The sequence below is a fragment of the Nocardia cyriacigeorgica genome (assembly GCF_010858045.1).
Taxonomy (GTDB): Bacteria; Actinomycetota; Actinomycetes; order Mycobacteriales; family Mycobacteriaceae; genus Nocardia; species Nocardia cyriacigeorgica_E.
Genome location: NZ_JAAGVC010000006.1, coordinates 24,681 through 82,351, shown reverse-complemented (window position 1 = coordinate 82,351; position 57,671 = coordinate 24,681). Strand labels below are relative to the sequence as shown.

The 57,671-nt window shown below is 67.4% G+C and carries 46 protein-coding genes (1 of these 46 only partly in view); 30 read left to right on the top strand and 16 right to left on the bottom strand.

Annotated features, from left to right (window positions below):
* The 6 genes from GV790_RS08170 to GV790_RS08145 all read left to right on the top strand — a co-directional run.
* Positions 1–264, top strand: the 3' portion of a protein-coding gene (locus tag GV790_RS08170) for an enoyl-CoA hydratase/isomerase family protein (protein ID WP_163812178.1). It extends 528 nt beyond the left edge of the window; only the last 264 of its 792 coding nucleotides appear in the window; its start codon lies off the left edge, out of view; its stop codon occupies positions 262–264.
* Entirely contained in the window at positions 261–1,415 is a 1,155-nt protein-coding gene (locus tag GV790_RS08165; protein ID WP_163812175.1) for a CaiB/BaiF CoA transferase family protein, read from the top strand. The genes GV790_RS08170 and GV790_RS08165 overlap by 4 nt, the downstream gene beginning before the upstream one ends.
* 58 nt (positions 1,416–1,473) lie before the next feature.
* Positions 1,474–2,148, top strand: a complete 675-nt coding sequence (locus GV790_RS08160; RefSeq protein WP_256673120.1) for a GntR family transcriptional regulator — start codon at positions 1,474–1,476, stop codon at positions 2,146–2,148.
* Between the two features lie 95 nt (positions 2,149–2,243).
* Positions 2,244–3,392 (top strand): acyl-CoA dehydrogenase family protein, encoded by a 1,149-nt coding sequence (locus GV790_RS08155; protein WP_163812471.1) that lies wholly within the window; start codon positions 2,244–2,246, stop codon positions 3,390–3,392.
* 54 nt (positions 3,393–3,446) lie between these two features.
* Positions 3,447–4,655, top strand: coding sequence for an acetyl-CoA C-acetyltransferase (locus tag GV790_RS08150; protein ID WP_163812469.1), 1,209 nt, complete (start codon positions 3,447–3,449; stop codon positions 4,653–4,655).
* Between the two features lie 126 nt (positions 4,656–4,781).
* Positions 4,782–4,949: a hypothetical protein gene (locus tag GV790_RS08145; protein ID WP_163812172.1), complete on the top strand. Its 168-nt coding sequence runs from the start codon at positions 4,782–4,784 to the stop codon at positions 4,947–4,949.
* 120 nt (positions 4,950–5,069) lie between these two features.
* Here the strand turns inward: GV790_RS08145 and GV790_RS08140 are convergent, their stop codons facing one another.
* Both GV790_RS08140 and GV790_RS08135 read right to left on the bottom strand, forming a co-directional pair.
* Complete coding sequence (locus tag GV790_RS08140; protein ID WP_163812170.1) at positions 5,070–6,467, bottom strand: MmgE/PrpD family protein; 1,398 nt, start codon at positions 6,465–6,467, stop codon at positions 5,070–5,072.
* Positions 6,468–6,491: 24 nt separating this feature from the next.
* A complete protein-coding gene (locus tag GV790_RS08135) occupies positions 6,492–7,973 on the bottom strand; it encodes an aldehyde dehydrogenase (protein ID WP_163812167.1) in 1,482 nt (493 codons plus the stop codon).
* Positions 7,974–8,256: 283 nt separating this feature from the next.
* Between GV790_RS08135 and GV790_RS08130 the strand changes: the two genes are divergently transcribed.
* The gene (locus GV790_RS08130; RefSeq protein WP_163812166.1) at positions 8,257–9,429 is read left to right on the top strand and encodes a CaiB/BaiF CoA transferase family protein; all 1,173 of its coding nucleotides are present in this window, start codon (positions 8,257–8,259) and stop codon (positions 9,427–9,429) included.
* Positions 9,430–9,539: 110 nt separating this feature from the next.
* Here GV790_RS08130 and GV790_RS08125 read toward each other — a convergent pair whose 3' ends face one another.
* From GV790_RS08125 to GV790_RS08115, 3 genes are all read right to left on the bottom strand, one after another.
* Positions 9,540–10,754, bottom strand: a complete 1,215-nt coding sequence (locus tag GV790_RS08125) for a CoA transferase (protein WP_163812164.1) — start codon at positions 10,752–10,754, stop codon at positions 9,540–9,542.
* Between the two features lie 180 nt (positions 10,755–10,934).
* The gene (locus tag GV790_RS08120; protein WP_163812162.1) at positions 10,935–11,813 is read right to left on the bottom strand and encodes a helix-turn-helix transcriptional regulator; all 879 of its coding nucleotides are present in this window, start codon (positions 11,811–11,813) and stop codon (positions 10,935–10,937) included.
* 4 nt (positions 11,814–11,817) lie between these two features.
* Positions 11,818–12,072, bottom strand: a complete 255-nt coding sequence (locus GV790_RS08115; RefSeq protein WP_163812160.1) for a hypothetical protein — start codon at positions 12,070–12,072, stop codon at positions 11,818–11,820.
* Positions 12,073–12,348: 276 nt separating this feature from the next.
* Between GV790_RS08115 and GV790_RS08110 the strand changes: the two genes are divergently transcribed.
* From GV790_RS08110 to GV790_RS08080, 7 genes are all read left to right on the top strand, one after another.
* Positions 12,349–13,062: a GntR family transcriptional regulator gene (locus GV790_RS08110; protein ID WP_163812158.1), complete on the top strand. Its 714-nt coding sequence runs from the start codon at positions 12,349–12,351 to the stop codon at positions 13,060–13,062.
* 328 nt (positions 13,063–13,390) lie between these two features.
* The gene (locus tag GV790_RS08105; RefSeq protein WP_163812155.1) at positions 13,391–15,589 is read left to right on the top strand and encodes a sensor histidine kinase; all 2,199 of its coding nucleotides are present in this window, start codon (positions 13,391–13,393) and stop codon (positions 15,587–15,589) included.
* Between the two features lie 17 nt (positions 15,590–15,606).
* Complete coding sequence (locus GV790_RS08100; protein ID WP_163812153.1) at positions 15,607–16,047, top strand: roadblock/LC7 domain-containing protein; 441 nt, start codon at positions 15,607–15,609, stop codon at positions 16,045–16,047.
* Complete coding sequence (locus GV790_RS08095) at positions 16,044–16,424, top strand: DUF742 domain-containing protein (RefSeq protein WP_163812150.1); 381 nt, start codon at positions 16,044–16,046, stop codon at positions 16,422–16,424. The genes GV790_RS08100 and GV790_RS08095 overlap by 4 nt, the downstream gene beginning before the upstream one ends.
* A 145-nt stretch (positions 16,425–16,569) precedes the next feature.
* Entirely contained in the window at positions 16,570–17,826 is a 1,257-nt protein-coding gene (locus tag GV790_RS31625) for a PucR family transcriptional regulator (protein WP_163812148.1), read from the top strand.
* A gap of 114 nt (positions 17,827–17,940) precedes the next feature.
* Entirely contained in the window at positions 17,941–19,440 is a 1,500-nt protein-coding gene (locus tag GV790_RS08085; RefSeq protein WP_163812146.1) for an aldehyde dehydrogenase, read from the top strand.
* Positions 19,441–19,573: 133 nt separating this feature from the next.
* Positions 19,574–21,181, top strand: coding sequence for a sigma-54-dependent Fis family transcriptional regulator (locus tag GV790_RS08080; RefSeq protein ID WP_163812144.1), 1,608 nt, complete (start codon positions 19,574–19,576; stop codon positions 21,179–21,181).
* A gap of 61 nt (positions 21,182–21,242) precedes the next feature.
* On the opposite strand, the gene GV790_RS08075 is transcribed toward GV790_RS08080, so the two are convergent.
* Entirely contained in the window at positions 21,243–22,673 is a 1,431-nt protein-coding gene (locus GV790_RS08075; protein ID WP_163812142.1) for an MmgE/PrpD family protein, read from the bottom strand.
* An 80-nt stretch (positions 22,674–22,753) separates the two neighbouring features.
* Positions 22,754–23,812 (bottom strand): helix-turn-helix transcriptional regulator, encoded by a 1,059-nt coding sequence (locus GV790_RS08070; protein ID WP_163812140.1) that lies wholly within the window; start codon positions 23,810–23,812, stop codon positions 22,754–22,756.
* A gap of 337 nt (positions 23,813–24,149) precedes the next feature.
* Here GV790_RS08070 and GV790_RS08065 point away from each other — a divergent pair, with 337 nt between their 5' ends.
* The 9 genes from GV790_RS08065 to GV790_RS08025 all read left to right on the top strand — a co-directional run bounded on the left by GV790_RS08065 (position 24,150) and on the right by GV790_RS08025 (position 34,629).
* Positions 24,150–25,199 carry a zinc-dependent alcohol dehydrogenase family protein gene (locus GV790_RS08065; protein WP_163812138.1) on the top strand — a complete coding sequence of 350 codons (1,050 nt, stop codon included), beginning with the start codon at positions 24,150–24,152 and terminating at the stop codon, positions 25,197–25,199.
* A gap of 11 nt (positions 25,200–25,210) precedes the next feature.
* Positions 25,211–26,233, top strand: a complete 1,023-nt coding sequence (locus GV790_RS08060; protein WP_163812136.1) for an ABC transporter permease — start codon at positions 25,211–25,213, stop codon at positions 26,231–26,233.
* A 43-nt stretch (positions 26,234–26,276) separates the two neighbouring features.
* On the top strand, positions 26,277–27,350 hold the full coding sequence (locus GV790_RS08055; RefSeq protein ID WP_163812133.1) for a sugar ABC transporter substrate-binding protein: 1,074 nt from the start codon (positions 26,277–26,279) through the stop codon (positions 27,348–27,350).
* A 2-nt stretch (positions 27,351–27,352) separates the two neighbouring features.
* Entirely contained in the window at positions 27,353–29,506 is a 2,154-nt protein-coding gene (locus GV790_RS08050) for an ABC transporter permease (RefSeq protein ID WP_163812131.1), read from the top strand.
* Positions 29,503–30,585: a hypothetical protein gene (locus GV790_RS08045; protein WP_163812129.1), complete on the top strand. Its 1,083-nt coding sequence runs from the start codon at positions 29,503–29,505 to the stop codon at positions 30,583–30,585. The genes GV790_RS08050 and GV790_RS08045 overlap by 4 nt, the downstream gene beginning before the upstream one ends.
* Before the next feature lie 10 nt (positions 30,586–30,595).
* The gene (locus GV790_RS08040; protein WP_280211021.1) at positions 30,596–32,110 is read left to right on the top strand and encodes a sugar ABC transporter ATP-binding protein; all 1,515 of its coding nucleotides are present in this window, start codon (positions 30,596–30,598) and stop codon (positions 32,108–32,110) included.
* Between the two features lie 38 nt (positions 32,111–32,148).
* Positions 32,149–32,757, top strand: coding sequence for a cupin domain-containing protein (locus GV790_RS08035; protein ID WP_309138988.1), 609 nt, complete (start codon positions 32,149–32,151; stop codon positions 32,755–32,757).
* A gap of 17 nt (positions 32,758–32,774) precedes the next feature.
* Positions 32,775–34,130: an MFS transporter gene (locus GV790_RS08030; protein ID WP_163812127.1), complete on the top strand. Its 1,356-nt coding sequence runs from the start codon at positions 32,775–32,777 to the stop codon at positions 34,128–34,130.
* 127 nt (positions 34,131–34,257) lie between these two features.
* Complete coding sequence (locus tag GV790_RS08025; RefSeq protein ID WP_163812124.1) at positions 34,258–34,629, top strand: hypothetical protein; 372 nt, start codon at positions 34,258–34,260, stop codon at positions 34,627–34,629.
* A 73-nt stretch (positions 34,630–34,702) separates the two neighbouring features.
* Here GV790_RS08025 and GV790_RS08020 read toward each other — a convergent pair whose 3' ends face one another.
* Positions 34,703–35,797 (bottom strand): lactonase family protein, encoded by a 1,095-nt coding sequence (locus GV790_RS08020; RefSeq protein ID WP_163812122.1) that lies wholly within the window; start codon positions 35,795–35,797, stop codon positions 34,703–34,705.
* Positions 35,798–36,068: 271 nt separating this feature from the next.
* On the opposite strand from GV790_RS08020, the gene GV790_RS08015 reads away from it, so the two are divergent.
* A complete protein-coding gene (locus GV790_RS08015; protein ID WP_163812120.1) occupies positions 36,069–37,202 on the top strand; it encodes a lactonase family protein in 1,134 nt (377 codons plus the stop codon).
* Between the two features lie 231 nt (positions 37,203–37,433).
* Complete coding sequence (locus GV790_RS08010; RefSeq protein ID WP_163812118.1) at positions 37,434–38,588, top strand: lactonase family protein; 1,155 nt, start codon at positions 37,434–37,436, stop codon at positions 38,586–38,588.
* A gap of 89 nt (positions 38,589–38,677) precedes the next feature.
* On the opposite strand, the gene GV790_RS08005 is transcribed toward GV790_RS08010, so the two are convergent.
* From GV790_RS08005 to GV790_RS07975, 7 genes are all read right to left on the bottom strand, one after another.
* Positions 38,678–40,141, bottom strand: coding sequence for an aldehyde dehydrogenase family protein (locus GV790_RS08005; RefSeq protein WP_163812116.1), 1,464 nt, complete (start codon positions 40,139–40,141; stop codon positions 38,678–38,680).
* Between the two features lie 43 nt (positions 40,142–40,184).
* On the bottom strand, positions 40,185–40,943 hold the full coding sequence (locus GV790_RS08000; RefSeq protein WP_163812114.1) for an SDR family oxidoreductase: 759 nt from the start codon (positions 40,941–40,943) through the stop codon (positions 40,185–40,187).
* 43 nt (positions 40,944–40,986) lie between these two features.
* Positions 40,987–41,247 (bottom strand): hypothetical protein, encoded by a 261-nt coding sequence (locus tag GV790_RS07995; RefSeq protein ID WP_163812112.1) that lies wholly within the window; start codon positions 41,245–41,247, stop codon positions 40,987–40,989.
* A 16-nt stretch (positions 41,248–41,263) separates the two neighbouring features.
* A complete protein-coding gene (locus GV790_RS07990) occupies positions 41,264–43,183 on the bottom strand; it encodes a hydantoinase B/oxoprolinase family protein (protein ID WP_163812110.1) in 1,920 nt (639 codons plus the stop codon).
* A 9-nt stretch (positions 43,184–43,192) separates the two neighbouring features.
* On the bottom strand, positions 43,193–45,259 hold the full coding sequence (locus GV790_RS07985) for a hydantoinase/oxoprolinase family protein (protein ID WP_163812108.1): 2,067 nt from the start codon (positions 45,257–45,259) through the stop codon (positions 43,193–43,195).
* Between the two features lie 130 nt (positions 45,260–45,389).
* On the bottom strand, positions 45,390–46,478 hold the full coding sequence (locus GV790_RS07980) for a LuxR C-terminal-related transcriptional regulator (protein ID WP_163812105.1): 1,089 nt from the start codon (positions 46,476–46,478) through the stop codon (positions 45,390–45,392).
* A gap of 9 nt (positions 46,479–46,487) precedes the next feature.
* The gene (locus GV790_RS07975) at positions 46,488–47,456 is read right to left on the bottom strand and encodes an AraC family transcriptional regulator (protein WP_163812103.1); all 969 of its coding nucleotides are present in this window, start codon (positions 47,454–47,456) and stop codon (positions 46,488–46,490) included.
* A 451-nt stretch (positions 47,457–47,907) separates the two neighbouring features.
* On the opposite strand from GV790_RS07975, the gene GV790_RS07970 reads away from it, so the two are divergent.
* The 5 genes from GV790_RS07970 to GV790_RS07950 all read left to right on the top strand — a co-directional run bounded on the left by GV790_RS07970 (position 47,908) and on the right by GV790_RS07950 (position 56,182).
* Positions 47,908–49,950, top strand: a complete 2,043-nt coding sequence (locus GV790_RS07970; RefSeq protein ID WP_163812101.1) for a hydantoinase/oxoprolinase family protein — start codon at positions 47,908–47,910, stop codon at positions 49,948–49,950.
* 1 nt (position 49,951) lies between these two features.
* Complete coding sequence (locus tag GV790_RS07965) at positions 49,952–51,898, top strand: hydantoinase B/oxoprolinase family protein (protein ID WP_163812099.1); 1,947 nt, start codon at positions 49,952–49,954, stop codon at positions 51,896–51,898.
* Positions 51,899–51,936: 38 nt separating this feature from the next.
* Complete coding sequence (locus GV790_RS07960; protein WP_163812096.1) at positions 51,937–52,953, top strand: alcohol dehydrogenase catalytic domain-containing protein; 1,017 nt, start codon at positions 51,937–51,939, stop codon at positions 52,951–52,953.
* 30 nt (positions 52,954–52,983) lie between these two features.
* Positions 52,984–54,462 (top strand): aldehyde dehydrogenase family protein, encoded by a 1,479-nt coding sequence (locus tag GV790_RS07955; RefSeq protein ID WP_163812094.1) that lies wholly within the window; start codon positions 52,984–52,986, stop codon positions 54,460–54,462.
* 250 nt (positions 54,463–54,712) lie between these two features.
* Complete coding sequence (locus GV790_RS07950; RefSeq protein ID WP_309138987.1) at positions 54,713–56,182, top strand: MFS transporter; 1,470 nt, start codon at positions 54,713–54,715, stop codon at positions 56,180–56,182.
* Here GV790_RS07950 and GV790_RS07945 read toward each other — a convergent pair whose 3' ends face one another.
* Complete coding sequence (locus tag GV790_RS07945) at positions 56,183–57,379, bottom strand: cytochrome P450 (RefSeq protein ID WP_163812092.1); 1,197 nt, start codon at positions 57,377–57,379, stop codon at positions 56,183–56,185.
* Positions 57,380–57,671: the final 292 nt, after the last annotated feature.

Sequence of the window (57,671 nt, the reverse complement as noted above, 5' to 3'; positions counted from 1 at the left end):
GAAGAGGCCGAGCGCATCGGCATGGTGTCACTCTGCGTCGACGACGAGGACGTGCAGGAGCGAGCGATGACGCTGGCCACCACGCTCGCCGCGAGCTCACGCACGGGTGTTCAGCACACGAAGATGGCGCTCAACGGCTGGTACCGGCAGGCCATGCCGATCTTCGACGCCTCGTTGGGCCTCGAGTTCTACGGGTTCGGCGGACCCGATGTGGTGGAGGGCGTGACCTCGCACCGCGAGAAGCGCGCGCCGAGGTTCTCGTGACCGGCACCGGAGCGCACGCCGCGGCACCGCTGGCCGGAATCACCGTTGTCGGTCTGGAGCAGGCGATTTCGGCCCCGCTGTGCACCAGGCACCTGGCCGATCTCGGTGCCAGGGTCATCAAGGTCGAGCAGCCCGGTTACGGCGATTCGACCCGGCATTACGACACCGTGGTCGGTGGTCTGTCCGCGCATTTCACCTGGCTCAATCACGGCAAGGAGTCGGCCGCGCTCGACCTCAAGGCGCCCGAGGACAAGCAGGTCCTGCTCGGTGTGCTGGCCGCCGCTGATGTGCTCGTGTCCAATCTGGCGCCGGGCGCGCTGGACCGGCTCGGCCTCGGTGTCGACGACCTCGAGCGGAGGTTCCCCCGGCTGATCATCGTCGACATCTCCGGATACGGGCGTGGGGGACCGCTGGACCACAAGCGCGCCTACGACCTGCTGATCCAGTCGGAGGCGGGCTCGTGCAGCATCACCGGAACGCCGGGCCATCCGGCCAAACCGGGTATTCCCATCGCGGATGTCGGTACGGCGCTGTACGCCTATTCGGCGGTGCTCGGTGCGCTCTACGACCGTGAGCGCACCGGACGTGGCGCGGTGATCGCGCTGTCGATGCTCGACGTGGTGTCGGAGATGATGGGTTTCGCGCTCAATCAGTACCTGCATGCGGGCACCGAACCGGAGCCGGTCGGCATGGGGTCACCGATGATCGCGCCCTATGGCGCCTACCCGACCGCCGACGGCCACACCGCCGTGCTCGGTACCACCAGCGACCGTGAATGGCATCGGCTGGCGGAGTTGATGGATCGTCCTGAGCTGGCCGCGGATCCGCGCTACGCGCACAACGACGACCGCGTCCGGCTGCGTGCGGAGTTGGATGAGGTGCTGGCCCAGTGGTGTGCCCAGCGCACACTCGCCGAGATCCAGGAAGCCGCCGACGCCGCGGGGATCGGCAATGCCCGTCTCAACGGCGTGCGCGAGCTCGCCGAGCATCCGCAGCTGCGCGCGCGTGCCCGATGGCGTGAGGTCGGCACCCCGTCCGGGCCGGTGCCCGCCCTGCTGCCGCCGGCGGTGGCGCGGGGCTGGGCGGTGCGCAACGGATCGGTGCCTGCGCTGGGCGCCGATACCGAGGCGATCCGCGCCGAGTTCGGTTGAGCCCGGACCGGCGGCGGGTTCACCGATGAGAACTGGGATAAAAGATACAATATTTTTCATGACAGACGACATCGGCCTTCCTCGCGTAACGGCGCCCGTCAGCCTCAAGACCGCGGCGGCCCAGGAAATCCGCCGGCGGATCTTCTCCGGTGAGTTGCGACCCGGTGACAAGATCGATCAGGACGAGATCGCCGACTATCTCGGCGTCAGCAAAGTGCCGGTGCGTGAGGCGCTGATCGCGCTCGAGATCGAGGGTGTGGTGCATCTGCCGCCGCGCCGCGGCGCGTTCGTGGCGATGATGACCCGTGACGATGTTCGTGACCACTACTGGATTCTCGGGGTGGTCTCCGGACGTGCGGCCGCTCGTGCCGCGACGACGATATCCGAGCGCACTCTCGACGCGTTGGACGCGATTCTGGGCCGGATGGAGGAGTCGGTGTCGAGTGCGGAGCGGGAGCTGCTCAATTTCGATTTCCACCGGCTGATCAATCGGGCATCGGGTTCGCGGCGACTGATCTCCGAGCTCAAAGTGCTCGGCAGTGCTGGGCCGCACGGCTTCTATGAGGCTCATCTGGAGTGGCCGGATGTCGCCGATCGCGATCATCGCGAGATCCTTGCCGCCTTGCGCTCGCGTTCGGCGGCACAGGCACACGCCCTGACCGAAGCGCATTTCGTGCGCGGTGGCGATCACGCCGTCGCGATGCTCGAATCACGCGGGTTCTGGGGCACATAGGCGGGATCCGGGCCTGGTGGCACGGGCGATTGTCCCGCCCGCGAAGATGATATAATATTTTGTGCATGACGACACGAGAAGGGATGCGGCCGAGTATGAGCCTCTCCGCCGATGAACAGCAGATGGTGGACCTGGTGTCGGAGTTCGTCGACGACAGGGTGAAGCCTCGGGTGCGGGACTTCGAACAGGACGATATCTACCCGGAGGCGTTCATCGAGGAGATGAAGCGGCTCGGATTCTTCGGACTGCTCGCCCCCGCCGAATACGGCGGCGTGGATGTGAGTACCGCATGCTTCGCGCGAGTCACCGAGGAGCTGGCCCGCGGGTGGATGAGCCTGGCGGGAGCCATCGGCGGCCACTCCGTCATCACCTACTTGATCAAGACATTCGGCACCGACGAGCAGAAGGCGAAGTATCTGCCGAAGATGGCCGAGGGCTCGATCCGGGCCACCATGGCGCTCACCGAACCCGGGGGCGGCAGCGACCTCCAGGCCATGCGGACGACCGCGACCCGCGACGGCGACATGTGGTCGATCACGGGGTCGAAGACCTGGATCTCCAATGCGGCGCATTCCGGCCTGATCGGACTGCTGTGTATCACCGACCGCGATGCGAAGCCGGCGCACAAGGGGATGAGTGTGCTGCTGGTCGAGCCCGGTGACGGCCTGGTGATCTCGAAGAAACTCCCCAAGCTCGGCTATCGCGGTGTGGAAGCGTGTGAGCTGGTCTTCGACGGCCGCCGGGTCGGCGACGACGCCATCTTGGGTGGTGTGCCGAACCAGGGCTGGGCCCAGATGATGCGCGGTCTCGAGGTCGGCCGCATCCAGGTGGCCTCCCGGGCGCTCGGCGTCGGCCAGGCCGCCCTCGACGATGCGGTGCGTTACGCACAGGAACGCGAATCCTTCGGCAAACCCATCTGGAAGCATCAGTCCATCGGCAACATGCTGGCCGACATGGCCACCAAGCAGCGCGCGGCCCGGCTACTGACGCTGGATGCGGCGCAGAAACTGGACGCGGGGGAGCGGGCCGATATGGAGGCCGGGATGGCGAAACTGTTCGCCTCCGAGACCGCGATGCAGATCGCGCTGGATGCGATCCGGGTGCACGGCGGATACGGCTACTCCAAGGAGTACGACGTGGAGCGCTATTTCCGCGATGCGCCGCTGATGATCGTCGGCGAGGGCACCAACGAGATCCAGCGCAATGTCATCGCCGCGCAGCTGATCGCGCGCAATGCGATCTGACCGCGACAACACCCAGCAGACATCAGGATTGGACTGTATCCCGTGACCAGTACCCTGCGCCGGGCGGCCTTGGTCGCCCCCACCCGCACGCCCGTCGGCACCTTCGGCGGAGCATTGCGTGAGGTCGCCGTCGAAGATCTGGGCGCCACCGTGGTGAACGCCGTGGTAGAACGCGCGGGCATCGACCCCGAACGCATCGAGGACGTCGTCTTCGCCCAGTCCTACGCCAATTCCGAGGTACCGTGCGTTGGCCGATGGATCGCCCTGCATGCCGGCCTGCCGCTCGCGGTGCCGGGGATGCAATTGGATCGCCGGTGTGGCGGCGGATTGCAGGCCCTGATCACCGCCGCCATGATGGTGCAGACCGGAGCCGCCGACGTCGTGCTGGCCGGCGGTGTCGAGTCGATGAGCCGGATCGAGTACTACTCCACCGCGACCCGCTGGGGTGCGCGGGCGGGCACGGTGCAGCTGTTCGATCGCCTGGACCGCGGCCGCGAGCGCTCCCAGCCGGAAGCCCGTTTCGGCAAGATCTCCGGAATGATCGAGACCGCCGAGAACCTGGCCGTCGATTACGGTCTGACCAGAGAAGAAGCCGACGCCTACGCCGCGCGCAGCCACCAGCGGGCCGCGGCGGCATGGGCCGAGGGGCGTTTCGCCGACGAGGTGGTCCCGGTGACGGTGCCGCAGCGCAAGGCAGATCCGGTGGTTTTCGCCACCGACGAAGGTGTTCGCGCCGATTCCACCCCGCAGACCTTGTCGAAGCTGCGCACCATCACCCCGGGCGGCACCGTCACCGCGGGCAACTCCAGTCAGCAGAACGACGCCGCCGCAGGACTTCTCATCGTCGCCGAGGATCAGCTCGACGCGCTCGGGCTGGAGCCGATCGGTTTCCTGACCGGATGGGCGGCGGCCGGGTGCGATCCCTCCCGGATGGGGATCGGGCCGGTGCCCGCGGTGGCCCGACTGGCCGCGCGGCAGGGCACCGACACCGTGGGTCTGCTCGACAGCATGGACCTGGTGGAACTCAACGAGGCCTTCGCGGTGCAGGTGCTCGCGGTGCTCGAGGGCTGGGGCTGGCGCGATCATGATCGGCTCAACGTCAACGGATCCGGGATTTCGCTCGGTCATCCGATCGGCGCCACCGGCGCCCGTATGGTGACCACACTGCTGCACGAGCTGCGTCGGCGCGGTGGCGGCCGCGGACTCGCCACCATGTGCATCGGTGGCGGCCAAGGGCTCGCCGCCACCTTCGAGACGGCCTGATCACCGTTCAGGCGCCTGACCGTGCCCCGGCGAACCGAACAGGCCCGCCGGGGCACAGTCGTTATTCGAACCGAGTGAGTGCCGATGAAACGATCACCATGCCCACAGGAACCCGATGTCCGGCTGATGATCGAACTCGCCGGTATCCGCATGGAATTCGTGGCCTGCCTGACCGCGGCGCTGATCTTCGTCCAGGATGTGGCCGGACGGCTCTCCTGCGAGATCGCCGTCGCCGCCGCGCATTACACCGACCTGCCCCGCTTGCCGAACGAGCGTCTGTATCTCGTGCCTTGAGCAAACGTGTATTTACCCAGTCCGATCCTTCTGGCCCCTGGGACGACAACCACAACCCGGCAGATTCGAGAAACCCTGGTCGGGCCCGCGACATTGCGGGCCCGACCAGGATCTTTCGGGTCAGTCGCGCAGCAGGGCGGCGAACTCGGTGACCTTGGTGGCCGGATCACCGGCCTTGATCGCGGTCAGCAGGGCCTCGCTGCGTTCGACGCCCATACCGGCAACGGTGAGATCGCGGAACTTGGCATCCAGATCCGGCTGTGACATCGGGTTTTCCGCGGTGCCGCGTGGGCTGTCGACGAAGATGTGATCACTGGACCCGTCGCGATAGGTGACCGTGAGGTCGGCGACCCAGCGACCGGGGTAGGCGGTATCGAGCTCGGTGTCCACCTCGATGCTGACCCGCCGCGCCAGCTCGGCGATTTCGCTGCCCTCTGAGAGGTCCAGCCGCCCGCGCATGTAGTCGTGGTGGGTGCGGAATCCGTTGCCGCGCCCGAGCATGGCCAGGGCGAACTGGAACGGCAGGCTGTACTGGAGGTGTTCGATGGTCTGCGGGGCGTAGGCATTGGCGTTCTGCGTGCCGATGATCACGTCACCGCCGGATTGGATGCCGAGGCGGATGGATTCGACGTCGGCGGCCCGGGCGGCCAGCTGCTGGGCGCCGTCGATATAGGCGTGGTTGATGCCGCAGCAGCAGTGCGGCTTGATCCACACGCGCTCGATCTCGAACGATGCGCCGGGCGCGAACGCTGCCTCGGCAGCGGCCTCGTCGACGGGACGGCCGGCGAAGGTGCGATAGAACCCCTTGGGTCCGGTGAGGAAGGTGGTGGGCCCGGTGATGCCCGCCGCGGCCATCTCCGCAGCGCGGATGCCGTTGCGGGTGCCGATACCCGAATGCAGGCGCTTCACCGAACCGCCCGTCGAGGTGTACTCGGTTGTTCCCGAGCTGTGGCTCATCGCGATCGACAGTGCGTGCACGGTGCGCTCGACATCGAAGCCACGCATCTTCGCGACCACGGCGGCGGCGCCGAATGCCGACAGCACGCCGTGCGGATGGAAACCGCGTTCGAGCAGCTGCGGTGCCGCAAGGATGCCGATCCTGGTGTAGACCTCGTAGCCGGCGACGATGCCTGCGATCACCTCGGCCATCGAGGCGCCGAGTTCCTCGCCGACCGCGATGGCGGCCGAGACCACGGTGCTACCGGGGTGGCTGGAGCTGGCACGGTGGGCGTCGTCGTATTCGAAGCCGTGACCGTAGGTGGCGTTGACGAAGGCCGCGTCGGCTGCGCTCATCGTCTCGTCGGAGGCAGTCACATGGGCGCTGCCGGGAGCGTGCGAGCCGCGGGTCAGCTCGAGGACCGTCCGGCTCCACGGCAGCGCGGCGCACCCGATCTGCACGCCCAATTGGTCCTGCATCAGGCGGCGGGCACCGTCGAGCGCAGCGGCCGGGATGGAGTCGTAGTCGAGGTCGGTGACCAGCCGCGCCACGGCGGTCTCGAGCGGGGAAGGGGTTGACATGGAGAACCTTTCGAAAGGGCCGAATCAGCTCAGGGTGTCCAGCAGTGCCGGCGGCAGGCCGTAGGACTTGATCTCGACATACGCGTCGAAACCCTCGATGCCCGCTTCCCGGCCGATGCCGCTGTTCTTGAAACCGCCCATCGGCGCGTGGAACCCGGCCGGGGTGCCGTTGAGTTCCACTGTGCCGGTGCGGATATGCCTCGCCACGGCGAGTGCGTGTTCGGGGTCGGCGGCGAACACAGACCCGTTGAGCCCGTAGGAGGAGTTGTTGGCGATGTCGATCGCTTCGGACTCGGTGCCGAAGGTGTGTACGGTGAGCACCGGCCCGAAGACCTCTTCCTGAGCGATCTTCGCATCGGGATCGACATCGGTGAAGATGGTCGGCTCGACATACCAGCCACGATCGAGCCCGGTCGGTCGGCCGCCGCCGACGAGCAGCTTCGCGCCGGAATCCCTGGCGGCGGTGATATATCCCTCGACCCGTGCGCGTTGTGCGGAACTCACCAGTGGGCCGACTTCGGTCGCCGGATCGAACGGGTCGCCCACTGGCATCGAATCCACCATCGCGCGCAGGCGGTCGAGCAGTTCGTCACGGCGCGAGCGCGCGACCACGATCCTGGTCTTGTTGCTACAGACCTGGCCGCTGTTGCGCAGTGAGAGTGCTCGGATGGCCGGCACGGCGACATCGAGGTCGACGTCGTCGAGCAGCACCGCCGCCGACTTGCCGCCCAGTTCGAGGGTGACCCGCCGCAGGTCTTCACCGCAGATCGCCGCGATGCGCCGGCCCGCCGCGGTCGAGCCGGTGAACGACACCTTGTCGACGCCGCGGTGCCGCACCAGGTATTCGCTGACCTCCCGGCCCGCGTTGACGATGCTGAGCACGCCCTCCGGGAGGCCGGCTTCGGCGAAGATCTCGGCGAGCAGATAGGCCGACAGCGCCGATTCCGGCGCCGGTTTGAGCACCACGGTGCATCCGCTCAGCAGCGCGGGCGCGAGTTTGATCATGCTGATCAGCAGGGGAGCGTTCCACGGCACGATCGCGGCCACCACGCCCACGGGCTCGCGGGTGACCAGGGCATTCCCGGTCGCCGATCGGCGGGTGTCGGTCCACGGATACTGCGGGGCCAGTTCCAGGAACGCGTCGAGCAGCAAGCGCGGGCCGGCGGCCTGCATCGTATTCGACAAGGTGATCGGACAGCCCATCTCGGTGCTGACCAGCCGGGCGATGTCGTCCTGGCGGGCGGCCAGCGCCTGGCTGACCCGGCCGAGTACGGCCATGCGCTCGGCGAGTTCGCTGCGCGGCCACGGGCCGCGGTCGAAGGCCGAACGCGCCGCCGCGACGGCGGCGTCGACGTCGGCCTCCACGCCCTCGGCGACGCAGGCGATCACCTGCTCGGTGGCGGGTGAGACGACCTCGATGGTGCGGTTCGATGCCGGTGTGGTCCATTCACCGCCGATGAACAGTTGGTCGTAGTGCCCCTGCCATACGCCTGTGTCGGTACTCATGGGTTGCCAAGCTCCTTGTCGGTATGTCGGCTCAACGGCGGGTGCGAGGTGAATTCGCTGATCCCATCCGGCGGTGGACGCCGTCCACCGCAGCGTGATGCCGGTCATACAAAGTATATGATATTAACGACCGGATCGGTTCGTGATTCCGCGCCCGGAGGATGTCCGGAGCGCTGCGGGTAGCTTCGCTCATGAGTCCCACGTCCAGTCGACCGCTGTGACCGTTGACACCTCCGAGGCCGATCATAATATATAATATGAGCAACTGAGAGTGGAGGCACGCATGCAGCACAAGCCGCTGGACGGGATCCGGGTCCTGGAGCTCGGGGGCTACATCTCGCTCCCGTTCGCGACGTCGTTCCTGTGTGCGCTCGGCGCCGAGGTCGTCAAGGTGGAACGACCGGTCGTCGGCGAGGATTTCCGGCGTCATCAGAACGACGCCAGTCCGTATTTCCGGCAGTACAACACCGGCAAGCGCAGCCTGGCGGTCGATTTGAAGCGCCCGGAGGGCGTGGCCCTGGTGCGGGCGCTGGTGCCGCGTTTCGATGTGGTGCTGGAGAATATGCGCCCAGGCAAAGTCGCGGCGATGGGGCTCGGCCCGGAGGATTGCCGTGCCCTGCGTCCCGACATCGTCTACGGGTCGGTCACCGGCTTCGGTAACGGGGGTCCATTGGCGAACCGGCCGGCCTACGACACCATCGGTCAGGCATTCGGCGGGCTGTACTCGCTGCTCGGTGATGAAGGGAACCCGCAGTTGGCCGGCGGCTTGAACGCTGACCTGATCACCGGGCTGAGCACCGCGACCGGGGTGCTGGCCGCGCTGGTAGGCAGACTGCGCACCGGGCAACCCCAGCAAGTCGAGACATCGATCATGGAAGCGGTCAGCGTCCTCGCCACCGACGGCATCACCCAGGCCTTCGAACTCGGTGCCGATCCGACCCGGCAGAGCAGGCATCCACAGGCGCAGAACTTCTGCGTCAAAACCGCCTCCGGCGATTTCCTCGCCATCCACCTGTCGTCGTCGCAGAAATTCTGGCAAGCCCTGTGCCGAGCCATGGATCGAACTGATCTGGCCGAGGACCCGCGGTTCGCCGAATACCGGCCGCGCGAGGCCAACTACTTCACCCTCGCCGGGATCGTCGAGGCCGAGTTCGTCCACCGCAGCACCGAGGAATGGGAGAAGGCGCTCACCGCGGAGGATGTCCCGTTCGCTCCGGTGCTGACGATGACGGGCTACGTCGAGCACGAACAGGTCGACTGGCTCGGCATGGTGGAACCGCAGGACGACGGCCTGGCGCTGCTGCGCCCGCCGTGGCGCTTCGACGGCGAACGCCCCGACCGTCCGGGCGTGGCGCCGCGGGTGGGTGCGGACACCCGCGCCGTCGCGGCCGAAGTGTATCCGTCGGGCAAGGTCGACGAACTGCTGGCGTCCGGCGTGCTCTATGCCGATTCGTGACGGAGCGGGTGCGCCCGCCCACACGTGACAGTGGCCGGGCGGTGTGCGCGTACAACGCTGTACCCGCACACCGCCCGGCCACTGTCGTCTGGGGGTAGGCCGCCGGTCGGCTATTCGGCGACCCCGATGATTCCGCCGTCACGCAAGCGGGTGAGCTCGCTGTCGCCGAGGCCGAGCACCTCGGCGAGCACCTGCTCGGTGTCGGCGCCGAGGGCCGAGGCGGCGGCGACGGGACCGTACTGCGTCCCTTCGCGAATCGGGCTGTGGGCGGAGATGACCGGGCCGATGCCGGGCTGGTCGAGTTCGGTGAGCACCCTGCTGGCCGCGCGGGCCTCGAAATCGGCCACCACATCGCTCATCCGGCGGTAGCGGCTCCACAGCACACCCGCCTCGGTAAGTGCTTTACCGGCGGTATCGATGGTGCGGTCGGCGAACCAGGGCCGCATGACCGCGGCGATGGTCTCGCGGTGGGTGTAGCGGTGTGCCTCGTCGGCGAAATCGACGCCGATCGTCTGCTCGAGCGCGCCGATCACCTCGGCGGTCTCGGTCGCGGTACACAATGCCTGCCACTGGCGCGGTGTCAGTGCGACGACCATGACCCGTTCGTCGTCGGCGGTGACGAAATCGGCGCCGAACGAGCCGTACATGTAATTGCCATGCCGTGGCCGGTCCCCGCGTTCGCGCACTTCACTGAGCCAGCCCAGATTGGCGACCCCGGCGAGTGCCACGTCGGCCAAGGCGATCTGGAGATGCGCGCCCTGCCCGGTGCGTTCGCGGTGGTGCAGCGCCGAAAGCACCGCGGTGGTGGCGGTCATTCCCGCGATCAGGTCCCATGCGGGCAGCACGTGGTTGACCGGGGTGCGGGAGTCGGCGGGGCCGGTCAGGTCGGTGACGCCGACCTCGGTGTTCACCGTGTAGTCGACGGCGGGCCCGCCGCCGGCCTGGCCGCCGATATGCACTTTGATCACGTCGGCCCGGCGCGCGGCCAGCGCCTCATAGGAGAACCACGGGCGGCCCACGGCGTTGTCGATCACGACGCCGGCATCGGCTCCCGGCGCAGTCGCCAAGGCCAGCACCAGTTCCCGGCCCTGCTCGCTACGGACGTCGACCGCCACGGACTGTTTGCCCCGATTGAGCGAATTCCAGTAGAGGCTCGCCCCGCTGCCCGCCGCGACCGGCCAGCGTCGATAGTCCGGTCCGCCGCGCAGTGGGTCGACTCGGATGACCTGGGCTCCCAACTGCGCAAGTGTCATGCCCGCCAACGGGCCGGCGACGAAACTGGCGAATTCCACGACTCGCAGGCCGGACAACGGTTGGGTGCTCATGCCCGCACCCCTGCCGACGGCACGCAGCCGGTGAAACAGCAATGGGCTGTGGTTCGTTCGGGAGTGCCGGTGCGGGGTGGCTGGCGCATATCGCTCACTCTTTCGTTCGGCCATAGTAGTGACAAAATATATTATGCATCACGAGTTCGGGTGCGGTATGCGGCGTTGGGCCGCCGGCGCTCAGCTCGGAAGATCGCCCGTCTCGCGGCTGTGATGGGGCGCCGACCACGAGGTGAGGATGCGCAGTTTGTCGTGCGAGGTGCTGCCCGGTTCGGCCGACCAGAGCACGAGCTGTTGATCCTGATCGCCGGCATAGCGGAAGGTGTCCCAGTTCAGGGTCAGATCGCCGACTTCTGGGTGGTGCAGGGTTTTGGTTCCGAATTCCTGGCGCGCGACGTGGCGTGCGGCCCACCACTGCCGGAACTGGGCATCGGCGATGGACAATTCCCCGACCAGCGACGACAGTTGCGCGTCGCTGGGGTTGGCGGCCGCTTCCATGCGCAGGATGGCGACACAGGTGCGCGCCACGCCCTCCCAATCGGCGTAGAGCTCACGCATCGCGGGATCGGTGAAAACCATGCGGACGTAATTGCGCTGGCGCGGATTCATCGCGTCGAAGTCGGTCAGTAGTGCGCATGCCAGGCGATTCCAGGCGAGGATGTCGAGGTAGCGGCCGAAGATCAGGGCCGGAGTGTCGGTGAGTTGGTCGAGCAGGCGCTGCAATTGCGGGCGTACGGCCTTGCTGGCACGTTTGGCCTGCCGCCTTTCCCCGCGCTGGGCGAGGCTGCGGACGTAGTCGCGCTGGTCGTCGTCCAGACGCAGCACCCGGACCAGTGCGTCGAGCACCGGCTCCGAGGGGGCGAGCCTGCCCTGCTCGATCCGGGTGTAGTAGTCGTGACTGATGGCGACCAGATCGGCGACCTCCTCGCGACGCAGGCCGCTGACCCGCCGCGGCGCGGCGCCGTGCACGGGTAGCCCGACCTCGGCGGGGGAGATCTCACCGCGCCGGGCCTTGAGGAATCCACCGAGCTCACGCAGGTGGGGCGCTCTGTCGGTCATTCTTCTACGGTAGGCGCTGCACGGAAGCCGAACCTGGGAGAGTTTCTTCCCAGTCGCCGGCCGCGGCGGCCAAGCTCGACGCCCGCTTGCGCGCCGACTCCGCGAGCCTGCGCTCCTCGGCGCAGTCGGGTCCGCCCTGCCCGGCGAGGTGCTCGTGCAGTCGCGCCTTCGCCGCGTACCAGGCCGCGAGCGCTCCCGGGTCGGCTCCGCGACGGGGACGTGACAGGCACAACGCGGTCATCTCGATCATCACGTTCATTTTCGATCCTCCGACGAGCGTGGTGTCTGTGGAACTGGGGCGCGAGGAGGAAAGGTTTCGGCCCGGCGCTCAGGGAGTCCTACTGTCATCCGGGGGAGCCACCGCCCTCGCTAAAGAGAATGATATATATCATATCAAATATTTGGAACCCCTTTTTCGGTGATGCGGTCTTATTGGCGGCGCGCGGCTTGCCTCAAATGTGGAATGCTTGGCCTTCGCACCGGACATGGTGGGGCATAATGCGTAGACGTGCCCACGGGAAAGGACCGGCCCTTCATGGAATCGACTACGCGGGGACTGCCGCGCCGCGCGAACTCCCAGCGTCAGCAGCTCTCCGAGGACGTCGCCAGTTATGTGCGGGAGCTGATCATCTCCGGGCGCGTGCGGACCGGCGAGTTCCTGCGGACCGAGCCCATCGCCGAGGCCGTCGGCGTCAGTAATACCCCGGTGCGCGAAGGCCTACTGCTGCTCAGCGGCGAGGGTTTCGTCGAACTCGTGCCACGGCGCGGGTTCATGGTCTCGGCCTTCAGTCGTCAGGACGTGCGCGATCTGTTCTGGGCGCAGGCCACCCTGGCCGGTGAATTGGCCGGGCGGGCGGCGAAAACCATCACCCCGGCGCAGCTGTCGCATCTGTCCGACATCGTGGAAGCGCACGAGAAGGCGATCGCCGATGGCGACGACTCGGAGCGGATCGTCACCCTCGGCCACGAGTTCCACCGGACGATCAATCTCGCGGCGGATTCCCGCCGCCTCGCGATGCTGCTCGGTTCGATCGTGAAGCAGCTGCCCAACCGTTTCTACGGAAACATCGAGGGCCATGCCAACGAGACGCTGCATTTCCATCCGGCCATCCTGGAGGCGTTGCGGAAGCGCCGGGCGAAGGCCGCGAGCACGCTGATGCGCGATCACATCATGTCGGGAGCCGATGAACTCATCGCCATGCTGGAGAAGCAGGGCATGTGGGCGGGCGAGGAAAAGGCCAGCGCGTAGCTCTGTTCGACAAAGGACCCCGTCGATGACGGGGTCCTTTGTCGTTGCTGGGTAACCCCGGCATGCGGGCGAACCGGGGTGCATCGGCCCTGCTGTGACATTTCATAACCGAACCTGGTGTCGGGGATGGAAAGTCAGAAGCAGCAGTCCACCGTACGTAGTGAAACTATATTGTGCATAGTTCCGGCGGGCGACGGTGCCTGCTCGAGGTAGACGGAGGAGCGTGTCCTGATGTCCGGCACCGTTTTCGGCCATTCCCGGCGCGCGGACCACACCGCGCCCACCACGCCGGACCCGCGCGAACCGGCTTCCCGGAGGAACCTCGCTGGTGGCATCGGAAGCTGAACCCGGTATCGACGAGCAGCCGCGTGATGCGCGGCGGCGCGGCGCGTGGCGCGCACGCTTCGGCTCCAGTGTCCGCACCCGAATTCTGGCGATCGCGCTCATCCCGAGCGCAGTGCTGTTCCTCAGCGGCGCGGTCCTGGTCGCTGCACTGGGCGTCCAGGCCCGTTCGGTGCAGCGATGGGCGGATTACCGTGCGACGTCGATGGACTCGCTGCTGAGCTTCGTCGACGCGGTGCAATCCGAACGGACTGCGAGTATGGCCGCGTTGACGCCATCCGCCACGGCGCAGGAGCAACTGCGGGCCGGCCGCGACGCGACCGATCGAGCGATCCAGGAGACCACCCGCATCGCCGCCGGTGCCCAGGACATCGACCAGAACACGGGGGCGGAGTCCATTCGCACGCTGGGTGATCGGCTCGCGGGAATAGCGGCACTGCGCCATTCCGTCGACAGCGGCCACGCCACGATCGAGTCGATCGACCGGTATTACAGCGGTCTACTCGACGCCACGCTGGACGCCGGTGACGAATCGCCACGACACAAATCCTCCGGCATCGAGACGATGGATGCCGAGCTCACCGCGATGGCGCTGGCACGTGCGGCCGAAAACCATTCCCGCGTGGTCGGTTTCGTGACCGGTGCCGGCGGACGGGTGCTGTCGGAGCCCGAGCAGCGGTTCCTCGCGCAGCTCCTCGGCATCTACCGCGAGCAGTTCGATGCCCTGGGCACTCGCCTCGCGCCGCAGGTGCGGGCGGGTGTGCGCGCGCTGATCGACGGGCCCGACTGGCAGCGTGCCGCGGCGGCGGAAGACGAGTTGGCCGAGCGCGGCACGATGACGATGCCGCACGCCGAGTGGCTGACCGCCGAACAGAACATCGGCGCCGGCCTGAATGCCTTGATGCGTGAGCAGTTCCGGGTATCGCTCGGGATGACTCGGCAAGCTGCCGACCGGATGCTCTGGCAGCTCGCGATTGCCGCAGGTCTCATGCTCGCCGTCACCGCCATCGCCGTGCTGCTGTCGCTCGCGTCGGCCAATCGACTGCTGCGCCGCCTGCGCGCATTGCGTTCGGCCAGCCTCGCCCTTGCCCGCGACCGGCTGCCCGCGATAGTGCAGAGCATTCATCAGGGCGAGCGCGTCGATGTGGCGGCCGAGACCGCGGTGGTCGATCGTGGCGGCGACGAAATCGGCCAGGTCGCGGAGGCTTTCGCGTTGGCTCAGCACACAGCCATCGATGCCGCCGTGGCCGAGGCCCGCACGCGCGACGGATTCAACCGGGTGTTCCTCGACATCGCCTTCCGAAGCCAGGCGCTGGTGCGCCGGCAGCTGGAGATCCTCGACGTCGCCGAAGCCAGACAGGAGAACCCGGAGGATCTCGAGCTGCTGTTCCAGCTCGATCACCTGGCCACCAGGGCCCGGCGCAATGCCGAGAATCTGCTGATTCTCGGCGGGCGACGCCCCGGACGGCGGTGGCGCGATGCGATCGCCCTCGACGACGTCGTGCGCGGGGCGGTATCGGAGACCGAGGGCTATGCGCGGGTCGGGGCGGTTCGGCAACCGGCGGTGCGGGTGCTCGGAGCGGCTGTCGCGGATCTGATCCATCTGCTCGCCGAGCTGATCGACAATGCGACGGCGTTCTCGCCGCCGGACGCACCGGTCGCGATCCACGGCAATTCCGTGGGCAGGGGAGTGGTGGTCGAGATCGAGGACCAGGGGCTCGGTCTCGGATTCGACGAGCGCGCCCGGCTGAATCGGCTGCTGGCCCATCCGCCGCAGTTCCATGACATGGCGTTGGCGGGTGAGCGTCACCTCGGGCTGTTCGTGGTGAGCCGGTTGGCCGCCAGGCACGGCGTGACGGTGAGTTTGCAGGAATCGGCGTACGGGGGCGTCAACGCGATCGTGCTTCTGCCGTGGGCGCTGCTCGAACGCGAGCACTCCGCCGTGGTCGTCGATGCCCCGGATATGGCCCCGCTCCAGGGTGTGGGCCGACTGCCGTCCCGGCGGGGCGGGCCGGGCCCCCTGGTACCGCAGGTACGGACTCCCGCCATCGAATCGCCCGGCGCTGCCGCACCTTTCGGCGCGCGCGGCCGGGTCCGCGCGCCGGGTTCGGTGCGTGCTGCGATGTCATCGCTGCAACGCGGAACCAGGCAGGCCCGTCGAGCCACCCACCATCCCGACGACTGAGCAGGAACGGTCTGAACATGAACAACGACATGATGGGTCACCCCGGGCCGGGCGGCAGTCTCGACTGGTTGCTCACCGGTTTGGTGAACAGCACAGCCGGAGCCGAGTGTGCGGTGGTCCTGTCCGCGGACGGACTGGCGATGGCCGGTTCGGACGGGATCGGACGCGAAGACGTCGAACACCTCGCCGCGATGGCTTCGGCCCTGCACAGCCTGGGTCGCGGGGTCGGCAACCGGTTCGGCAAAGGGGCGCTGCATCAGACGGTGATCGAACTCGAGTACGGCTACCTGCTCGTCAGCGAGGCGGGTGACGGCGCCTGTCTCGCGATGCTCGCCGATATCGATTCCGACCTGGGCCTGCTCGCCTATGAGATGACCGTGATCGTCGGGCGGGTGCGCGAGCATCTGTCTGCCGCGCCGCGTACTTCGGTGACAACCGGCGCAACGCATGTGCCGTGAGTGATGATCCGGATCAGGTATCGCGTCCGGACGACGATCCAGGGCCCCTCGTCCGGCCGTTCGCGCTGACCCGGGGCAGGGCGGGCCGTGGGCTTCCAGACCTGGACCTGCTCACGCTGGTGATCTCGATCGGTTCCGAGGACGAGATGAATGCTCTTGAACGCGAGTATGTGCAGATCTACCGTCTGTGCCGCGACCGGCCGCTGTCGATCGCCGAGCTCGCAGCGCATCTGGGGCTGCTCGTCGTCACTGTCAAGGTGCTCGTCGGTGATCTCGTAGCGGCCGGCTATGTGCTGTTCCGGTCTCCGCCCCCGCCCGACGCGGGCCCGGATCCCGATCTCATCCGGGCAGTACTCGATGGCCTGCGCCGGCTCTGACGACGTCGGAAACAGCCGCGCCGGCCCCCTGCTCGGCTGGTGAACTGTCCAGATAGTTGGACATCGCCGGGCCATCGCCGACTCTATGGTCGCTGGAAGCCAGCAACATCCGCGCGTTGGCAGCGCGACGCCAGAGGAGTCATCGGTGCCGGAGAAACTAGCAACACGTGACGAACTGATCGAGACCCATCTCGCCGGTGGTGAGCCATCGTTGTCGCAACCGGTGGTGGACGGCCTGGTCGATATCGACCGCCTCGCTCAGCGGCTGGCAGCGCATTTCACCGTCGGCATCGCCCTACGTGAGCAGTCGGCCGGCATCCGGCGCGGCGAGACCGCGCTCAGCCGTGAATGCTTGCGGCTGGCGATCGGCGCCGCCGACGGCGGCGAAGGAATCGAGCAGCTGGCGCAGGCCGGTGCCCGATGGGCCCGGCAGGGAATCATGATCGACACCGTGCTGCACGCCGTGCACGATGCGCTGCGGGTCGGCCTCGATCTGATCGCGCGGCGCGACACTCCCGATTCGAACGACCCGACACCAGAGGCCCGCGCCGAGCTGCGGCGCACCACAGGAGCCGTCATCGACCTGCTCGACCTGGTGACCTCAACGGTGTCGCAAGGCTATGTGCGGGAAATGCGTTCGGCGATCGATCCGCGCCATGGCGCGCCGCGTACCTTGGCCGCGGCATTGATCAGTGGCGAGTCCATCTCGACGACGGCGCGCGAATGCGGCATCGAGCTCGACGACGAGTACTGGGTGCTCGCACTGATGATCCCGCCGCCGCGGGCGCGGTCCGGCGGTGAATCGAGGATCGCCGACCGGCGCACGCTGCAGCGCGTCGAGGCCGAGCTCGCTCGCGCCAGTGGCGGACAGGCGCTGCCGCTGTTGTCGATCGACGGCGGAACCGTGCTGGTGCCGGGCACCGTCCACGACGCCAGGTTGGACCGCATGTTCGACGATCTCACCCGGGCGGCCGGGGTCCCGATCACCGCGACGGTCGTCCATGCCCAGGTGACCGATATTCCCGCCGGCACCGAGCACGCCCACGGGCTGCTGGATATGGTGCGAAGGCTCGAGATGACCGGCGTACTGCATCGCTTCGCCGATCTCGCGCTGGAATACCAGTTGACCAGGCCCGGGCCGGGCCGTGCGTTTCTGGCCGGGCTGCTCGATCCGATCGACGAATTTCCGGAACTGCTGGAAACTCTCGCGCGCTATGTCGCCACCGGCTTGAATCGCAGGCTCACGGCGCGCGCACTGCATGTGCACCCCAACACGGTCGATTCGCGGCTCAAGCGCATCGCCGCGCTGACCGGATTCGAAACCGCTCCGTCCAACGGGCTGTGGCATCTGCGTTCGGCGCTGGTGGCCCGCAGCTATCTGGCCTCGCCGCCGCGCGGCTGACCTCGCCGGGAATATCCGGCAGGCACCCTGGCGCGCCCATATGAAATATAGTATATACAGATGGGTAGCGTGCGTCACAGCGGCGCAGTGGCTGCCCGAAACCGAAGGACATTCATGACGAAGTCGGTCGTGGCCGGTTGTCTTCCGGCCCATCCCGAGGCCTCCTACATCGATGGAAACTGGGTTCCGGTGTCCTCGTCGGAGAGCTTCGAGGTGATCAATTGCAGTACCGAGGAAATCGTGACGACGGTCGGCGCGGCGAGCGCCGGCGATGTCGATGCCGCGGTAGTGGCCGCGCGCCGGGCGTTCGACTCGGGCCCCTGGCCGTTGCTGTCACCGGCCGAACGTGCCGAATACCTGCGGGCCATCGCCGCGGAGCTGACCCTGCGTGGCGAGGACTTCGCCCGGTTGTGGTCGATCGAGTCCGGCATCACCTACGCCCTGGCCAAGACCCGGTTGCCGCTGTTTCTGTCCGGCGCGTTCAACGCATACGCCGATCTGGCCGAGACGTTCGCCTTCCGTGAGCCGCACCAGCCCGCGGCAGGCGGTGCCGGACTGCTCGTGCGCGAGCCGGTGGGCGTGGTGGCGGCGATCGTGCCGTGGAACGGACCCGCCGGACTCATGGCCTATAAATGCGCGCCCGCGCTTATGGCCGGGTGCACGGTGGTTCTGAAGGCTCCGCAGGAAGCACCGACCTCGGCGTACCTGTTGGCCGAGATCTGTGACAAGGTCGGGCTGCCCGCGGGTGTGCTCAATGTGGTGACCGCCGACCGCACGGTGTCGGAGTCGCTGGTCCGCCATCCCGGCGTCGACAAGGTGACCTTCACCGGCTCGACCGCCGCGGGCCGGACCATCGGTGCGATCTGCGCCGATCGGATGGCGCGGTGCACGCTCGAACTCGGTGGTAAGTCTCCCGCGCTGATCCTCGACGACTACGACCTGGAGACCGCTGCCGCGGTGCTCGCCGGCGGGATCAGCTATCTGGCCGGCCAGGTCTGCCATAGCCTGACGCGCGTCATCGTCACCGAGAAGCGTCACGACGCGCTCGCCGAAGCGCTCGGGGCAGCCATGGGCGGACTGCGGGTGGGCGATCCGTTCGACGAATCGGTGCACATGGGCCCGCTGGCCTCTGCTCGCCAGCGCGAACGCGTCGAATCCTATATCGCCACCGGCATATCCGAGGGCGCCGAGCTGATCACCGGTGGTGGCCGGCCTGCCCATCTGGACCGCGGCTTCTTCGTGGAACCGACGGTGTTCGCCGGCGTGGACAACTCCTCGGTGATCGCGACCGAGGAGATCTTCGGCCCGGTGCTCGCCGTCATCCCGGCCGAGAACGAGGATCACGCCGTCGCCCTCGCCAATGACAATCCCTATGGCCTCAACGCGTCGGTGTTCACCACCGATGCCGATCGCGCCTATCGGATGGCGCGCAAGCTGCGCACCGGCACCGTCGGACACAACGGCCCGCGCACCGACTTCTCCATCGCCTTCGGCGGTTTCAAGCTCTCCGGTATCGGGCGTGAAGGCGGCACCGAAGGGCTCTTGCCGTTCCTGGAGACCAAGACGGTGGTGCTCGAGCACGAACCGGCCGAGACCGCTGGTCTGGGCAACTGATCGCGCTGTGCCGCGATATGTCTGTCGCGGCCGAAAGCGCCTAAAGATCATAGATTCTGTATAAAATATCTGTTGTCATGCAGATCACAGCTACAACCGAGGTGCGTATGCGTCGAGACAGGGTGGTGCCGGCGTGACCAGGTCCTCGCTGCGGGCTCTCCCGGATTCCTTCCGCGCCGATATCCAGGCATCATGGACTCGCTCGCGACTCAATGGCCTCGATGAACACGGTGCGCCCGGACTGGACATCGAGGCGAAGGGCAGCGAAACGAGCCTGGCCCGTGCCGCCCATCCGGTGCTGCGGCGCACCCTCTCCGATATCGAAGGCAGCAGCGTCGCCGTTGTGCTCGTCGATCAGACCGCCCGGGTGGTCGACGTGCGCGGGGCGACCCGCGAGATCACCAGGGCGATCGATACCTTGGGTCTGGCCCCCGGTGTCCAGTTGAGCGAGGAACGCGTCGGCACCAACGCGCTCGGCACTCCGGTGGAGATCCGGCGCAGCCTGCTCGTGCGCGGGGCCGACCACTATCTGGCGGCGTTTCGCGGCTTCACCTGTTACGGGCATCCGATCTTCCATCCGATCACCCGGCGGCTCGAAGGCGTACTGGGTATCGGCGGGCAGTTCGAGGCGGACTATCGGCTGTCCGCGTCGCTGGCCCGGCGCGTGGTCGGCGATATCGAAGAGCGTCTGCTCGAGGAGTCGCCGCGGGCGCAGACCAGGCTGATGAGCGCATTCCATGCGGCAGCCGGCAGACGCAGCAGGCCGGTCGTCGTCATCGGCGACGGCCTGGTGCTCGCCACGCCCGCGGCCCTTGACATCCTGGAACCGGCCGACCACGCCGCCGTGCGCGCCTGTACCGAGTCCATCCGGGCCGGTGCGGCCGAAAGCCATTGCCTCACCCTCTCCTCGGGTCTCGACGTCACGCTGACCTGTGAGCCGATCGACGGTACCGACGGGGTGCTGGTCGAGCTCGCGCCGGATCGCGCGATCCGGCCGCTGGGAGCCACCTCGGATCGCACGGTGCGCTGGCCGCTGTTGGTCATCGGCGAGTCCGGCACCGGGCGCACCACCGAGGCCAAGACCGCTGCGGGCCCCGATCCGATCTGCCTCGACGCGACCAGGGTGGTGCTCGTCGGCGACAAGGCGTGGGCGTCGCGGCTCGAACAAGCATTCGGTGGCCACGGCCCCGCAGTGATCGTGGAGAACATCCAGCTGCTTTCCGAACAGCTCACCGCGCTACTCGCCCAACGGCTGCGGGAAACCGACCGCCACGTCGTGCTGACCTCGACACCGGGCGACCACCTGGACGAGATGCACGCCGCGCTGCCCGCGTTGTGCAATGATCGCCGGGAACTGCTGCCGCTGCGCCGGCGCAGGCACGAAATCCCCGCCCTGGCGCAGCAACTGCTCGCCGAAGTGTCCGGCCACACCAGGACGAGGTTCACCGCCGAGTCGCTGCGGGTGCTCGCCGCCCAGCCCTGGCGGGGAAATATCGCCGAACTCCGGCGTGTGGTCGAGCACGCGGCCGCCGCGCGGTCGGCCGGTGACATCATCCCGACCGACCTCCCGATCTCGCATCGGGTCAGCCCTGCGCCGGGATCGCCGTTCGAGGAAGCCGAGCGCGAAGTCATCGTCGCCGCGATCGAAGCCGCGGGTGGTAACAAACTCCAGGCCGCGCGGGCCCTTGGCGTCAGCCGATCCACCCTGTACAACCGGATTCGGGCTCTGCGCATCGCCTGATGCGACCGCAATGAAAGGCCCCGCTCCCGGCGCATTCCGAGAGCGGGGCCTTCGGTCCTTGTCAGGACGGGGAGTTCGGTGCGAGCAGGCGCATGACCGTGCCGAAATCGTCGATCTTGTCGACCTCTAGCACGGCCTCGACGACCTGATCCATCCTCGATTCCGACAGCACGTCTGCGGCGTTGACCCGGAACTTGGCGATCAGCTCGTCGGTGGTCATCAGGGTGGACGGATCGGGCGAGGGGCTGCCCTTGGGGTACGTGCGTTCCGCGGTGAAAGTCGTTCCGCGCGCGTCTACTTCGACTCGGGTTGGCCGCGCGGACGGATGCGCGGACAGCGCGGTGAAGTAATCCGGATGCGGGGCGAAGGTGACCTTGTCCATCAGCCCCATCACCGACTCGCTGAACACCAGTTCCGGATCGTGCCAGGCCCGGCTCGGCACCACCCGGTGCGCGCCGACCGACAGGCCGTGCGCGATGTCGAACTGCGCGTCATGGGTCTTTTCGATGATGCGGCTCTGCCACAGCGGATGCATGACCGCGGCCTCGCCCCAACAGCGGATGGCGTCGATCTCGTTCGGAGCGATGTCATGGGTCTCGAGGATCTCGGTGAGCGCGTGCAGCGGCGCGTGCAGAATCCGGCAGTGCGGATACGGCTTATAGGACTGCTCGGCGAGGAAGCGCCATTCGGTACCGAGGCCGTCGGTGATGTTGTCCGGTTCCCAGCGCCGGGTGCCGATGAACTTGCGGAACCCGACCTCGGCGTCATCGAGGATCAGCAGGTCGCCGGTATGCCCGAATTCGGCCATATGGACCGCCGTCAGAGTGGCCTGGGTGAGGGTGCCGGCGAGCAGATACTTGAGTGTCGAGCTCGGTGCGTGTTTGATCCAGGGCCGCATCGCATTGACCGGGGCGATGGCGGCGGCGATGCCGAGCGCATTGGCGAGAGTTTCGGTGGACTGGCCCGCCAGCTTGCCTGCGGCAGCCGTGCCGCCGAAAACGGTGACGCTGTAGCCGATCACGGGGGACAGGTCCATCGAATCGTTCTGGACATCGCGCAGATAATCCATCGCCTTGTAGAACCGATAGGACATCTCGTGCGAGAGCGCGACCGCGGCCAGCACGTCCCGGCCCGACCTGCCCCGGCTCTCGGCCATGGCCATTGTGGTCGGAAGCACGTACGGCGAAACGTGCCCCGGTGGCAGCACCGCGTCGAAGTCGAGTGCGTTGATCAGCTCGCCATTGGCGAAGGACGCACCGAAGATCGAGACGCGATGGTCGGTGCCGATGATCGTCGCGTCGCCGTCGGAGCCGCCGGTGAGCTTGCCGTATTCGATGCCGATCTTGCCCTTAGGCTCGTCGACGGCGCCGAGTGCGCAGCCCATCGCGTCCAGGAGCAGCCGTTTGGATTCCTCGACCGCCTCCGGTGGGAGGGTGTCGAAATCGGCGGCGGCGGTGAATCGCGCCAGCTGTTCGACGATGGTGGGGCTCATGGTCGTCCTCTCATGGCTACAACTATCTCGCAAGTACGTTGCTTTATATATTATGTATACATTGCCGACCGATGGCGATATCAGCGTGCGGTGCTTCGGCGCAGCCAGTACGCGACCGCCTCGGCGCGATTGGCCGCGCCGAGCTTTCGCAGGATATGCGTGATATGGGTCTTCACTGTCGCCTCGGAGATGGCGAGCTCGCGCGCGATCTGCCGATTGGCCTTGCCCGCCGCCAGGAGGTCGACCACCTCGATTTCGCGGCTGGACAGCATGGTCGCCGGCATGGCCTGACCGGAAGGAAGGCCGCCGCTGAGCTGGTCGAGGCCGGTCCGCAGCGCGGTGAGCCCGTCGAGTAGCCGCGCGCCGGCCAGCGCATTGCCCAGTGCTTCGGCGAAGACCGCGAGCATGGCGCGCGCGGCGGCATCGACCTCGCGCTGCTGGAAGTAGTAGTCGCCGTGGACCAGGCCGGCCACGGAGCCGTTCACGACCACCGGGGCGACGCCATAGGAACTGCAATGGGTGATCTCGACGATCGGCCGCACCACCCGGGGATTGCGCTGGACGTCGAAGACGAGTCCCGGCCGGGCGTGTGCGACGATCTCGGCCTCGACCAGCTGCCCGTCCAGGGTCGGGGCGGATGCGCGGCCCGCCGCCACGATATCGTCGGCCCACTTCTTGTCGCCGGTGATGAACATGGTGTGCAAGTGCCACTGGACTCCCTCGACGGTCGAGACCAGCGCACGATCGAAGCCCATCACGCCGAGCGCCTCCGCCGCTCGGCTCAGCAGATCGTCGACGCCGCGCGCGCCGCGTAGGCGAGCGATCGCCTGGGCGGTCAGTTGCAGGGTGTCCGTTCCGGCGGCGGCCTCGGCTGCCGCGATGTCGGTCTCGGCCGCGTGGATCCGGGTCAGTAGTGCGCCCGCGTCCCGTGCATCGATCCCGGCAGTCGTGTTCGTGAGTGTGGCAGCAATGGACAGCCGCAACCGGGCCAGAAACTGCCTCGCATACTCAGCGGAGTGCCGATCGGGCGGATTCACCGGATGGCCGAGCATCTCGGCTGCGTCGGAGGCGAGTGCGGCCAAGCCGGTCACCAGCGTAGTGCCGAGGGTTGCGGCACGGTTGGGGGTCCTGATGTCCATCGCGAAGTACCAGCTCCAGTTCCTCACCTCTGCGGCACAGAATATTCAATATATGTCGCTAGGTGGGCTTATGTGCCCGATTCGTTCCCGGAAGTCCTGGCCCGCATCATCCACTGGTCGCATCGGCATACGGCATTCGGTTGATCCCGGTGCTCCGGGCTTGTGAGCGGCGCCACCAAATATTTAATATCATGCGCACAGTCGATGGTAGTGATGTGGATCTCACTCCACCACCCGCCCGTTCGGGCAGGTGCCGAATCCGGACCGGTCGCGGTCATCCGTGCCGGGCACCGGCATGTCCTGGTGCCGACGACGCTCATAAGAGAGGAGAACAACGATGCGGGGAGTTGTGTTCAACGGTGATCGCGACCTCGAGATCGCCGAGTTCGACGATCCGACCCCTGGTCCTGATGACGCGGTCGTGGCGATGAAGGCCTCCGGGATGTGCGGCAGCGATCTGCGGTTCTACCGAGCAGCGCCCGGCGCCGCGCTGGCGGCGTTCGGTTTGAGCGGCGATACCGGCGGCATCATCGCCGGCCACGAACCGTGCGGCGTCGTCGTCGAGGTCGGCCGCGATGTCGACCAGCGTTCGGTGCGCGTGGGCGACCGGGTGATGGTCTTCCACTACGACGGCTGCGGGTTCTGCGATCGTTGCCGGACCGGCTGGACTCAGATGTGTCAGCGTGGCGCGACCATTTTCGGAGCGACCGCGCACGGCGGCCACGCCGATTTCATCAAGGTACCCGAGCGCACCCTGGTCCGGCTGCCCGACGAGGTGAGTTTCATTGCGGGCGCGGCGATTTCGTGCGGCACCGGGACCGCGTTCGGCGCCTTGCGCCGGTTGGAACTGGACGCGTGCGACACCCTCGCGGTGTTCGGTCAGGGGCCGGTGGGCCTGTCCGCCGTACAGCTGGCGGCCGCCATGGGAGCCGAGGTCATCGCCGTCGACGTGCAGGCCGACCGGGTGGCGCGGGCGAAGGAATTCGGCGCGGCCCACACGATCGATTCCGGTAGCACCGATCCGGTGGCCGCCATCCGCGAACTCACCGGCGGAGCCGGGGTCAGCTGTGCGCTCGATTGCTCGGGAGCGCCCGCCGCCAGGGTGAGCGCGGTGAAATCGGCTGCGCAATGGGGCCGGGTCGCGTTCGTGGGCGAGGGCAACGACGTCACCCTCGAGGTGAGCCCCGACATCATCCGCAAACAGCTCACGATCCTCGGCTCCTACACCTTCTCGATCACCGGTCAGGCCGAATGCGCTCGCTTCGTGGCCCGGCACGGCCTCGATGTGGACCGGCTGTTCACCGATCGCTGGCAGCTCGCCGACGCGGCAACCGCATACGCGGAGTTCGACAAGCAGGCAGGCGGCAAGGCCGTCATCGAGTTCTGAACGGGAGCATCATGACGACGACTACGACGGCGGAGCCGAGGGCACCGCGTCCCGGCCTCCGCGACCGCCTCGGCCGCTCGGAACAGGCCTATTTCGTGCTCGGCATCACCGTGGTGCTGTGCGTGGTGGGCGCCGCCACCACACCGGGCTTGCTGACCGGGGGCAACTTCGCGAGCTTGCTGCGCTTGTCGGCGGCGTTCGGAATCCTGGCCGTCGGCGTGGCGATCGTGATCCTGGGTAAGGGCATCGATCTGTCCATCGCCGGTGTGGCGCTCGGGTGCGCACAGGCGACGCTGGCGATGATGTCGCAGGGCAGACCCGAGTGGCAGGCCATCGCGATCGCGACGGGTGTGGCGCTGCTCGTCGGCCTGGTCAACGGTGTGCTGGTCGCCTACATCGAGGTGCCGGCACTGTTCGTCACGCTGGCGACCGGCCTGCTGGTGATCGGCGGCGTCGACATGGTGCTGCTGGACAGCAACTATTACGCCTTGCCCGGCGGATCCTTGATCGCCGAATTGAGCAGCGGATCGGTGCTCGGCGTGCCGCGGCCGGTCGTGCTCGCCGCACTGGTCTTCGTTCTGGCCTGGCTGTTCGTCACCTACACCGCCGCCGGCCGGTTGATCAGGGCGATGGGCGACAACTTCGCCACCGCACGCGCCACCGGTGCGCCGGTGCGACCGCTGCAGGTGCTCACCTATGTGGTCTCCGCGGTACTGGCGCTGCTGGCCGGTCTGCTGACCGTCTCCATTCAGGGCAGCGTGCAGACCACTGTCACCTCCTTCGATCCGCTGCTGTTCACCGCCCTCACCGCGACCGTCATCGGCGGCATCTCGCTGGCCGGTGGCCGTGGCTCGATCCTCGGTGTGCTGGCCGGCTCGCTGTTCATCGGCGTGCTCAACAACCTGCTCGTGTTGCACGGGCTCACCTCCGCCGTCCAGGACCTGATCCGTGGCGGCGTCCTGATCGTGGCGATCGCGCTCGACGCCTGGCTGCATCCACGTGATGAGGAAACCGCCAAGAGCGGCGAGCTGTGAATCCCGCGTCCCTCAATTCCGTTCGCACAAGGAGTCTTCGACGATGAAGAAAAAGTTGATCGCCCTCGCCATTGCCACAGTCTCGGCTATCGCGCTCGCAGGCTGTTCCACCGGCGCCCGCACCGCGGCGACCGGGCCCGCGGCCGCAGGTGAGCAGACATTCGGCGAGAACGTGCAACTGTTCGACGCGACGCACAAGGTGCACGAGTCGATGCAGGGCAAAAAGGTCGCGTTCGTGCCCATCTTGTACAAGGGCTACAACCTCACGATGAACTGGGGCGCCTCGATGGAGCGCGCCTTCGGCAATCTCGGCGCCGAATTCCAGGTCTACGACCCGAATTTCGACACCGACAAGATGACCAGGATCATCAGCGACCTGATCGCCCGCAAAGCGGCCGACGTACTGATTCTGCACAACCCCGACGTCGGTGTGCTGTCGAAGCAGATCGAGGACGCTCAGCGGGCAGGCATCTACACCGTCGTGGTGAACATGATCTCGAGCCGGCTCGGTGACGCCTACATCGGCGTGGACAATCTCGCCGCCGCCGAGGACATCGCACAGCGCGCCGTGCAGGACTGCGAAAAGCGCGGTGCTCCCAAGCGGCTGGCGATCATCGACGGTCCCGGCAATGACGCGGCCTCACTGCTGTGGTCCAAGGGCGTGCACAATGTGCTCGACCCGGCCGGCTTCGAAGTGGTCACCACCGCGCACACGCAGTGGCAGAATTCGCTGGCCCAGCAGGCCGCCGAATCGATCATCCAGCAGCAGCGCAACAACTTCTGCGGATTCTTGGTGACCTACGACCTGAACTCGATCGCGGTCGGCGACGCGGTGCAGAGCGCTGTCTCGCGCGGGGTGATCCCGGCCGACTCGCTGGGCACTTACACCATGGCCGCCGACACGCTCTGGTGCGACGCGCTGCGCGCGGGCAAGGTGACCGCCTCGGCGTCCTACGACGTCCAGGGTGTCGGCACGGCCGCAGTGGTGACCACACAGCAGCTCGTGCAGACCGGCGCGGCGCCCGGCAGCAGCCACACCGTCGCCTTCGTTCCGCACACCATCGTCGACCGCGGCAACGTCGACAACACCACCATCGCCTGCTACAAGGGGCAGTGACGATGGCCCGCGGAGTCGACGCCTTCGGGCTCACCGGCGGCAGGTGGCGCGACCGGTTCGCGCCGGCCAGGGCGCTGTCGGACCTGTTCGAGAAACGCTGGATGGAAGGCGCGGTGCCGCTGGGCCTCGCCCTGCTGCTGAGCCTGCTGTTCGTCTTCTTCACCCCGGTCGGGCCCGCCGACACCCCGATCATCATGGACGAGGTATCGGAGAAGGGGCTGCTGGCCATCGGTCTCACTGTGGTGCTGGTGGCGGGCGGGATCGACCTGTCCGTCGGATCGATCGTCGGGTTGACCGCGATCGGAGCGATGGTGGCCTCCCGCGCCTGGGAGTGGCCGATGGCGCTGGTCGCGCCCGGCACCATCGTCTTCGGCGCCCTGCTGGGCGGGGTGAACGGCTACTTCATCGCCTACCGCAAGATGCGGCCGTTCATCACCACATTGGTCACCTTGGTGGCCTTCGGCGGCGCGGCCGCGGCGCTGCAATCGGCCTACAGCTTCGAGCTGAGCATGCCGCGGCCCGATATCGTGTGGGACTTCCTCGGCGAAGGCACCGTCGCGCTGATCCCGACGGGCTGGTTCTTCTTCGGCTGCGTGCTCGTCGTCATGCACGTCGGGCTCACCCGGTCGCGGTGGGGCTGGTGGGTGGCCGCGGTCGGCAGCGACCGGCGCTCCGCTCGCCGCAATGGCATCCCCGTCGACCGGGTCACGTTCCTGGTCTACGTCGTGTCCGGCACATTGGCCGGCCTGGCTGCGTTGCTCACCTCCGCCCGCGTCGGGCGTACCGATCCCGAGGTGGGGCAGGGCTGGGAGATCATCGCACTGACCGCGGTCGTGCTGGGTGGCGTGAGTTTGAAGGGCGGACGCGGCTCGGTGCTGCGGGCCACCGTCGGCATCATCGTGGTGCAGGTGATCCAGCAGGCCACGGTGGCGATGCGACTCGAAGGTTCCTATTACACGGTCATTCTCGCGACGGCACTGCTGGTGTTCGCCGTGCTCGATCTGCAATGGGGCAAGTACCGGCAGCGCACCGTCGACAAGCTGAAGATCGACCCGGGCCGGATCACCCTCGGCGAGCTGGTCGACGTCACCGCGCCGGGCACGGTCTGGACGATCAACGACACACTGACCGCCGCGCCGCCGATCGGCCTCGGCCGGATCGAAGGCGCGGAGGACTGCGCCGTCGACACCGAGGGCAACGTGTACTGCGGCGACCGCCGCGGCTGGGTCTGGCGCTTCCGGGCCGATCAGCCCGATGAGGGTGAGATCTTCGCTCGCACCGGCGGTTTCCCGCTCGGGCACGGCTGGGACCGCGACGGCAGATTGCTGGTGGCGGTCGGCGGGATGGGCATCTACCGGCTCTCGCCCGACGGCGACGCAGAGCCGGTGGCCACGAAGGTCGCGCGCAGCAGGTTCTCGCTGCTCGACGATTCGGGTCTGCGCGCCGTCGACGACCTCGACGTCGCCCCCGACGGCTCGATCTACGTCTCGGATTTCTCCACCCGCACCAATGCGGCCGAATACCTGGTCGAACTGGTGGAATCGCGGGCGAACGGGCGGGTGGTCCGCATCGATCCCGATGGCAGCACCGAGGTCGTGGTCTCCAACAGCGTGTTCCCCAACGGCATCTGCACTGCCCACGACGGGCAGTCGATCCTCATCGCCAGCACCGGCCTGTGCCGGGTGGACCGGCTCTGGATCGCGGGACCGAAGCAGGGCCGGATGGAGCCGGTGCTGGAGAACCTGCCCGGAAACCCCGACAACCTCAATCGCTCCTCCGACGGCAATTACTGGCTGCCGTTCGTCTCGATGCGCACACCGATGTCGGATCTGCTCAACCGTTATCCGGCGGTGCGCAGGCGGATGACCCAGGAGGTTCCGCTGGACAGCTGGGTGGTGCCCCAGCTCAACGTGTCCTGCGTGATGAAGTTCAACGATCGCGGCGAGATCCTGCAAGTGCTGTGGGATTCGTCGCTGGCGAACTATCCGATGGTGACCGCGGTGAAGGAACGCGCCGGGCAGCTGTATCTGTGCGGCGTCAGCAATAACCGCATCGGGCGCCTGACGCTGGACCCGAGCGAAGTCGGTCCGATCGATCCGGCCGCGATCCCAGGTCTGATAGTGCCCGCCCGATCGATGGCGGAGGTGGACGGATGAGCCGGATGCTCAGCACGCTGAAGGAATGGGTGAACCCGGACTGGGCGCGCCACCGCTCCGTCCCGCCGTTCGAGGCGGGCCTGCGGCCCAATCGCCGGCTCGACGAGGGCGCTGTGCTGCTGCCGGAGGATGAGTACGAGCCCGACGATCTGATCCTGCGCGGGTCCGGCGAGGTCGTTTTCTCCAGCGGCAACAGCGTGTTCCGGCTGGTCGACGGTGCCGTCGCGCCGCTGGTCACACTCGGCGGACAGGTCGGTTCGCTCGTTGAGGCGGGGGACAGCGTGATCGCCGCGGTCGACGGGGTCGGTCTCGTCGCGATCGATGCGATGGGCCGGGCCCGCGATCTGTGTACCGATCCGGCGGTGGCGTCGTGCGTGACCGACCTGGCTGTGCTGCCGGACGGGGCCCTGCTGTGCGCGATCGGTTCGTGTGCGGTCACCGATTGGGCGGCCGCGCTGGTCGCCGATGACCGCAGCGGGCGCATCGTCCGAATCGACGGTGCGCGGGCGCAGGTCGTTGCCGAGGGCCTGGCCTGGCCGGCGGGCATCGAGTCGGACGGAGACACCGGCGTCGTGGTGTCGCTGAGCTTCGACCATCGCCTCGAGCGGCGTTCGGTGGCCTCGCTCGGCGCGCCCGGACAGCCGATGGGCGCGAACCTGCCGGTGTATCCAGGCCGGATCCGCGAGACGGCGGACGGGTGGTGGGTGGCGGCACCGTATGCCCGTAACCGATTCACCGAACTGCTGCTCGACGAACCCGAGGTGTTACGCGAGATGACCGCGACGATCCCGGCGGAGCAGTGGTTCGTCCCCCGGTTGCGGTGCGAGAACCCCTACACCGACACCCTTCAGCTCGGTCAGCTGCGGGTGCACGGCGTGATCAAACCCTGGGCGCCCGCCCGGTCCTACGGCCTGGCGTTCCGTGTCGACAGCCGTGGCCGCATCACCGAGAGCGTGCACTCCCGCGCCGACGGCGACCGGCACGGGGTCACCGGAGTCGCCTCACGTGACGGGCGAATTCTGGTGGCGGCACGTGGTTTCCGCAATGTGATCGCGCCCCGGACAGTCAACGGAAGGTGAGGAGAACACCGTGACGCCCAGCGATACCGCTGTCGCCATGGAGCCGGTCATCCGGCTCACCGGCGTCAGCAAGCACTACAGCGGCACCTACGCATTGCGCGAGGTCGATTTCGATGTCCGGCCGGGGGAGATCCATGCCCTGCTCGGTGAGAACGGCGCGGGGAAATCCACCCTGGTCAAGGTGATATCGGGGGCGATCGGCCATGACGCGGGAACCCTGGAGGTGGCCGGGCGCGCGCGGAACTTCGCCACGCCCAAGGAGTCGGCGGAGGCCGGGGTCGCGATGGTCTACCAGGAGGGCTCGCTCGTCGAATCGATGACCGTGGCCCAGAATCTGTTCCTCGGTGACGAGAAGCCCTTCAACAACCTGTCGCACCTCAATGTCGTGGCACGGGAGCTGTTGGAGTCGCACAACTTCCACATCCGACCGGAGGTTACTGCGGGGGCGCTCGGCATCGCGCAGAAACAGATGGTGGAGATCGCCCGCGCGGTGCATCGCAACGCCAAGGTGGTCATCCTCGATGAACCGACCGCGTCGGTGACGCCCGAGGAGCGTTTGCAACTGTTCCTTTCGATGCGCAGGCTCAAGCGCGAGGGAATCGGGGTCGTCTTCATCACCCACATGCTCGACGAGGCGTTCGAGGAGGCCGATCGGATCACGGTGCTGCGCGACGGCGAGGTACAGGGCACCCTCGACAAACCCGATGTCGACCGCACCGAAGTGGTGCGGATGATGGTGGGGCGCAGTGTGGAATACCGGCGGATTCCGTCGAATCGGGAGCCCGGTCCCGCGCCGGTGCTCGAGGTGGACGACATCACCTTGCTGCCGGTGGTGCGCAATATGTCGTTCTCCGCGCATCCGGGTGAGATCGTCGGTATCTACGGGCTCGTCGGCGCGGGCCGCAGTGAGACGGCGATGATCGTCAGCGGTGTGGTCAAGCGACGCCGGCTGCGCGGCGGCAAGGTCCGGCTCAACGGGCGTGAGGTCCGATTCCGCACACCGCGGCACGCGCGCCGGGCAGGCATCGTCTACATCACCGAGGATCGCAAGGCCTCCGGCTTCTTCGGCCATTTCTCCATCTCCGACAACATCTACTTCGGACATCTGTGCAGCGCGGCCAGGCTGCCATTGCTGGTGCGGCCGGGAGAGCGGAAGTCGGTGGCGCAGAAGTTCGTCGAGCGTTTCCACGTGCGCACCTTGCAGCCGAACCGGGCCAAGCTCGAGGAACTCAGCGGCGGCAATCAGCAGAAGGTGGTACTGGCCAAGGGGCTGACCAGGCAGCCGCTGGTGGCGATCATCGACGAGCCCACCCGCGGTGTCGACCTCGGCACCATCACCGAGATCCACGCCATGATCCGGGCGCTGGCCGACGACGGTGTGGCGGTGGTGGTGATCTCGTCGTATCTGCCCGAGATCAGGGCCCTCTCGGACCGGATTCTGGTGGCCAAACAGGGCAGCATCGTCGCCGAATTCGACCCCGACGAGGCCGACGACTCGAAACTCATGTTCGCGGCCGTGCACTGAGCCGAGTCTGCGACTACGTGGAGTCCGCTGGTCCGGCCGTGTCCGCGCGACTCCGAATCCAAAGGCACAACCCATCACTGAGGCGCAGAGCGCGCCTCGTCGATTCCTTGGGAGACATCATGACTGGAGAGCACGTGGCCAAGACAGCGCGGCGGGTGATCGCCGGGCTGGATGCGAATGGCCGATCGACTGTCGTCCTCGACGAGAACACCTCCACGCGCGTCGCTCTGCCCGCGTTCACGGTGAACGATGTGTGGCGGGTCGATCGGTTGCCCGCGCGTATGTCGGCCGACGATACCCTCACCGCGGAGGTGGAATTGGACCCTCCTGCCGCAGGATTGGTCGTGCGCCTTGCGACCTTTCCGCCGGACAGTGAGATCGATCCCGACGTGTACGCGGAGTCGATCGGCAATCTGCACGGCGAGGATGCCAAAGCCGACGACGACACTATCGTCGGCCTGCATGCCACCGAAACCGTCGATATCGCCACCGTCATCGACGGCGAGATCTATGCCATCTACGAAACCGGCGAAGTCCTGTTGCGCCCGGGCGACACCGTGATCAACCGTGGCATCAAGCACGCTTGGAGCAACCGCACCGATAAGCCCGTGACCATGGTGGCCGTCATGCTGCCGGGCGAGCGCTGAGCGGAACGGCGGTCATCATGCCTCGCTCCGCCCCGCGCACACGCAGTGGCCTGTTCGTGGTCATGCTCTGTTTTCTGACCATCGTCGCCGACGGCTACGACCTGATCATCTACGGCGCGACGGTGCCGAGCCTGCTGGAGGAACCGGGCTGGGGGTTGAGCAAGGAGACGGCGGGGTTGATCGGCAGCTGGACCCTGTTCGGCCTGATGGTCGGCTTCCTGGTGGCGGGTCCGCTGGCCGACCGGATCGGGCGCCGCACGATCATGATGGCAGGCGTCGCGTGGTTCTCGCTGGGCTGCGCGGTCTGCGCGGCGGCCACGTCGCCCGAGTTCTTGGGCGCCGCACGGTTTTTCACCGGCATCGGTCTCGGTGCGGTGGTGCCATCGGCTGTCGCGCTGACCGTCGAGTTCGCGCCGAGTAACCGTAAACAGATCTACAACGGCCTCATGCTCACCGGCTACAGTTTCGGCGGAATCATCGCCTCGCTCGCAGCCATCGCCCTGCTGCCCGACCACAGCTGGCGGGTGCTGTACGGCCTCGGCGCGCTGTGCGCGATCGTGTTGCCCGTCATGTATTTCTGGCTGCCCGAATCGGTGAATTACCTGGTGGCCCGTGGCCGCGACGATGAGGCGGCCGAGCTCGCCGCGACCTACGGCCTGGATCTGGCCGCGGTGCGCGCCGACCATGAGCCGGCGACGAACCGGAGCAGTGACCGCGCCGGCGGCTACCGGCAGCTGCTCACCAGCAGGTACCTGCCGTCGCTCGTGTTGTTCGTGCTGGTCGGCTTCTGCGGACAGCTGATCGGCTATGGCCTGAGTACCTGGCTACCGCAGATCATGCGCCAGGCCGGATACCCGCTGGGATCCTCGTTACAGTTCCTGCTCGCATTGCAGGTGGGTGCGGTGGTCGGCATGGTCGGCGGATCGTTGCTTGCCGATCGGTTCGGATCCAAGCGGGTGCTGGTCCCTTTCTTCTTGATCGGGGCGATCTCGCTGCTGGTATTGAGCCGACAAGCCGGCACCGCGGTCTTGATGGTCGCGGTCGCGGGCGCCGGCTTGGGCTCGATCGGTTCGAGTTCGCTGACCTACGGCTATATCGCGGCGCGCTACCCCGCCTCGTGTCGCGGATCCGCGGTGGGCGCGGCCATGGGGCTGGGGCGTGTCGGCTCGATCCTCGGCCCCATGGTGGGCGGTTGGATCCTGGGGTCGTCGTTGGCCGCGCACTGGAATTTCTATGCTTTCGCGATCCCGGCGGTGCTGGCAGCGCTCGTCGTCATCGTGTTGCCCGCGGCGACGGCGGGGCCCGAACCGGTGTCCGGCCGCCCGGCAGATCCCGAGCCCGACAGCCGCGACGACATGGTGCAAGCGCGCTGACCCGACGCGCTCTGCGCCGATCGCCGGTGTCCAAGAATCTGGACACTCGCGTCGCGGGTTCGCGCGCACCATGGGTGACGCAGGACACCTGCAAGCACTTACCGGACAGGAAGGCAGTCGTTCAACGATGAGCAGCACCCCAGATCAGGCCACCAAAGACCTCGCGGACAACTGGGTCAAGGCCCTGACCAACATTGATCTCTTCATCGAGATCAGCCACGAGGACTGCCTCGTGTGGCACAGCGCCGACGACAAATGGGTCCCCGTCGCGGATGCTGTCGCGGCGGTATACGAGCGTGCAGGCGACGGCGCCATCCCCGCCTTCTCCTCGGTCGGTGTCACCTTCACCGAGAAGGGCTTCTTCCACGAGTGCACCACCGAGGTGAGCATCGGGGGCCAGGAGATGAAGCTGCATCTGGTGCAGATCGTCGAGGCCCGTGACGGCAAGGCCGCGAGGGTGCGTGAGTACATCGGACCGGAGATGGGCGTGCAGCCCTGATCCTGGCCGGGGATCATGCCGAGGGCCGGTGGCCGCGATCGAGAATCGCTGCCACCGGCCCTTTCTCGGCCGACTAGGGGGTGATCGCGACTACCGGCCCATCGGACATGAGCACGCCCGTATCGAAGGCGGGACGGCCGGACGGTGCGAGACCGCCGTCGGGTCGGATGCGGTAGGTATGCACCCGGGTCGTCACCTGGGCGGTGAGCACATCCACCAGATACAGCGTCGTGCCGTCCGGGTGCAACGCCACCTGACCGGGAAGTGTGCCGCCGGGGGCGGCGAAGGGTGATCCGGGGAGTTCGACCAGGCGCCCGTCGTCGTGCACGTCGAACGCGGCGATCGACCCGCCGACCGCATTCGGTACGTAGAGCCGCTTGCCGTCGGCACTCACCACGGCACCATGCGGCACGCCGTGGGTCGAAAACGGTGAGCCGGGCGTCGGCGTCAGCCGGCCATCCTCGCCGACAGTGAAGCCGGACAGGTCGAATCCGAACTCGTTGCTCACATAGAGGTGACGCCCGTCGGGTGTGAATCCGGGCGCCACCGGGCCGAGCCGCACGGGCGTGACGCCGAGCGGGGTCAAGGTGGCATCCGGCGCGATCGCATAGCTGGACATGGTGTTGCCGAGATAGGTGACGACCCGCAGGAAGCGCCCGCTGGGATCGACGCGTGCCATGCCGACCGCGCTGAAGCCATCGACCGGCGCGGGCGCGCCGCCACTCGCGGTCAGCGCGCCGGACGGTGCCACCGAGTACGACTCGACATGGCCGGGCGCGCCCCCGACCACGACGAACAGCTGGGTGCCATCGGGGCTGAGGACAGCGGCCGTCGGTGGACCGCCGACAGTGATATCGGCGCCGGGGATGGGATTCAGCGTGCCGTTATCGTCCAGGCGATAGCCGCTGACACCGAAATCGCCGGCATGCGGTACGTAGACGGTCCTGCCGTCCGGTGCCACCACCAGCGACAGGACGCCGAAGCCGGTGGGAAATGGACTGCCGGGCACGCTCGACAGCGACGCGTTGTCGGCTATCCGCAGCACGCTGATTCCCATCGATGCGGTTCCGGCGACGATGAGGAACCGTGGGTGTGTGGACGCCGACGCGCTCGGTGCAGGCATTGCCGTCCAGCCGAGGACGGTGAGCAATACGGTGAGCAAAACCATTGTGGTGCAACGAAAGTAGCGGGCGCTACCGCGGCGGGGGCGAGGCGGTGAAGCCATCGATGTTCTCCTCGATGAGACACGGGGTACACGAGCGCTCGCAACCATCACATTTTATATAACTTCAGGCAATCGGCCTTGTGGGGAATAACAACTGACCGGCCGGTGGGAAGGAAATGTCAAATCCTCGGCCAGAAAGTGTGATGCAAACTATATTGTGCATTGTTCAGGCGGGCGAGGTGGCCCGCTCGAACTCATGGAGGTGTCGCACCTGATGCGCAGACACGTTTTCCCACACCGGCGGCGGGCCGCTGTCGCCGCGGCCGCCGCGCTCGCTCTAGCGCTGTCTCCGGCGCTCGGTCACGCCGCTCCTGATGCCGGTCCGCGGTACCTGCTCGTCACCGGCACGGGGTCCGGCAACGTCAGCGTGCTGCGGGTCGACGACAATGGCTTGCTCACCAGGATTCCGGGCGCGCCCTTCGCCAGCGATACCGGATCGCTGACTCTCGAGATCACTCCGGACGGCCGCAGGGCCTACGTCGGGCATGTGGTCTCCGGCTCGATCATCGGCTACGACATCGGCGCCGACGGCACGCTGCGTGAGATCGCCGGTAGCCGAATGGACTTCGGCGCTCCGGTGATCGGTGTGACCATCACCCCGGACGGTTCGCGTCTGTTCGCGACCGTCGGCTCCCTCACCACCGAGGTGCGTTCGTTCGACATCACCGGCTCGGGCGTGCTCACGCCGACCGGTGCGCCGGCGACACCGGTTCCCGGGATGAGCGGATTGAGTCTGCCGCAGGTGACTCGAGATGGACGCAATCTGATCGTCAGCACCTTCATCGGCGCGTCGGTGACCAGCTACGCCATCGGCGCCGATGCCTCCCTCACTCAGGTGGGTGCGACGATGCCCACGGGTGAGCGACCGGCGCTGCCCGCCATCACTCCGAATGGTCGCTACCTGTACATCAGCAATGAGGGCAGCAACACCCTGTCGGGCTTTGTGATCGCGGCGGACGGCAGTCTGTCGAATGCGCCGGGCTCGCCCTATCCGACGCACGGGACCCCGCACGGGTCGGCGATCACCTCTGACGGCACGCGGATGTATGTGCCGGCGTCCACCGGCGGTGTGGTCGACGGCTACCGGATCGGCGCCGACGGCTCGCTTTCGCCGCTGCCGGGCTCGCCGTTCACAACTCCCGACGGCACGATGCCGGGCAGGCTCGTGCTGAGCCCGGACGAGGACGAACTGTTCGTGATCGACACGCTCAGCGTGCAAGGAACCGCACGCGTGCACACCTACACCGTCGCCCCCGACGGCAGTGTCGCGCCGTCCGGCCTGCCCGCGGCCGACACGGGTGTGCTGTTCCACGACGGCCCGTCGGCTCATCTGACGCCTGCGCCGTGACGAATCCGCCCGGCTGGCGAGAAGATCGCCGAACACCGCGTCTACTGGGACAACGTGAGCTTCCTGACCCAGTTGGGCCTGATGCCGGCACAATCGCAGGCCTGAGCTTTCGAGCACCAGCGCACCCCTTCGGCTTCGGCCGGAGGGGTGAGCTATTTGCGCTGGTGAGCGGGTGGACACTGTGCAGATATCTGGACAGTCACGCGCCGGTTCGAATCCTAATCTCCAGGGATGACCTCTGATTCAACGTCGACAGATGGTGCTCGGAAGCGGCGCGCGCGGGCGGGCTGGGTGCTTGCTCTGGCCGCCGTCGCCCTGCCCGGATTCACCGCAACAGCACAACCTGCCGCGGCCGACAACCTCGGTTACCACATCTACGCCCATGGCTTCCTCAGCGACGGCATCGCCGGATACAACGCCTCCGATACCGGGCAGCCGAGCCCGATCGCGGGCCGGGTGCCATCGGGCATGCTGAACTGGCCGCAGACGCCGTCTCCGGACGGCCGATTCCTCTTCGTCGCACCGGGTTCGAGCCCGCAGCTGATCCCGCACACGATCGGTGCCGACGGCGAGCTCACCGCGGGCACACCACTGGCGATGCCGGACATCCCGGTCGACGTGATCTTCGCCCCCAACGGCCGTGACGCCTTCGTCGTCGTCGGTGTACAGAACGCTCAGGTGGTGCCGGTGCGGATCGGCGCCGACGGGACACCCACGCGCAACGGCGCGGCCATGCCGTTCGGCGAATCCGCCGACGGTGTCGCCTCGGGCACTGTCTCGCCGGACGGCAAGCATCTCTATGTCGCGAGTTTGCTGCCCCGGCAGCTGCTCGTGTTCGACATCAACGCCGACGGCACCGTCTCGCCGGTCAAGCAGCGGGTGGCGACCGGCCTGAATCCCATCTATCCACGGGTGACGCCCGATGGCCGGCATGTCTACGTGGTCAACGAGATCAGTGGCTCGGTCTCCGGATACGCGCGGGCCGAGGACGGTTCGCTGACGGAGATCGCGGGCTCGCCGTTCGCGACCGGTCTGCTCCCGCACGTCACGAGTATCACGCCGGATGGCCGCTTCCTGTACGTCCCGAACATGGGCTCGGGGCACATCAGCTCCTTCGAGGTGGAGCCGAACGGTGTACTTCGGCCGCTGCCGGATGTCGCCTTCGCGCCGGGACAACCCGGGGTGTTCGCGGAATCCTCGGCGATGTCGCCCAGTGGGAAGGTGCTGTGGGCGCTGGGCACCGACCCCCTGCGTGGCGGCGAGGAAATCTTGCGCCGCTTCAGTATCGGCCCGGACGGCGTGCTCGATCTGGACGAGTCGGTAGCGATCTACACCGGCACCTACATCGCCGACGGGCGCACGATGTCGCTGGTGCCGCGTCGCTGACAGCAAGCGCGGCCCCGCAATGGCAACCGCGGTCGTCACAACACTGCCGGTGGGCGGGATGGTGACGACCGCGGCGATGCCACTGAGCTTCACAGCGGCCACTGGACGTGTTTGACTTCGAAGAACTCCCGCAGGCCCTCTTCTCCGCCCTCCCGGCCGATGCCGCTGTGGCCCGGGCCGCCCCAGGGGGCGTCGGCACGCATACCACCGCCGCCGTTGATGGTGACCGTGCCCGACCGTAGTCGCCGGGCGAATTCGATGGCCTGGGTGGTCGGTCCCCACACATTGGCGTTCAGCGCGTATTTGACGTCATTGGCCATCCGGAGGGCGTCGTCGAGGTCGGTGTAGGGCATGACCACGCCGACCGGTGCGAACAGTTCCTCCTGGGCGATCTCGGCCTCGTTGGGTACGCCCGTCACCAGGGTCGCTTCCAGGAAGAAGCCGTCGTCGAGGCCGGCCGGTCGCCCGCCGCCGACCGGGATCTGCGCACCGGCGTCGCGGGCGCGGGCGAGGAAACCCTCGACATTGCTGCGGTGTTCGCCGGTGATGAGCGGGCCGAGGACGGTGTCCGGCGCGAGTGGATCACCGACGGTGAGACCGCGCAGGAACTCACCAGAACGCTGCACGTACTCGTCGAAATCCTTGCGCGGCACCAGAGTTCGCGTGGTCGCACCGCACGCTTGGCCGCTGTTGCGGGTGAACCGCAGCGCCGAGGCCGGGACGGCGCGTTCCAGGTCTGTGCCGGGCAGCACGATATTGGGCGACTTGCCGCCGAGTTCGAGTACTACCTTCTTCAAGGTCGGAGCGGCGAGGGTGAGGATTCTGCTGCCGACCGCGGCCGAACCGGTGAAGGTGACCATGTCCACCTCCGGGGAGGTGACCACCTGCTCGGTAACGGTCGGCGGCCCGAACACGAAGTTGACGGCGCCGGAAGGGAACCCGGCCTCGTCGATCAGCCTGACGAACGCCGAGGTGAGCAGCACGGCCTTGGGCGAGGTGACCAGCACGGTCGAACAGCCCGCGGCGAGTGCGGCACCGAGCTTGTAGGCGCTCATCATGATCGGCACGTTGTAAGCGACGACCGCGGCCACCACGCCCGCAGGCTGGCGCAGCAGCAGGCTGCTGGTGGTGATCGGATCATGGTCGAGCGGCAACGGCTGCTCGTAGCCATCGCGCGGACCCCGCGCGGCGGCCTCGGCGAACCAGCGGAAGAATTTCGCCGGTAGGTCGACGTGCAAGGTCGGGCCGCTGCTGATCGGCGTGCCGATCTCGGTGGCGGCGAGCCGGGTGAGTGCGTCCCGGTTCTGCTCGAGCAGGTCGGCGAGTCGATGCAGCAGGGCGCCGCGTTCGCCGGGACCGAGGCGGCTCCACGCACCGCCGTCGAAGGCGTGCCGCGCCGCCGACACGGCCGCGGCCACCTGTGCGGGGCCGGTGGCGGGCGTGGATGCCACCTGTGCGCCGGTCGCCGGATTGATGGTGGCGATGGGGGCGCCGTCTCCGCCGGTCCATCGACCGTCGATGTAACCGGCCGCCTCGCCGATCAGGGCAGTCATGGGTAAATCCTTTGTCTTGGAAAGTAATTCGATACGAGGTGGTTCACCCGGCCAGATAGCCGCCGTCGACGACGAATTCGCCGCCGGTGGCATAGGAGGCACGATCGGACAGCAGCCACACCGCCATCTCGGCGATCTCCTGTGGCTGCGCGAGCCGGGCCGTCGGGATGCGCGCCATGATGGTGTCGCCGCTGCGGCGTTTGGCGTCCTTCATCAGGTCGGTGTCGGTGTAGCCGGGGCATACGGCGTTGATCCGCACGGTCGGGGCGTACTCGATCGCCGCGGTCTTGGTCAGCCCGACCACGCCGTGCTTGGCCGCCGAATACCCGGCAGTGGTCTTGAAGCCGGAGAGCCCGGCCAGGGATGCGGTATTGACGATCGCACCGCTGCCCTGCGCCAGCATCTGCGGCAGTTGCGCCCGCAGGCACAGCCAGACACCCTTGAGGTTCACAGCGATCGCGCGGTCGAAGGCTTCTTCGTCCCACTCGGCCACGCGGCGCCCGCCCTGCCCGATCTGCCCACCGCTGACGCCGGCGTTGTTGAACGCACCGTCGAGGCGGCCGTACTCGGCGACCACCGCGGCCACCATCGCGTTCACGGCGCCACCATCGGTGAGGTCCGCGGGCAGCGTCATGGCCGTGCCGCCGGCTGCCCGTACTTGGTCGGCGGTGGCTTCCACCCCGTCTTCGGAGACATCGGTCAGCGCGAGGCGCGCACCTTCCGCTGCGGCGAGCAGTGCGGTGGCCGTGCCGATTCCGCCCGCGGCGCCGGTGATGAGGACAATTTTCCCGTCGAGCAACATGATGTGACCTGTCTGTCGAAACGATTGGTGGGCAGGGGCGGGATCATCCGACGCGGGAGGCGGGCCAGTCTCTGGCCGGGGAGCGCCATGCCGGCCAGTGGTCTTCGGGCTCCGGACGTGTCACCGAGACGTGATGGAAGCACTGCTGACACTTCACGACCATGCGTGGGCCGAGGAAGTTGGCCACCGGGTAGCGGGCGAGCCCGGCCGCCCCGCACGCCGGGCAGGTGCCCTCGACCGGCACGCGCTCGACATACACGCGGTCGGTACTGGGACGGGGGAACAGGAGTCGATCGACTGCCATGACACTATCGCTTTCTTCAGAGAGTCCAGGTGAGGGGAGTGGCGACCGGTACCTGCCAGCGCCCGGCCGCGCGTTCGGCGGCGAGCCGGGCCCGCTGTGCCACCGTGGCCGATTCGTCGACCACGCCGTCGGCGATCACTACTCCGTAGCCGGCGGCGGCGAATTCGACACTCACCAGCCCGGCCCGCACATCCGCCGCGACCCGGTCGACGGCGCGTTCGAGTGGATCACCCCAACCGCCGCCGCCACCGATGACGAACCGCAGCGCGTCGCCGGCCTTCAAGACCAGGCCGGAGAACTTGCCGGTCTGATAGCGCGCGCCCAGCCCGAACTCGCCGTTGTTGGGATCGGGCCGCCCGTCGGCGTCGAACATGCCGAACAGCGGTTCGATGCCACGCAGGTCCAGGGGGTCGCCGTGCCGGGCGAGGTCGAAGTTCTCGATGTACCAACCGAATGCGGGAGCCCCGGCGCCGCCGCCATTGGCGCCGGGGGCGCCGACGCGGACCCGGTCGGCCGTGACGGTGACCATCGTGTCGGACTCGGCGTAGATCGAATACACCGAGCCGGCGCCGCCGCGATACTGGCCTGCGCCCGCGGTGTCGATGACCATCTCGTGCTGGACGACGACCAGTGGGCTCTCGATCTCGAGATGTTCCTGTACGGAGGTGCGGCAGTTGCCGATCGGGATCACGCAGAAGGAGACGCCGTCTTCCTTCCAGGTCCCGCCCCAACCGCCGCCGGCCAGCGCGAACGCGCCCCAGGGCGTGCCCTCGTGCCCCGGCCGGGTGTCGATGCCGCCGAGACTGACGACGACCGCGGTGCCGGTATCGCTGGCGAACGCCTCATCGGTGGCCTGGCTCAGCGCCTGGGTGACCACATTGATCCCGCGAGCGCCGATATCGGCGTGGTTGGAGCAGCTCGATGGCGGCAGTACCTGCACCACGCTGCCCGGCGGCAGGATCGTCTCGACCGGTCGCAGGGTGCCGCTGTTGACCGGTGTCGACGGGTCGACCATCAGCTTGACCGCTTCGATGCAGCGGGTGGCCTCGCACCAGGCGGTGCCGCAGTTGCCGAGCGGCTGCCGGCCGGAGCCGGAGAAATCGATCTCCATGGAATCGCCGCGGACCTTCACCGTGACGTGCACCGGGATCGCCTCGTCGCTGACGCCGTCCTCGTCGAGGAAGTCCTCGGCGGTGTAATCGCCGTCGGGTATGGCGGCGATCCCGCGGCGCATGCTCGCCTCGGTGGAGTCGATCGCATAGCGGCCCGCGGCCCGGACCTTGTCCAAGCCACTGCGGCCGATGAGTTCCTGCAACTGCCGTTCACCGACGACCAGGCAGCCGTGCAGTGCGCGCAGATCGCCGAGAACGAGCTGTGGCACTCGGTTGTTCTCGAGGAGAAAGTTGAAGGTCGGCCGCACCGGAACGTCGTTGGCGTACAACAACGTCGGTGGCAGTTTGAGCTGTTCCTCGAAGTGCGTCTGGGTGCCATTGGAGAAGCCGCCGGGGATCGCGCCGCCGAGGTCTACCAGATGCGAGGTGGAATGCAGCAGGAACTCCACCCGGCCGTTCACGAACACCGGGCGCAGCAGGTTCACATCGGATTGGTGGATGGTGCCGCGCCACGGGTCGTTGACGAAGATGACGTCGCCGGGCTGCATCGTGTCGATGTCCCAATCGTCCATCACGAAGTTGGCGATGTGTGGTGCGGTGAAGGCGTGCTGCATGCAGCCTTCCCACAGCGCCACTGTCTCCCAGCCGTCGTCGGTGCGCATATGGATGGCGCTGGTGCAGTCCAGGATGTCGCGGCAGACCGGCGAGAAGGCGCTGCGCATCAGCGAATCCAGCATGTCGCGGGCGACTTCGATGAGGCCGTAGCGCAGGATGTCGAGTTCGACGTCGACCGCGGGGCCAGGGGTTTCGGTGGTCATGGTCATGGTTGCTCCTCAGGCCTGCGGCTCGATGATGAGATTCAGGTCGTCGTCCACCCGGGCCGCCCGGCCGGGCAGGACCAGGGTGGTAGCGAACTTCTCGGCGATCAGGGCGGGCCCCGGTACGGGCTGGTGCGGCACGAGTCGTTCGCGGATGTGGATCGGCACCTCGACGGGCTCGGTGGTGCCGGGCAACGTCAGCTGCGCGGTTCGCAGCAGTGCCTCGCCCTGCTCCGGGGTGCGGTCCGCGGCGCTCATCTCGCGTGGGATCACCGCGGTCACCTCGACCGTGGACACGACGACGGGGATCTCGGGGGCCGCGAAACCGTAGGAATCCCGGTAGAACTCGTGGAACTGCGGGACGAGTTCGCCGACCCGTTCGGCGGTGATCGGACCTGCCGCGATCGCCAACCGGTTGTCCCAGGTCTGTCCCCGGTACATGGCGAACAGCGCGCGGTCGAATCGCAAACGTGATACGTCGACACCCTGGGCGCTCAGATCGGTGGTGATGGCGTCCTGCAAGGCGGTGAACGCGGCCTCGATCGTGTCGGCGCGGTCGGGGACCAGCGGGGTCATGATGGACTGCGCGCGCGTCACCATGAGGTCGCTGCGCAGTAGACCAAGCGCGGAGAACTGGCCGGGGCTGCGTGGCACGATGACGGTGCCGACGCCGAGGATCTGTGCGACACGGTCGGCGAGCATCGGCCCGGCCGAACCGGATGGCTGCAGGGCGAACTCGCCGACGTCGAGGCCACGGTAGACCGAGATGCTGCGGACCTTCGCCGCGATGTCCTGGCACGCGATTTCGTAAGCGGCGCCGGCTAGTTCGGTCGCGGACATGCCCCACTGCTTGCCTGTGGTGCGCAGCGCCTCGACCGCGGCGTCCACATCGAGCCGGATCGCACCGTTGGCGAACAGATCGGGTTGCAGGATGCCAAGAGCCGCACACGCATCGGTCAGGGTGGGCTCGACACCGCCGCGCTGGTAGCAGACCGGGCCCGGATTCGAGCCGGCCGAGGCCGGGCCGACGGCGATGGTGCCGAGCGCACTGGGCCGGATCAAGCTGCCCGCGCCGGAACCGATGCTTTCGACATCGACCAACGGCATGGTCAACGTCAGCCCGGTTTCGAGGGTCCAGGTGTCGGTCAGCGGAGTCTTGCCGCCGCGGATGGCGGCCACATCGGTGCTGGTGCCACCGACGTCGATGGTGAGCAGGTTCGGCGCGCCGCTGTCGTTGGCCAGCTTCACGCTGCCGCTCACCCCGCCGACCGGGCCGGAGACGAGCTGGAACACCGGTGCGCGGCCGGCGTCGGCGAGGGTGGCCACCCCGCCGTTCATCATCATGATCCACAGGGTGCCCCGGTAGTTCTGCTCGGACAGCCGGGCCATCAGGCGCTCGAGATAGCCGACGACGGCGGGGCCGACATAGGCGTCCAGGGCAACCGTTGTGGTGCGCTCGTGCTCGCGGGTGACCGGATACAACGCCGAGGTCTGGATGTATGCACCGGGCAGTTCCTCGGCGACGATCTCGGCGGCTCGTCGTTCGTGCGCGGTGTCGACGTAGGAGTTCATCAGGCACACCGCCACCGAACGCGCGCCCTGCTTTCCGAGCTCGCGCGCGGCCCGGCGCACGGCGTCCTCGTCGAGCGGGAGTAGTTCGGTGCCGTCGTAACGCAATCGACCCGGAACCCCGAAACGCGACTCTCGCCGGACGATCGGGCGTTGCTGGTGCGGGCGCAACCAGGTGGGATCGTAGAAGCGGTCGCCGAACTCGCGATGCATGCGTCCGATGTCGAGCAGGTCGCGGTGACCGCCGGTCGCGATCAGACCGGTAGGCGCGCCCGTCCGGCTCAGCAGCGCGTTGATGCCCACGGTATGTCCGTGCACGATTTCGGCGACGTCGGGCACCGCGACATCGATCGCCGCCAGGGACCGGAGGACACCGACCTCCTGCTCCGGAGTGGACAGAACTTTGCCGTCGCGTATCTCTCCGGTGCTCTGATTCAGACCGATGATGTCGGTGAACGTGCCACCGACATCGATGCCGACGATCCACTCGGCTATCTGCTCGCTGTGCGTCATTCCACGCCTCCGTGCCGTCTACCGCGGCCGATGGGCCGCTCTATGTCGCAGATCACTTTTCCGTGCGTCAGGCGTTGCGACATCTGGCGTGGGTAAGACTTTTGTACGACCTTCGGCCGGTCGACCCGATTCAGACCGGGAGCGGGCCGGTGGAGCCCGAGTTCCGCAGCCAGATCGAGACGGCCTCGGCCCGGTTGGCGGCACCCAGCTTGCGAAGCACGCGGGTGATGTGGGTCTTGACGGTGCCTTCGGAAATGGTCAGCCGGCGAGCGATCTTCGCGTTGGAATCGCCTGCAGCGAGCAGCCGCACGATCTGCACCTCACGGCGGGTGAGTACCGAATCGTCGTCGCGGCTCACCGCGACGGACTCGGCGACAGCGGGCGCGGGGGAACGCCATCGCCCGAGCCCGTCGAGCTGCGCCCGGATCGCCGACACCTCTTCCAGGACGGACACCCGCGCCAGATGCTGGCTCAACCCCTGGGCGAAGGACGACAACACCAGCTGATCGACCTCGTCGAGTACCCGCTGCTGGTGGTAGCAGTCCCCATGGACCAAGCCGACCACCTCGCCGTCGACGATCAGTGGTGCGATCCCGTAGGAGGAGGACTTGGTGATCTCCGCCAGCGGCCGATTGACTCGCGGATTGTCCTGCACCTCGTGCACGAGCACGGCCCGCGCATCGACGACCGTGTCATTTTCGACGATGCCGTGGTCGAGGATCGGAGGGTTCTCGCGGCCGACCGCCACGATGTCGGCCGCCCACCGCGGATCGCGGACGACGAACATCGTGTGCAGCCGCCAGACGCCGTCGACGGTGGATACCAGGGCACGGTCGAAACCGAGCCTGCACACGGCCTCCGGGACCCCGGTGAGCAACGAGTCCACCGTGGTCGCGCTACTCACTTCGGTGAGCGCGGCGTGCACCTTGCTCAGCCGGCGGGTCCGGTTCTGTTGCCGGATGCGCGTCTGCATCGCTTCGGCCGCGCGGATTCGATCGAGCAGCTCGATCAGATCCGCCAGCCGCCCGGGGGAGGTGCCGCCCGAATCCGCCTCGCGCAGCGCCTGTGCGGTCACCGCCTCCCAGAGTTCATTCAGGTCCCCGACGGCCATCCGCTCGTCGGCCGGATCGCGGTCGAGCACGGCATGGGCGTGCTCGGCGATCTCGGCGATGGTGGCCTTCAACTCGGTCACATCGGTGCGTAACGATGGACTGGACATTGCCGCCTCCTAGTGCGCTCCACCATCTCGGCCGGTGCCGCACGCGGTCTCCGACGGCAGTTCACCGAATCGCTCCCGGTACTGCTGTGCGAAGCGGCCGAGGTGGAAGAAACCCCACCGCATGGCCGCGTCGCTCACCGAAGATATTCGGCCGGAAGACAATTCGTCACGTACCCGGTCGAGGCGCACCGAGCGGACATACGCGCTGGGTGACATGCCGACCGCGTCGCGGAATCCCAGCTGCAACGCCCGTGCGCTGACTCCGGCGCGGGCAGCGAGCTCCGCGGTCGAGATGTCCGCATCCGGATGGGCGTGGATATAGGCGATCGCGTCGCGGATGCGCGCGGAGCCGACGCTCGGCGCGGATCCGGTCAGGGCCGGTGTCAGCTGGCTGGGGGCGGTCAGCAGTAGCTGCGTCATCAGTGTCGTCTCGAGCTCGCGGCAGGCCAGCGGCATCGTGGCGATGCCGCCTTCCCTGGCCAGTTCCGCATACACGAACCGAGTGGAGGCCAGCAGCGCACGCCCGGCAGGGGTGTCGATGGGAAAGGTGAGATCGAACCTGATCGGCTGGGGATCCCGGTGGCCGGCCAACCGTGCTGCGTGACGTTCGAAGACCTCGCGGCGCAGATTGATGTGATAGTGCGCGGCCTCGGCACTCCAGCGGATGGACACCGGGGCGTCGGGGACGAACGCCACCCCGGCCTGTCCCGCCTCGAACGATCGGCAGGTTCCGCGCTGGGCCACCTTGCTGTGTCCGGCGACCGAGAGGTTCACGTGATAGCACTTCTGCATCGGTGGGCCCTCGATCCGCGCAGTGGTGCCGTAGGACATCCGTCCGACGGTCAGGCTGTCCGACCGCGCCGTTTCCAGAGTGAAGTCGATGCCGAGACGCTCGTCGAGGACGAGGTCGTGGTGGGCGAAGGTGGCAGCCACGTGGTCGTGTGCGGCAGCGGGATCCTCCGTGTGAAAGGCGCTCACGTACGCCGCCGGCGCTGGCAACAACGGTGCACCCTCCTCTCGAGCGTGATGGGTGTCACATGCTGAATATAATATACATTCCGTGTGCGAGTAACCGCCCCGGGTTCGCTCCGGGGATATCGGGCCTTCGCCAGACGGATTGTGACCCGGATCTCTCGCTTCTAGCGTCGTCGCCACGGCACTCGGCCGGACATTCCATCGCCGTAGGAGGACCAGTGATGCCCGACGCATCGTCGCCACCCGAGGTGGCTCGGGAACCACGAGACGGGAACTGCCCACAGTGCGGCGCTGCCGCCCTCCGGGCGTACCCCGTAGTCGCCGAACAGGGGTGGGTGCAGGTCGTCAAATGCCAGAACTGCCTGCACTCGGTGTCCCGGGAGCCCTGGCACCGGCTCGGTCCCATCCAGCTGCTCGCCGATCTCGTCTGAGCCCGAATCACTGAGGAGACACCATGATCGCAGTCGATGTGGGTGGTACCTTCACCGACGTCGTCGCCTGGCGCGACGGCCGGATCCACACCGCCAAGATCTCCACCGACTACACCGAAGTGGCAGGCCCGGTGCTGCGTGGCGCCGAGCTGCTCGGCGTCGCGGACGCGCCGGTGTTCAACCACGCCAGTACACACGGCCTCAACGCCGTCATCACCCGGCAATTGCCGAAGATCGGCTTCCTCACCACCGAGGGCCATCGCGACATTCTCGATATGGGCCGGGTCTGGCGCCCTGCCGAGGCCATCCTCGACCCGCACTGGCGGCGCAGTTTCGGTGACGCGTCCCGGCCGCTGGTGCAGCGCTACCTGCGGCGCGGCATCCATGAGCGGATCACCGCGGACGGTGCGGTCCTGTTCGCGCTCGACGAGGACCAGGCCCGCACCGAACTCGAGGTGCTGCGCCGGTGCGAGGTCGCCGGCGTCGCGATCTGCCTGATCAACGCCTATGTCCAACCAGCACACGAGCTGCGGCTGCGGGAACTGGTGCGCGAAGTCCTCGGCGATGTGCCGTGCTCGATCTCGAGCGAAGTGTCGCCGCTGGCCAAGGAGTACGCCCGCGCCTCGACGACCGTCATCGACACCATGATGAAGATCATCTACTCCGACTACACCGCGGGTTTGGAGAAGGGGTTGGGCGAGCTCGGTTTCGCCGGGCAACTCAACTTCGCCGACTGTGCGGCGACACTGGTCCCGTCGGCGCAGGCGATGCAGCAGCCGTTTCGCATCGTGTTCTCCGGGCCGGCCGCCGGTACCGTCGCCTGCGCGCATTTCGGCGCGCTGATCGGGGAGAAGGATCTGCTGTGCGCCGATGTGGGCGGCACGTCCTGTGACATCAGCGTGGTGAGCGGTGGCGAGCCCTTCGTCAACACCACCTTCGAGCTCGAGCACGATCTCGTGGTCAATGCCCTCGCCAACGATATTTCCAGCATCGGCGCGGGCGGCGGCAGCATCGTCTCGATCGGCGCGGCCGGCGAGATCCGGGTGGGACCCGACAGTGCGCGGGCGCAGCCGGGCCCGGCGTGTTACGGCCGCGGCGGCACCCAACCGACGACGACCGACACCTGCCTGCTGATCGGGATCCTCGACGCCGACGAGTTCGCCGGCGGCGAACTGCAACTCGACGCCGGCGCCGCACGCCGCGCCTTCGAATCCCTCGACACCGAGCTGGATCTGGCCCATCGGGTCCGCTACGCCTACGAGATGGCGGTCAACAATATGGCCGAGGGCGTGTTCAACGTCGCCATCAAGAACGGTGTCGACCCTCGCGATTACAGTCTGGTCGCCTTCGGTGCCGCCGGTCCGATGCTGCTGCCCGCGGTGCTCGACACGGTCCAGTGCAAACAGGTGATCGTGCCGCCGAATCCCGGTCTGTTCTCGGCGGTCGGCCTACTGTCCACCGATCAGGTGTTCACGGTCGATCGCAGCGCGTATCTCATGCTGACCGGCGAGGCCGCGCCCGCCATCGACGCGATGTTCACCGACATGGAGGAGCAACTGCGCGCACGGACCGGCGGCGGATCGGTGCGGATGCTGCGCAGCATGGACGCGCACCTGGCCGGGCAGAGCTGGGAAACCCCGTTCGTGCCGGTCCCCAGCGGCACGATCGACGAGGCAGCGGTGGCCACCATGGTGTCGGCCTTCCACGACACCTACGAGGCACGTTCGGGCAACCGGTTCGAGATCATGCCCGTCGAGGGGGTCACGTTCCGGGTCCGCGCGGTGCTCGACACCCCCAAAGTGACATACGCCGAACTCGCCGAACGAACCGCGGCGGACGGACCACTGACACCGGTCCGCTCCGTGACCCTGCGGTACCTGGGCGACCTGGACGCCGACGGGGTCGGAGCCCAGCAGGCCCACGTCTACGACCGCTCGAGTCTGCGGGCCGGTGACGTGCTGGACGGTCCCGCGGTGATCGAAGAAGAACTGTCGACCACCCACGTCGGCGCGGGGCAGCAGGCCACGGTCGGCGCGTACGGCGAACTCGTGATCCGGAGGAAGTGACATGTCCAGTCCCACCACCACCCCCGCCGCTCCGCGGCTCAGGGACCTCACCGACGCCCAGTTCCGCGAGCGCTACGGCGGTGACCGCTTCAGTGCGACAGTGCTCACCAATCGGCTGCGGTACGCGGTCGAGCACATGTCGGCGGGATTCATGCGTGAGGCGTTCTCGCCCATCATCCGTGACTGGTACGACTTCGCCTGCACCATCAGCGGTCCGCCCGGCAAGGGCTACCCCATGGCCGTGGTCAGCAACAGCCTGGTGGTGTTCCTCGGCACCATGGGCGACGCCGTGCGAAACGCCGTGGAGGAATACGGGCCGCACAACCTGCGTCCAGGTGATGTGCTGATCTGCAACGATCCCTATCGCGGCGGAAGGCACGTCAACGATGTGGCGTTCACCCGGCCGGTGTTCGTGGACGGCGAGATCGTCTCCTTCGTCACCATGTGTGCCCATCAGCTCGATATGGGCGGCACTGTGCCCGGCGGTTTCTCGGCGACCAAGAGCAACGTCTACGAGAACGGCCTGGTGATCCCGCCCATGCTGCTGTGGTCGCAGGACGAGCCGGTGCGATCTACCTTCAGCCTGATCTTCGGCAACACCCGTTGGGGCGGCATGCTGCTGCCGGACTTCAAGAGCATCTTCCAGCAGTTGAAGCTGGGGGAGCGGCTGGTGCTGGAGAACATCGATCGCTACGGGCTCGCGGCCTATCTGGGCACGCTGGACTACGCCTGCGATACCTCCGCCGAGCGAATGCGCGATGCGATCGCGTCGGTTCCCGACGGCGATTACCCCGGCTCGGCCCTCATCGACGCCGACGGCCTCGACGACACCGTCGATTACACCGTGCGGGTCCTTGTGCGCAAACGCGGCGAGCATATGGAGATCGACCTGTCCGGCACCTCGCCACAGGCGCGGACCTGCATCAACTGTGGTGTTCTCGACGCCAAAACCGCGGTAGGCGTGGCCCTGACGATGCTGCTCGATCCGACGGTGCCGTTCACCTCCGGTACCTGGCGCAACATCGACATGGCCGTGCCACCGGGGACGATCGTCTCCTCGCTGCCGCCCGACGGTGGCATCATGATGTTCTGGGAGGCCTCCGGCGCGGTCGCGTCGGCCATCTTCGCCGCGCTCAATCCCGTACTCGGCGCCCAGGGAGTCGGCGGCGACTACGGCTCAACCAATACCCATAACGCCTCCGGTCTGCGGCCCGACGGCACACCGTGGACCTCGGCCACCCAGTGCGGCGGCGAGCACGGTCCGTGGGGTGCCACCCGGGCCGGTGACGGCGACAGCTACACGGTGCTGTTCACCCTCAACAATCTCGATCCGGCGACCGAGACGATCGAACGTGACTCGCCGGTGGTGCTGCTGCGCAAGGAACACGCCATCGACACCGGCGGCGCGGGCCTGTTCCGCGGTGGCGCTGCCAACCTCAAAGACGCGCTGTGGCTCACGGCGGGCGCGCACTATCTGTCGCCGTTCCGCACCAAGCAGGCCACCGGTGTGGGCGCCAACGGTGGCCGGGCCGGACCCACCGGCGCCATGTGGTTGTTCCCGCCCGATGCCGACGGCGGGCAGCCGGAGCTGCTCGGCACCGACGCGGAGGTCTACGCCCGCAGCGTTCCCGTGGCGGGTGTCCTCGACCCCGAGACCAAGACGCTCGATCCCGAGGGCACGTACCACTACTTCGCCGCTGAGCAAGTGTGGGCGACCGAGCCCAACACCATCCTGCGGTGCCTCACGAACGGCGGTGGCGGATGGGGTGATCCGTTCCAGCGCGACCCCGAACGCGTGCTGGCCGACGTCCGCAACGAGTACGTGAGCATCGCCGGCGCCGCCCGCGATTACGGGGTGGTCGTGGAAGGCGATCCGCACCTGGACCCCGAGGGCGTGCGCATCGACCACGCGGCGACCGCCCGGCTCCGGGCACAGCGGTCGGCCTGACCGTCCGCACCAACGCGCAAGACACAGAGGAGACAGTGATGAAGGGAGTCGTGTTCCCGGGAGACGGGACGACGGCGTTGCGGGATTTCCCCGAGCCAGAGCCGGGCCCCGGCGAGGTGGTGGTGAAGATCCGCGCCTCCGGGATGTGCGGTTCGGATCTGCACTTCTACCATGGCGCTTTCGATTTCGATCATTCGGTGATCCAGGGCCATGAACCGTGCGGGGAGGTGCACGCTGTCGGCGCGGGCGTCGAGCCGGCACAGGCCGCGGTGGGCGATCGGGTGATGATTCACCACTACTTCGGCTGCCGCACCTGTCGCCGCTGCCGGGCCGGCTGGCCGCAGATGTGCGAGACCGCAGCCGGCAAGACCATGGCCGTCCATGTCCACGGCGGGCACGCGCCCTTCGCGCTGGTGCCGGTGGCCGCTCTGCTGCCCTTGCCCGACGGTCTGTCGTTCACCGCCGGCGCCGCCATCGGCTGCGGCACCGGCACGGCATGGGGCGCGATCAAACGCCTCGGCGGCGTCTCCGACACCACAACCGTGGTGATCGGCCAAGGGCCGGTAGGACTTTCGGCGACCATGTTCGCGGCATCGATGGGGGCCAGGGTGATCGCCGTCGACATCGACGATCGGCGCCTGGCACACAGCACCCGCTTCGGCGCCGATGTCGTGGTGAATTCCCGGGAGCGTGCCCTGGCCGACGTGGTCGCGGGGTATACCGGCGGCCGAATGGCCGACGTGGTGCTGGAGACCTCGGGCCGGGCCGGTGACGACGCGCTCGCCGTGCTCGGCACCTTCGGCCGGGCGGTGTTCACTGGTCTACCCGGTGAGGTCCGGTTCACCACGCAGTCGGTCTACAAGAAGCAGTGGACCATCATGACGTCGTGGACCATGTCATCGATCGAGCAGGCGCGCTGCGCCGACTACGTCCTCGCCCACAACCTGCCCGTCGACGAGTTGTATTCGCACACCTGGACCATCGAGCAGGCCGACGAGGCATACCGCTGGTTCGACAAACAGGACGCGGGCAAAGGTGTCTTTCTTTTCGACTGACCGGCCGCATCCGCTGATTCGGAGACAATCATGACAACCACAACTCCTCCCGTGCCCGCGTTCGTCGGCAACGCCCAGCGCAATCTGATCGGCGGCCGCTGGGTCCCGGCCGCGTCGGGCGAGACGATCGACGTGATCAACCCCGCCACCGGCGGAACCCTCGGCACCATCGCCGCGAGCGGCCCGGCGGATGTGGACGCCGCTGTCGCGGCCGCACGGGCCGCCTTCGACGGTGAATGGCGCCGCTGGACACCGCATCAGCGGCGCTCGCTCATCCTGCGCGTACACGACCTGGTCCTGGAGAATTTCGACGAACTGGCCACGATCGAAACCCTCGACATGGGCGCGCCGCTGGCCCGTACCCGCAATCTGCGCGAATGGACCTCGCAGGTGCTGCAATTCTTCGCCTCCCAGGTCGACGCGGGCGCGGCCGAGACTCCGCCGAACTCGCTGCCCGGTGACTTCCTGACGCTGCGCTATCGCGAGCCCGTTGGCGTGGTGGGCGGCATCATTCCCTGGAACGGTCCGCTGATCGGGCTCTGGTGGATCTTCGGCCCGGCTCTGGCCACCGGCTGCACCGCGGTACTCAAGCCCGCCGAGGACGCGTCGCTGTCGGTGCTGCGGGTGGCGGAGTTGCTGACCGAAGCCGGCGTTCCCGACGGTGTCCTCAACGTGGTCACCGGCTACGGCAAAGACGCTGGCGCGGCGCTGGCCGAACACCACGGAGTGGACCGGATCGCCTTCACCGGATCGGTCGGCACCGCACAGACCATCGTGCGCGCCTCGGCCGGCAACATGAAGCGGTTGCAGTTGGAGCTCGGCGGTAAATCGCCGGATATCGTGTTCGCCGACGCCGATCTGGATCTGGCCGTTCCCGGTGCCGCGATGGGGGTGTACACCAACAGCGGCCAGGTGTGCGTAGCCGGTACCCGCATCTTCGTCCAGCGCCCGATCCATGACGAATTCGTTACGCGGATGGCGGAATTCACCAAGACCATCCGAGTGGGCGACGGCCTCGACCCGAATACGCAACTGGGGCCGCTGATCTCGCAGCGGCAGCTGGACCGGGTGTTGAACTACATCGACATCGGAAACGGCGAAGCCGAATTGGTGGCAGGCGGGCGCCGGCTGGGCGGCGACAAGGGCTCCGGATACTTCATCGAACCCACCGTCTTCGCTTCCGCGACCAACGACATGACGATCGCCAAAGAAGAGATCTTCGGACCGGTGGCGACGGTGATCCCGTTCGACGACCTCGACGAGGCCCTCCGACTGGCCAACGCGACCCCCTACGGTTTGGCCGGCGGTGTCTGGACGAGGGATGTCGGTACCGCGCACAAGGTCTCCCGCGGCATCAACGCCGGCACCGTCTGGGTCAACTGCTATGGCATCCTCGACCCCTCCGTCGGCTTCGGCGGTACCAAGATGAGCGGCTACGGCTGGAAGGGCGGCCGCGAGCACGTGGAGAGCTATTTGTACCCGAAGGCGGTGTACATGAATCTGGGGTGAATGGGCGGGCGCGCCTCGACACGGCTCTAGCACGGAGCCTGTTCATGCTCGTACGGGTAACAAGCGCGGTGCGCGAGGAGTGTCCGGCATCACCGTCGTCCTGGCCTGGCAACTATGACATCTCCTGCATAATATTTTTTATGGAGGTGGATCGAACAGTCGCGGGTGTGCTGACCGAGGCACCGTCCCCGGTCAGCCCCGGGTACCTCATGGCCCGGACGAACCCGGGAAAAGCCGACGGGCGCACGGAGTGAAGCGGCCGCCGGGTCGATTGAACGCCGCTCTCATCTATGTCGCGCTGACCTCGGCCGTCGTCAGCTCGCTCGGCATGCTGCTGGTTCCGACGATTTCGCATGAGATGCAGGTGGATGTGAGCACCGCACAGTGGATGCTCACCGTCAATCTGCTGGTCGGTGCGACAGCGACACCGGTGATGGGCAGACTGAGCGATGGTCCGCACAAGAAGCGTTTGCTGCTCATTTCCCTGACAACGATCCTCGTCGGATCCGTCATCGCGGCGATGGCGCCCGGCTTTGCCGTTTTCTTGGTCGGGCGAGCGTTGCAGGGGCTGAGTTATGGAATCGTCCCGGTGACGATCGCGCTCGGCCGCCGCTACCTGGCCGAAGACCAAGTCAAGGCCAGTATCTCGACCCTGTCGGTCACCGTCACGAGCGGGCTCGGCCTCGGATACCCCCTCACCGGCATCCTCGGCGCGGTATTCGGGTTCCGCATCGCCTTCTGGTTCGCCGCCGTGTTCTTGCTGACCACCATCGTGGTGGTGTGGCGTGTCGTGCCCGATGGCCCGGACCAGCGTGCCCCGCGCACAGCCTTCGATTTCACCGGCACGGCGTTGCTTGGCATCGGACTGGCATGCCTTCTCCTCGTGGCTGCCGAAGGCGCGCGCTGGGGCTGGGATTCCCTCTGGACCGCCGCGGTCACGGTATGTGCGGTCGTATTACTGGCCACGTGGTGTCGGGTCGAATTGCGTACCCCGCACGCACTGGTCAACCTGCGGGTGCTGCGCAACAGCGACGTACTGGTCGCCCACGGCACAGCGATCGGACTCGGCGCGGCGATGTATGCCGGACTCTCGATCGTCAGCCTCATCGCGCAGGCCCCGGAATCGACCGGATACGGTGTCGCGCTGCCACTGTTCTGGGCCGGATTCGTGATGTTGCCGCTGTCGCTGGGCAGTTTCGGCGCCAACCGCATCGTGCGTGCGGTCTCGCCGTACATCTCGATGCGCGCGCTGCTGCTTCCCGGTGCCGGTCTCGTGACGGCGTCGAGTGTGCTGCTGTTGCCGGCCCACGACGAACTGTGGGAGATCGTCGCCGGGATGTTCGGATTCGGCGCGGGCATCGGCACCACATACGCGGCGATGCCGGCCTTGATCGCACGCAGTGTCGCCGACCTCGAACTCGGCAGTGCGGTGAGTTTCAACCAGGTTCTCCGCACCGTCGGCGGATCTTTCGGCAGCGCCGCCTCCGGCGCGGTCCTCGCCGCCCACCTCGGTCCGGGCGGTTTACCGACGGCGGAGGGTATCCGGGTCGCGCTCGCGGCGAGCGCGATCGGGTGCGCATTGGTGCTGGGGATGCTTGTGATCGCCGCCCTGACCGGAAGGCGTCCCCGGCGTCGATGGCCGCTCTCTGCCGACGAGCCGTCGGAGGTGGGCCATCCGGACGGGCCGGGTGCACGCTCGGTGCGGAGAAGGACCCCGTGATCAGGGCAATGGCAGGGGAGACGTGGGGGTGAACGTCACCGGCAGTGCGGTCAGCGAGCGGTGGAACGGTCCGGGCCGCCAGCGGAGTTCACCGCCGGTGTGGTCGAGGTCCAGCTCGGGGATCGCGTCGAGCAGCTGGTCGATCGCGTTCTGGGCGATCAGGGTGCCCAGGGTCTGAGCCGGGCAGGCATGCGGCCCGATGCCCCAGGCCAGATGCGCCCGGTTGCCCCGGTTGTCCTCGGCGCGGATGGCGGGATCGTTGTTGCACGCGGCCATGCTGATCACGACCGGTTGATGAGCGGGCAGCCAGACATTGTCGATCAAGACCGGCTGTCGCGGATAGGTGATGAGCAGGTTCGCCAACGGGGGATCGTTGTACAAGACCTCGTCGAGGGCTTCCCGCGTGGAAATGCTTCCGCCGAGGACGCTGCCACCGAAGCGATCGTCACCGATGATGAGCAGCAGGGTGTTGGCGATCAGGTTCTGCTGGCATTCCAGCCCCGCCCCGTAATGGGTGAGCAACTGGTTGACCAATTCCGCGTCATCGAGACGGCTCGGATGCTTCAGCAACAGTGAGGTGATGTCGTTCCCGGGCTCGGTGCGCTTCAGTTGCACCAGCTCGAACAGGGCGTCGCTGATCATCGCGTTGCCCGCGGCGGCGTCGACGGTGTCGAACAGGGCCGCCATGCCGGCCGCCACCCGCTCGCCGATCTCCGGTGGACAGCCGAGCAGGATGTTGAGCATCTCGAACGCCACCGGGAAGGCGTACTGGCTGAGCAGGTCGGCGCTGCCGCTTACGCAGAAGGCATTGATCAATGGGAAGGCGGTGCGCTCGACCGCCGCGTCGATGGCATGCAGATTCACCTGGGCGAGGCACTCGGTGACCGCCTGCCGATACCGCAGCAGATCCGAACCGGCGCTGCGACTTCCGGTCGGGCGCCACTGCATCATCGGCAACACCGGGCAGTCCGCCGGGATGTCGCGCTGCCATGCCCTCGGATCGGCCGGAAAGTGCTCCGGATCATTGAGTATGCGCAGCGCCGTGTCGTAGGCGATGACGAGAGTGGCCGGAACCCCGGGGGCGAGAGCCACCGGCACCAGGGATTGGTGCTTGCTGCGCATCTCGCTATAGACGCGGTGCGGGTCGGCGGCGAATTCCGGTGCGTACAGCTGCACCCGTGGCTCGTCCGCCGGCATCGGGGATCCGTGGACTACCGGGCACTGTGCGGTGCTCGTGGGCGGGTGTTCCGTGCGCACGGGCCGGCTCCAATTCTTCACGTCGTCGTGGGGAGTGTGCCCCGATATCGCATTGAATATTAAGCGTAATGCGCAACTTCGTGGAGCTTTTGGGGAACGTCCGAAGAGCGGATCTCGGCAAGGAGCAGGGTTGTCGAACATGGAGTGTCGCCCGACCGGAAGTCGCAGCGCCGGTTCGGATCTGCTGCGGTATCGGCAGGCGGTCACCGAGTGCCTCGCCCAGGTGAATCTG

Bases quoted from the DNA above. Each gene is read 5' to 3' on its own strand.
- GV790_RS07990 (WP_163812110.1), bottom strand. From the start codon at position 43,183: ATGACCATGACCACCGAAACCCCTGGCCCCGCGGTCGACGTCGAACTC.
- GV790_RS07960 (WP_163812096.1), top strand. From the start codon at position 51,937: ATGAAGGGAGTCGTGTTCCCGGGAGACGGGACGACGGCGTTGCGGGAT.
- GV790_RS08115 (WP_163812160.1), bottom strand. From the start codon at position 12,072: ATGAACGTGATGATCGAGATGACCGCGTTGTGCCTGTCACGTCCCCGT.
- GV790_RS08125 (WP_163812164.1), bottom strand. From the start codon at position 10,754: ATGAGCACCCAACCGTTGTCCGGCCTGCGAGTCGTGGAATTCGCCAGT.
- GV790_RS08000 (WP_163812114.1), bottom strand. From the start codon at position 40,943: ATGTTGCTCGACGGGAAAATTGTCCTCATCACCGGCGCCGCGGGCGGA.
- GV790_RS08050 (WP_163812131.1), top strand. From the start codon at position 27,353: ATGGCCCGCGGAGTCGACGCCTTCGGGCTCACCGGCGGCAGGTGGCGC.
- GV790_RS08065 (WP_163812138.1), top strand. From the start codon at position 24,150: ATGCGGGGAGTTGTGTTCAACGGTGATCGCGACCTCGAGATCGCCGAG.
- GV790_RS08015 (WP_163812120.1), top strand. From the start codon at position 36,069: ATGCGCAGACACGTTTTCCCACACCGGCGGCGGGCCGCTGTCGCCGCG.
- GV790_RS08140 (WP_163812170.1), bottom strand. From the start codon at position 6,467: ATGTCAACCCCTTCCCCGCTCGAGACCGCCGTGGCGCGGCTGGTCACC.
- GV790_RS07945 (WP_163812092.1), bottom strand. From the start codon at position 57,379: ATGCCGGCGGACGAGCCACGGGTGCAGCTGTACGCACCGGAATTCGCC.
- GV790_RS08120 (WP_163812162.1), bottom strand. From the start codon at position 11,813: ATGACCGACAGAGCGCCCCACCTGCGTGAGCTCGGTGGATTCCTCAAG.
- GV790_RS08145 (WP_163812172.1), top strand. From the start codon at position 4,782: ATGATCGAACTCGCCGGTATCCGCATGGAATTCGTGGCCTGCCTGACC.
- GV790_RS08135 (WP_163812167.1), bottom strand. From the start codon at position 7,973: ATGAGTACCGACACAGGCGTATGGCAGGGGCACTACGACCAACTGTTC.
- GV790_RS08045 (WP_163812129.1), top strand. From the start codon at position 29,503: ATGAGCCGGATGCTCAGCACGCTGAAGGAATGGGTGAACCCGGACTGG.
- GV790_RS07970 (WP_163812101.1), top strand. From the start codon at position 47,908: ATGATCGCAGTCGATGTGGGTGGTACCTTCACCGACGTCGTCGCCTGG.
- GV790_RS08155 (WP_163812471.1), top strand. From the start codon at position 2,244: ATGAGCCTCTCCGCCGATGAACAGCAGATGGTGGACCTGGTGTCGGAG.
- GV790_RS08005 (WP_163812116.1), bottom strand. From the start codon at position 40,141: ATGACTGCCCTGATCGGCGAGGCGGCCGGTTACATCGACGGTCGATGG.
- GV790_RS07965 (WP_163812099.1), top strand. From the start codon at position 49,952: ATGTCCAGTCCCACCACCACCCCCGCCGCTCCGCGGCTCAGGGACCTC.
- GV790_RS07980 (WP_163812105.1), bottom strand. From the start codon at position 46,478: ATGTCCAGTCCATCGTTACGCACCGATGTGACCGAGTTGAAGGCCACC.
- GV790_RS08030 (WP_163812127.1), top strand. From the start codon at position 32,775: ATGCCTCGCTCCGCCCCGCGCACACGCAGTGGCCTGTTCGTGGTCATG.
- GV790_RS08075 (WP_163812142.1), bottom strand. From the start codon at position 22,673: ATGAGCCCCACCATCGTCGAACAGCTGGCGCGATTCACCGCCGCCGCC.
- GV790_RS07955 (WP_163812094.1), top strand. From the start codon at position 52,984: ATGACAACCACAACTCCTCCCGTGCCCGCGTTCGTCGGCAACGCCCAG.
- GV790_RS08010 (WP_163812118.1), top strand. From the start codon at position 37,434: ATGACCTCTGATTCAACGTCGACAGATGGTGCTCGGAAGCGGCGCGCG.
- GV790_RS08070 (WP_163812140.1), bottom strand. From the start codon at position 23,812: ATGGACATCAGGACCCCCAACCGTGCCGCAACCCTCGGCACTACGCTG.
- GV790_RS07985 (WP_163812108.1), bottom strand. From the start codon at position 45,259: ATGACGCACAGCGAGCAGATAGCCGAGTGGATCGTCGGCATCGATGTC.
- GV790_RS08160 (WP_256673120.1), top strand. From the start codon at position 1,474: ATGACAGACGACATCGGCCTTCCTCGCGTAACGGCGCCCGTCAGCCTC.
- GV790_RS08085 (WP_163812146.1), top strand. From the start codon at position 17,941: ATGACGAAGTCGGTCGTGGCCGGTTGTCTTCCGGCCCATCCCGAGGCC.
- GV790_RS08130 (WP_163812166.1), top strand. From the start codon at position 8,257: ATGCAGCACAAGCCGCTGGACGGGATCCGGGTCCTGGAGCTCGGGGGC.
- GV790_RS08110 (WP_163812158.1), top strand. From the start codon at position 12,349: ATGGAATCGACTACGCGGGGACTGCCGCGCCGCGCGAACTCCCAGCGT.
- GV790_RS07995 (WP_163812112.1), bottom strand. From the start codon at position 41,247: ATGGCAGTCGATCGACTCCTGTTCCCCCGTCCCAGTACCGACCGCGTG.
- GV790_RS08055 (WP_163812133.1), top strand. From the start codon at position 26,277: ATGAAGAAAAAGTTGATCGCCCTCGCCATTGCCACAGTCTCGGCTATC.
- GV790_RS08025 (WP_163812124.1), top strand. From the start codon at position 34,258: ATGAGCAGCACCCCAGATCAGGCCACCAAAGACCTCGCGGACAACTGG.
- GV790_RS08020 (WP_163812122.1), bottom strand. From the start codon at position 35,797: ATGGTTTTGCTCACCGTATTGCTCACCGTCCTCGGCTGGACGGCAATG.
- GV790_RS08060 (WP_163812136.1), top strand. From the start codon at position 25,211: ATGACGACGACTACGACGGCGGAGCCGAGGGCACCGCGTCCCGGCCTC.
- GV790_RS08100 (WP_163812153.1), top strand. From the start codon at position 15,607: ATGAACAACGACATGATGGGTCACCCCGGGCCGGGCGGCAGTCTCGAC.